Raw genomic sequence first — 57,671 nt, forward strand, 5'->3', positions numbered from 1 at the left:
CGGCCACCGCCAGGCTGTAACCAAAGGCCTGAACCTTCAACTCCGTCCCGTCGGCCGCATCAGCCGGGATCGCCGACGTCACCTCAACCCTGGCACTCCACCCCGGCTCCAAAACCTTGACCGTGTTACGGAACCCATCCTTGATCGGCGCGCAGATCCCCCGGAAGGTCTCACACGTGCTCACACCCGCGGCCTGCGGCACGAGCACATCCAGCCGCACATCGGTGGCCGGGTCGTCACCCTTGTTCGTCACCGTCGCCGTCCAGGTCACCTTCGACCCCGGCCCCGGCTCGGACGCCGACACCTCGGCCGTGACCTGAAGATCCGCCTGTGCCTTGGTCGGGCTCAACAGGAACGAACGGGCCGACTCGGTGAAACCGTCGGAGTCCGCCGCCCGGTCACGCACGAAACCCTGCATCAGGATCTGACCCGAGGAGTTCAGGTCCCTCAAGGTGTGCAGAGCCATACAGGGCTCGGTCGTCTTGGATCTGTCGGCGGGGCACATCGGCCGGGGCAGCAGCTCCGGCAGCTCGTGGACCGCGCCGTCCAGCCACAGCGCCGGCACACCGGCGCCCGCTCCGGCGAAACCGGCCACCAGACCACTGTCGTTGATCGCGGCGGCCGTGCCGGCGCCGAGATCCGTAGGCCTGCCGTTCTGCCAGGTGTAGGCGTGGCGTTCCTCGCCCATGCAGTTCCACTCACCGGCGATCACGCCGGGGTTGTTCACAGCGAACGCGATGCCGCCGCCCGGGCCGTCACACGCGGGAACCTCCAGCTTGGTGGTCACGCCGTCCTGGTAGTACGCGGGGCGCCACTCGATCGGAACACCGAACACGTTGCGCTGGGACACGTAACCACCGGCCACGGTGCCCTGGTTATTGATCCGGTTGGCCATGCCGCCCACATGGGCGGTGCCCCACTCTGGCGCGTCCGGCAACCGTACCGGCGTTCCCCCCTCCCACATCATGTAGGAGTCGCCGATCCAGCCGAACACCTGACCGCTGTCGTTCAGGTCGTTGGCATAGCTGTTCGTGTTCGCCGGCTGGCCCGTCGGGTGCAGATCCTTCACCGACCCGTCACGGCCGTAGACCACGGCATGCGATTCGTTTCGGTCCTCAACTGTGGCGGTGGCCGAGCCGGACACGTCACCGTCCTCGTTGATGCCCGTCGCTTCCGCGGCGCACGCGCCGGTGCACGGAGGCCCGCCCAGGTCGGTGATCTCCCCCGCCTGCCAGCGCACCGCGTGGTTCTTGCCGTCCTTCATCGTTGTGGCGGCGACCTGACCGCGGTCGTTCAGCGCGACCGCCGTGGTCGTAGAGGCGCCGTTGCCACCGGGCAGCCCACCGATCTCGGTCACCGTGTAGGTGCCGAACCGGGCCACGACCGTGTGGGGGCCATCCATGATCAACATGAGCTTCCCGGCAGGCCGGTCCTCGCCATCGACGGTCCACCCGGTCGGAATGCGACCGGCCTCAGGGGTCGCGGTCAGCGTCACCTTGGTCCCGGCCCGGTAGGTGTCCTGCGCCGGCGACGCCGACGCCGAACCCCCCGGCTGCGCCGAGAGCGTCAGCTCGAACTCCCGCGTATCGGGCTTCTTGATCTGGATCACCGTGTGGGTGTCGCGCAGCCCCTTGGCGGTCTCGGCCTGCACGAGCACGCTGTAGACCCCATCGGCCAGCGGCTCCGACGTGGCGCCGTACACACCATCCCCGGCGCCGCCGTCCTGCAACGTCAGCTCGACGGAGGTGGTGTCCTCGGCGGTCAGGACGGCCTTCACCGGAACTCCGGTGACCGGCTGCCCATCGTCGGTGACCTTGGCTGTCACCGTAACCCGGCCATCATCGGCCGCCTTGGCCGTGGCCGCCGCCTTCACCGGGCTACCGGCCACCCAGGCCAGCACATCGGCCGTAACCGCTTCAGCCGCCGTATTGGTGATCTCCAGCTTCCACGCCCCGGCTTGCGGCTTGGCCACGCTCAGCCCCTGGATCGGCTGCTCGGCTGCCTCACTGCCCGCGGCATAGGACGCGGCCGGCTTCCCCGACGGGTCGCGCAGCAGCATCCCCACCGTCTCCGGCAGCACCGCGGTGACGCCGAAGGCCGTTCCCTGCGGCACGTCCAGCGGCACGCTCACCGTCTTACCCGGCTCCACCGCCGTCGACGGCATGGCGAACGACGAGGGCGACTCGCTCGCGGCGCCGCCGTCCGCCGCGGCCTTCACGCCAGCGTGTGCCTGGACCTGCGGTGCCAGCTCTCCACCCTGAGGTGCGAGCTCAACAGAACCAGAGGTGCCGGCGAGCGACTTCGCGAGCCGCTCCTTGACATAGCCCTCGAAATCCTTCACCGAGGTGGTCATCCGCACATGACTGCTCTCGGTGGTCTTGATGTCGGTGTAGTCGAAGCTCGCACTCGACACCGGAACGATCGAGTCACCGTCTTCCTTGGTGGGCTTCGCCGGGTCTCCACCGAACCAGTCGCAGACCACGCCCCGCTTCACACCCACGAGGGCGGAGGGCAGCACACCACGGAGACGATGGACGTCCTTGTTGAAGATCTCCGTCATATGGGTCGTGGTCAGCTCCAACGTGGCCGGCCAGTGCATCTTGGGCCGCAGTCTCGCGGCCACATCCGCGCAGGGGCTTCCCAGGTTCGGGGTGCCCATCTGCAGCATCCGGTTCACCACCGGCCTGTCGTCCCACACGCCCGGCATATAGTCCTGGATGTACTTCCGCGTGATCACCCCGCCCATCGAGTGGGCAAGGACGTCGACATGCCACGCGCCCGTTTTCGCCCGCACGCCTTCGATGTACGTTTCCAACTGCTCGGCGTTCTGCTGCATGGTGTAGGTGCGCTCGGTCGGATGGGCCGGATCACCGGTGTTGAGCGTTCCGGGGACCTGCCCGTCACCGACCGCGTATCCCTTGAGCAGCGGGTGCGCATCGGACAGAAGGGTCTGGTAACTACCCCATGCCTTTTGCGCACTGCTTCTGTAGCCGTGCACCAGGATAAAGGGCTTCGGCCGGACGGTGAGCGCCTCGGTGCGATGCTCTCGTTCGACCGCACCGGCGAGCAGCTTCGCGGTCACGGAGCGGCCGGAATGTGCTTGGCCTCCATGCCAGGCGAAACTCGCGGTGTTCCAATCCACCGGGATCGTACGTGTTTCATGTGGCGCGAGAGTTACATCGATCTCGGGGACACCGGATTTGAGCAAGCTCTTGCCGGACACGTTCTCAAGCAGTTGAAGGTTTGTGGCCGCGGGGTAATCGCTGTCGTTTCTGACCACGACGTTGACGCGAACCGTGTTGCCGTCGATCGCCCAGTTGAACGGGAGGTCGACCCAGTCCTTGGAGGGGTAGACCCGCGTCTGGAAGACGATCGACTCGATGGTGGGAAACGCCTGGCCCAGGTCGAGCAGGAAGGGGCGGTACTCCCCTCCCACCTGCCCGATACCCGTGACCTGGTTGAGGTCGTTGATGCCCGTGGCCTGTCTCAGCGTCAGGGTCGTCCCCGGCGGCACCAGGCTGTTCAGGTCGATCGTGGTGTTTCCCACGTACAGGGCGGCCCGCTGATAACCGAGCCCGGAGCTGGACCCGTACAGCTCACCCACGGCGACACCGGCATTGTTGATGGCGAGCGCCTTGCCACCGTTAGCGGTCGTCTTCTCGTGGGCAACACCGTTCTTGTCCCAGATGATGGGCACATAGCCACCGGCCGAATTCTTCCCGTAGCCGGCGACCTCCCCCTTGTTGTTGATGTCGTGTGCCGCGGTGGCCTCGCCCCACGGCAGACTGTCCCGGCTCACGTCGAGGGGCTCGCCGGGCTTCGTACGGAAGGCTCGCAACTTCAGGTTGAACGGGTCGGGGTCCATGTCCGCGACACCGACCACCGAACCCGAGTCGTTCAGCGACGAGATCTCCATATGCTGCAGGTCGAACGCGCGGAGTCTCAGCACGGACCCGTCGGGGTCTCGTACCCAGCCCCCGTTGTCGGACCCGGCGACCTGCCCCTTGTTGTTGATGGCTATCGCATTGCGCGGCGAGAAGAAGGTCACGGTTCCGTCTTTGAACAGGAAGGACCCGCCGTGGTCCACCTGGCCGACGACTGTGCCGTCGTCGTTAACCTCCGAGGCGAAGCTGGATGCGCCCTCGATGCCGAGACTGGAATGGATATCCGTGGTTTGGGGGGAACCGTCCTTAACCGACAGCAGAACTGCTCTGGGTCCGCTGGCGACCGTTTTCTGCGTGGCGATTTGGCCCTTGTTGTTGACGCGTCCGACGTAGGTCCCCTCCGAGACTCCGCCGGAGCCGAAATCGATGAGCTTGACGTCGCCCGAGGCCGCCACGCTCGCACCCCCGGATGCTGCCGAGGCGGACGCGGCCAGCGCGGGTAAGGGCATGGCCAAAGAGGCCATGGTGGCGGCTAAGCCGACCACCCCGGCGGTCAGAGTGGTCGCGATCCGCCGAGCGAACGCGCGACAGGTTGACGGGTTCAAATGCGTTTCTCCTCGGCTACGAACGCGCCTTCCGGCGCGACAGTGAATCTCCGTGCAGGATTTGGTGTGCCGGAGCAACCGGTCCGCTCCCGCGGTTCGCCGGCCATAAAGGCGAGATAAGAGTTGGTACGGATCCTTACCGAGCTCCCCTGTAAATCGCATGAGCCGGCTTGCAGGACGCTGGCGGCCGGACACTTGCGAGGTGATCGCACCGCCGCGACAAGGCGACCCGACGCGCCCTCAGGCGCCAGGACCGGAACGACCGATGGCACCGTGACAGGCCAGGCCGCCGCCACTGTCCCGGTTACTGGAGGCCGATCTGTCAGGCGCCGGAGAAGTGGCGCCATCTTGTCCCTGATCGCCTGAGTCCGCAGTCACCCCTCAAACAAGGGCGAAATGTCCCATGCACATGGGACGCCACATAACGGACAATCCCCCCGTACGTAGGCGTCTGGGTATTGGTTGGCGAGTCGGCCGCGGAAGCCACTTCCGCGAGTCCGGCTGCCGGGTCGGCGTGGTGTCTGTGGTCCGGTGCGTCCGGATCGGCCGCCTGCGCACCGCCGCCAGAAGGAGGTAGGAGATGGAGTTCCGTGTTCTCGGCCCGCTGGAGGTCTACGACGACGACGGGGCGCGCGTCGACCTGGGCGGGCAGCGTCAGCGGGCCGTGCTGGCCCGGCTTCTGATCGCGCAAGGTGCGGTGGTTTCCAGCGGAACGGTGATCGATGCCGTGTGGGAAACGCCACCGGCGAGTGCTCTGGCGACGGTGCAGTCGTACATCTCGCATCTGCGCAGGGCCATCGAGCCGGATCGTCCGGCGCGTGGTGAGCCGCGGGTACTGTTGGGGCGGCCCCCGGGATATCTGCTGAGGGCGGAGAACGTGGATGCGGTGCGATTCGCGGACTTGGTGAATCGTGCGGAGCTCCTGTCGCCGCGGGAGGCGCTGGCGTCGGCGGAGGAGGCGCTGGGGTTGTGGCGAGGCTCGCCGTACGGGGAGTTCTCCGATAAGCCGTGGGCGTTGGCCGAGGCCGGCCGATTACGGGAGTTGCGGCTGGTGTCGATAGAGCTGCGCGCGCAGGCGTTGCTCGATCTGGGCCGGCCCCAGGCGGCGATAGCGGATCTGGAGGCCGAGACGGCGGCCAACCCGTTGCGGGAGCGGTTGTGGTGCCTGCTCGCGCTCGCGCTGTACCGCACCGGTCGCCAGGCCGACGCCCTGCGCATCCTGCGACGGGTCAGAGAACTCCTGGCCGACCAGCTCGGACTCGACCCCGGACCCGAGCTGAGGGACCTGGAGGACGGCATCCTGCGTCAGACCGAGTCGCTGGGTCCGGTCACCTCGACCACGGTGCTCACAACGTCACAGGCCCCCTTCCAGCCGAGGACGGTGCGGGGGCGGGAGAAGCCGCTGGCCGAGCTCCTGTCGCTGGCGAATTCGGCGACGCGACGGCGGGTGGCGGTCGCGGCGGTGAGCGGCGAGCCAGGCATCGGCAAGACCAGCCTCCTGGAGTCCTTCGCCGCCTGCTGCGCCGACGCGGGGTATCTGGTGCTGTGGGGGCGGTGTCACGACACACAGGGCACGCCGGCGTTGTGGCCCTGGCTGCAGGTGCTGGGAGCGTTGCAGGAGCGCTGCCCCCCGCCGGACCGGACGGCACTGGCCGGCCTGCTGGACGATGGCATACCCACCGGGTCGACCGGCACGGCGTTGCTGCGGCGCAACCAGGCGATCGCGCAGTGGCTGGTGACCGCTGCGCGAGCCCAGCCCCTGGTCATCCTGCTCGACGACGCGCAGTGGGCCGACCCGGCGTCGCTGGAGTTGCTGCGGGATGTCGCGGTGCTGATCGGCGGGACGGCGGACGGGGCGCCGTTGTCGCTGGTGACGGCCTTCCGCGACACGATGCCACCGCAGCCGCCAACGGGTGTCGCGGGTGGCCTGTCGGTGGACGAGTTGCTGGTTCGCCTGGCCGGCTACGACCTGGTACGAATCCGTCTGGGCGGGCTGGGTTTCGAGGCGGTGCGGGAGATCGCCGAAGAGATGGGCGTTCAGGTGAACGATCAGATCGTCGCCCGCCTGACCAATCGCACCGGGGGCAACCCGTTCTTCGTCCGCGAAAGCATCCGGCTGGTGGTCGAAGGCCAGTCCTTGGACACGGTTCCGGACGCGGTGGCCGGGCTGGTCCGCCAGCGCCTGGCCGGTCGCGACCCGCGGCTGGCGCAGGTCCTTAGCGTCGCCGCCGTGATCGGCAGGGATTTCGATCCCGCCGTGGTGGCCGAGGTCGCCTCGAGCCGGTCGATCGACGGCGACGTGTACGACCTGCTGGACCAGGCGGCCCAGATCGGAATGCTGGTCTGTCACAACACGCAGATGGCCTTCGCGCACGACCTGGTCCGGGAGACGCTCGTCGGCGACCTGCCCCCGCTGAGTAGGGCCAGAATTCACCGCGATGTCATGGCCGCTCTGTCCGCGCGCCCCGGCACCGATGTGGCGATGATCGCCCATCACGCCGTCGAAGCGGGTCCGGCCGCCTATGGCGAGGCGGTGCGCTGGGCCTGCGCGGCGGCCGAGCAGGCCGGTCTGCGTCTGGCCTACGAGGAGGCGGCGACCTGGTGGGACCGTGCCATCAAGGCCCACGACGCTTCCGCCGGCGACCCGGAGACCCACGTGGAGCTGCTGCTGCACCGCGTCCGGGCCCTGATCGAGACGGGAGACCAGCTCGGGGCCCGGCAGGCGCGAGCGGAGGCGATCCGCGCCGCCGACCGCGTTCCGTCCCGCCCGGAGCTGGCGGCGAGGGCGCTGACGGCACTGGACGCTCCGTCTCTGTGGTCGCTGCTCGACCCGTACGAGGCGATCGAGCTGCGGCTGGTGCACCGGTTGGAGTCGGCCCTGGACCGCCTGGAGGAGGAGGACACTCCCGAGCGAGCCCGGTTGCTGGGCAGTCTGGCTCAGGAGCTGTACGACGGGAGCGCCGACCCTCGCTGTGATTTGCTGTCCGCGCAGGCGGTGGAGATGGCCCGGCGCCTGGGCGATCCGCACCTGCTGATGCGCATGCTCAACGCCCGGCACCTGGCGCTGCCCCAGCCACTGCGCATCACCGAGCTGATGCGGATCGCCGACGAGATGTGCGCGTTGGCGGTGCGCGAGCAGGCTCCGAGGTTCGAGCTGCTGGCCCAGATGCTGCACACCCACAACCGGCTGGAGATGTTCGACGTGGCCGGGGCCGACCGGGCCGCCGCCCGGTGTGAGGCACTGCTGGAGCGGCTCCCGCTGGCCTGGCCTCGCTTCCAGCACACCTTCTGGCGGTCCAACCGCCTCGCCCTGGACGGCCGCTTCGACGAGGCCGAGAGACTTCGCACGGAGGCCGAGCATCAAGCCGAGCAGCTGGAGGTGTATCACGTGCGGGCGCTGGTGACCATGGGCCGCCTCGCGATGCGCTACCAACAGGGAGCCATGGCGAACGCCGGTCCGCTCGTGGACGCCATCTCCGGCATTCATCCCACCCTCGACCACGACGCCCGCGTTCTGCACCTGTGCTCCCAGGGCCACGGCGAGGAGGCCCGCGACCTCGTGCGTGCCGGCTGGCCGACGCCTCCCCGCGACTGGTCATGGCTGTCGGCGGCGTGTCTGCAGGCAGCCGCGAGAGCGGCCGTCGGAGACGAGGACGACTGCCGGGCCGGCTACGCCGAGTTGCTTCCGTACCGTCGGCGGATCTCAGGGATATCCGCCGTGATGTGCATGGGCCCGGTCGACTGGTACCTGGCCCTGCTCGCGTCCACCTTCGGGGAGTACGGCACCGCTGTGAGGCACCTCGCCGTCGTGGCACGGCTGGCGGACCGCAACGGGCTGACCTGGTGGCGCGATCGCGCCAGGGCCTCGGCTGGAGCGGTGGAAGCACTGCCAGGGCGTACGCCGTTCACGGAATCGGTCCCGCGCCGGTAGCCGCCCTGGCCGGGCGGATCCCGCACGCCGGACGCCTCACTCGCCGTCATGCGGGACATGAGCGGCTGAAGGACGGATGGGGATCGGTGTCCTCGTGAGGCCGGCCGTCTGGTGCTGGTAGCGGACCAGTTCGGCGTAGAGGCCGCCGAGGGCCATGAGCTGGTGGTGGCCGGCCTCGGTCACCCGGCCCTGGTGGAGTACGACGATGAGGTCGGCGTCCTGGATGGTCGACAGCCGGTGGGCGATGATGATCTGTGTCTGGCCGAGCCGCTGGAGGTTGCGGCGAATGCGTTCTTCTGTGGCCGCGTCCAGGCTGGCGGTGGGCTCGTCGAGCAGCAGGATCCGGGGGCGGCGGGCGAGGGCGAGTCGCTGTCGCTGCCCGCCGGACAGGCGCCCGCCGCCCTCCCCGATGTCGGTGTCGTAGCCCTGGGGAAGCCGCATGATCTCGTCGTGGATCTCGGCAGGTGGGCGGCGTGCTCGACCGCCTGTCTGCTGACCGGGGAAAAGCCGGCGATGTTGGCCGAGATCGTGCCGGCGTACAGGTGCGGCTGCTGGGTGACGCGCCCACCTGCCCCCGCAGCCATCGCAAATCGAGATCCTCCAGCGGGATCCCGTCGAAGCGGACCTGCCCGGCGGACGGCTCCACCAGCCCGACCAGCACCCGGCCGAGGGTGGTCTTGCCGGACCCGGACGCGCCGACGATCGCGACCCGGAAGCCGGGTGGGACGTGCAGGGAGACATCGCGCAGCACCGGGGTGCGGGCGTCGTAGCCGGTGCTGAGGCCGGTAGCGGTGATGCCGCCGCCCAGCCCGCCCTCCAGCCGGATCCCGCCGTCGCGTTCCGGTTCCGTGCCCATCAGGTCGGCGATCCGGCCGATGTGCGCGGCGGCGAGCTGGAGCTGGTACACGATGCCGAGCAGCGAGGTGAGAGGGGTGGTCGCCGCGACCGCGAGGGACACCAGGGCGAGCTGGTCGCCCAGTGTCTGACCACTGGTGGTGGCGGCGGCGAAAACGGCGACGAGCAGGCCCAGATGCAGGGCCGTCTGCAGGGCGCTGCCGACCGCCTGCACCGCCGCCACGTGTCGGTCGCGGGCCGCGCCGGTGGTGAGTTCCTCGTCGTGGAGGGTGCGCCAGCGCTCGACGGCGGCCGCCTCACCGGCGGAGGCTTTGATCGCCTCGATGCCGACGAGGTTGTCGACCAGGGCCGACTGGGTGGTGGCGTTGGTGTGCAGCGCGGCGAAGGCCAGGTGCATCCCCCGGCGGGCCGTGGCGAGCACGACGACGGCCTGGGCGGCGGCCGCCGTGAGCGTCAACAACGCCAGCCCGGGCGAGGCCACGACCAGCAGGGTCAGGTACGACACCACGGTGAACAGGTCGAACAGGAAGGTCAGCGACTGTTCGGTGAGCAGATCGCGCAGCATCGCCACCCCGCTGAGCCTGCTCAGCAGGTCGCCGCTGGAACGGCGCTGGAAGAAGCGGTAGGGCAGGGCAAGGGTGTGACCGACGAGCGTGCGCATCACCTCGGCGGCGACCGAGGTCTGCAGCTTGATCAGCACCCGTGCGCGCACCCACGACAACAGCGCGTGCAGCGCGACGACGCACAGGGCGCCGACCGCGAGCGTCGTCACGTCCGTTTTCACCGGCCGGTCCACCACGAGCTTGGTGAACAGCGGCACGGCCAGGCCGAGGAGTTGCGCTCCGAGCGAGGCCAGCACCACGGCCAGGACCAGCCTCCGGTTGGCCAGCGCGGGCGCCACCAGCGGGCGCAGCACCCGCCACGGACGTGACGCCACGGCGGGAGCGAGCCCGGCGGGGGCGTCGGCGAGCAGCACGGTGCCGCAGTAGCCGGCCCGGAACTGCCGCCGCGACAGCCGGCGCCGCCCCCGCGCCGGGTCGAGAACGGTGATGCCTCGCGGGGTGACCCGCTCGACCACGACGAAGTGGTTGTTCTCCCACAGAGCGATGAACGGCGTGGGCAACCTGGCCAGCGTGTCCATGGGGGCGCGGCAGGCGCGCAGCCGTAGCCCGAAGCGGGCGCCGGCCTGGATCATCTCGTGCAGGCTCACCCCGTCGACACCCTCGGCGAGATGCTCACGTACCTCCGCCAGGGTGGTGCGGCGCCCCAGCCCGCCGAGCACCATCGCCAGGCAGGCGGCGCCGCAGTCGCTGCGGGCCAGTTGCATCCGCAGCGGCACGCGCCGTCTCACAGCCAGAACCACCTGATCTCGGACGTGCGCCGCCGCTTCGGCGACCGGACCGCCGGGCTCGGCCGCGCCCGGTCCGCCGGTCACCGTCCGGACCCGGTCGCGCTCACGGCACCGGGTCGCCGCAACGGTCAGGCCATCAGCAATCGCCGGCCTGGCTGGCGGTGCAGACGTAGCCCGAACCGGGCTTCATCTCCGCCCCGACACCCGCGACGATCTCCAGCTCCTCACCGGCGAGCTCGGAGACGCCTGCGGGCAGGTCCTCGATCTTGAGAATGTCACGCATGGCATATCCCCCATCTGGGTACACAGGACTGCGCTCTGCGGCCAGTGGCGAGGATGGCAGGCACGCCTTGAATTCCTCTTCACCCCGGTTGCGAACATGTAGCCCGCTGGAGGTGACCCGACGGGGTCACGCCTAAGTCAGATGTCGAGGTGATGGTCGCTGAGGAGGATGCCGTCCTCGTCGCTGTAGAGCCACTCCCCCGGAGTGAAGGTCACATCCCCGAAGGTCACCGGGACGTCGACCTCTCCGAGGCCGGTCTTGGCGCTCTTGCGGGGGTTGGAACCGAGCGCCTTGACGCCGAGGTCGAGCCGGGCCAGGGCGGCCGTGTCCCGCACGGCGCCGTTGATCACTACGCCGGCCCAGCCGTTCTTCACGGCCGCGGCCGCGATCATGTCGCCGAGCAGCGCGGTGCGCAGCGACCCGCCGCCGTCGACCACCAGGACGCGTCCCCCGCCGGGCGTCGCGAGCGTCTGCTTGACGAGCGCGTTGTCCTCCAGGCATCGGACCGTCGAAATCTGTCCGGAGAACCGCGCACGGGCGCCGTACGAGCGGAACTGCGTGACGCAACTGCGCAGCGCGTCGCCGTGGGCGTCGTAGAGGTCAGCGGTCGCGAAGCTCATGCCCGAATTGTGCCAGGGCCGCCCGGCGTGGCCCGCGCCCCGCCCGGAGCCGTCCCCTCAGGGGAGCGTACGGCTCTCGCCGACGGCGAGGTCCCACAGGTCGGCGGGGTCCATGCCGCGTGACTCCCACACGGCGCGGGCCTCGCGTACGGGCTCCAGCAGCGGCTCGCCCGACAGCACGAAAGTGCCCCAGTGCATGGTGGCCATCCGCCGCGCACCCACGTCGAGGCACCCCTGCACGGCCTGGGCGGGATCGACGTGCGAGACCTTCATGAACCAGCGCGGCTCGTAGGCCCCGACCGGCATGAGGGCGAGGTCGATGCCCGGGTAACGCTCGCCGATCTGGGCGAACCGCTCCCCGTAGGCCGTGTCGCCGGCGAAGTAGACCCGATGGTCGCGGGAGGTGAGCACCCATCCGCCCCACAGGGTGCGGCAGGTGTCCCACAGCGTACGGCGGCTCCAGTGGTGGGCCGGGACGAAGTCGAACGTCACGTCGCCGAGACGGGCCGACTCCCACCAGTCCAGTTCGGTCACGTCACGGAAGCCGCGCCGCCGGAACCACCCCGCGAGCCTGGCCGGCACGAAGACCGCCGTGTCCCTCGGCAGGCGGCGGATCGTCGGCGCGTCCAGGTGGTCGTAGTGGTTGTGGCTGATCACGATCGCGTCGACCTTGGGCAGGTCGGACCAGGCGACGCCGGGAGGGGTCAGCCGCTGGCGCACGCCGGGGATCTTGCGGGACCACACCGGGTCGGTCAGCACGGTCAGCCCGCCGATCTGGAGGACGAACGTCGCGTGGCCGACCCAGGTCACCACGGTCTCGGTCGCGGCGGCGCGGGGCAGGCCGACGCGGTGGACGGGAATCTGGTCGCTGTCGCCGATGTCGGGCCGCAGTTGCCCATGCCACATGACGCTCGTGACCTCGCGGAAGTCCGGGAGAGGTGCGGTCAGCCTGTCGGCGAAGCTGGACGGCCACCGGCGGGGTCCCGTCGGCGCGGTCGGCTTCGGCGGCGCTACCGGAACGGAGGGAACGGGAGAAACGGGAGAAACCGTTGAAACAGGGACCTCAGGGCTTTCCGGTTGGATCGTTTGCGACATGGGGGACTCCCTTCCGCTCTCCATGATCCCCACAGGACCGGAAATATTCCTCCTACGACCGGCCGATTCCGCTCACGTCGCCTCCGCCCTCAGAGGGAACGCGATCTCCTCCACCGTGGATGAACCCGGGGATAACCGCCGTCGTCGAGACCGGCCATCCGCTCGAAGAGGTTCCACGAGGCCGGGTGGCCGCAGACGGCGTACGAGACGGCCGAGGCGAGCACGTACAGCGCGAGCATGGGCAGGCCGACGCAGAACGCGTACTGGGTGGCGTGCCGGGACTCGTGGTCGAGCAGGCAGCCGGTGAGGTAGCCCTCCCCGTGCTTGGTGAGGACCACGTTGCCCACGGTGAACGCCCCCGCGACGGGAAAGGGGATGCGGTAGCCGTGGGCGTAGACGAGGCCGCGCTCCCCTCTGCGGGTGCGGGCTCCGCCGATCCGCGCGATCAGTAGCCCGAGGGGCGTGGAGAGGTTGACGTAGTTGATGACCTGCCGGACCCGGTGCGACCGCCGCATGCCCCCAGCATCGGCGACCAGTCCCACCTGAACAAGCTCACGCGCGGCCGTACGACTTCAGCAGCCACGAACCGGTGGAGCGGGTGACGACCACGGCCGCCGCGACCGCGACGGCGCCGCCGTACAAGTACCAGTAGCCGGCCGAGTTGCCCGCGACGGCGAGGTCGCCGGCCCGCTGCGGTGTGGCCAGCAGGAACGACACGAGGAGCCAGCCGACGGCGGGGACGAGCGCGGCCAGCTTGCCGCCCATCAGCCTGCCCATGGCGTACGGCACGGCGAACAGCACCGCCAGCCAGGCGATCGCGGCGACCGGCATCTGCCCGACGTACCACGCGTGCTGGAAGCCGCCGACGACGCCGAGCACCACGCCCAGCAGGAAGAGCACACCGTACGCCGCGCCGGTCACGACCCCGGCCAGCAGGCCGGGGGCGTCCTCGGTGGGTTCGACGCCGATCTGCGCCTCCTGGGTCATAGCGCCCAACTTAGCCGATGCCGGCGAACAGGTCGGTCTCACGGTTGTACGGCTCGCCCAGGCCGCCGACCTCGGGCGGAGCGCCGATGCCGGGCCGGCCGGGAACCCCCGCGCGCAGGATGAAGTGCTCGATCCCGAGGGCCTGCTGGCCGACGTTGTTGGACAGCGCGAACCACGGCGCGTCCACGGCGATCTGCGTCGCGTGCGCCCGCATCGCGTCGAGCTTGGCCTCCACGTACGGCCGGGCGTCGATCTCCGTCGTGACGTCCTTGTCCGCGCATCCCGGCATGTCGTCGGCGGACTCCGGCACCCAGAAGTCGACGTCGGCCTCGCGCATGGTCTCCATGGTCCGCAGCAGCACCGACTTCGGCATGGCGGTGAGGTAGAACTTGGCGATCCGCCACGGCTCCCCGCCGGGGAACTCGGGGTCCGCGGCCAGCTCGAAGGCCCGCCAGGCGACGCGGTGCGCCTGGATGTGGTCGGGATGGCCGTAGAAGCCGTTCTCGTCGTACGTCACGAGAACCTGGGGCCTGACCTCGCGGATCGCCGTGACCAGCTCGCCCGCGGCCTCGTCGAGGTCCGCCTGCCAGAAACAGCCGGGACGGTCGTTGGTCGCCGCGCCCATCATCCCCGAGTCGCGCCAGCGGCCGGCCCCGCCCAGGAACCGGTGATCGGTGACGCCGAGCGCCTTGCACGCGGAGGCCAGCTCGCCGATGCGGTACTGACCGAGGGTGTCGTCCCTGTCGGCCGTGTGGTGGGCGAGCTCCGCGGGGATGACCTCGCCCTCCTCCCCCAGGGTGCAGGTCACGAGCGTCACGTGCGCGCCCTCGGCGGCGTACTTGGCCATGGTCGCCCCGGTGCCGATCGTCTCGTCGTCGGGGTGGGCGTGCACGAGCAGCAAGCGACGGTCAGTCATGCCTCCGAGGGTAGTGCCCTTGTGCTGGCAGTATGAGGAGCTATGACGGAGAGCTTCCCACGGTTGCATGCCAGGACCCGGCGCTTCACCCTCGGGGTGCCGCGCAACTTCACGATCTCCCCTGACGGCGGTCGGGTGACCTTCCTCAGGACGAGATCGGGCACCGATCCGGTCACCTGCCTGTGGGAGCTGGACGTCGCGTCCGGAGCCGAGCGGCTCGTCGTCGACCCCCTCGCCCTGGGCGCCGCCGACGAGGACCTGCCGCCGGAGGAGCGCGCCCGCCGCGAGCGGTCGAGGGAGTCGGCGGGCGGCGTGGTGGCGTACGCCACGGACCGGGAGGTCCGGCAGGCCGTCTTCGCGCTGTCGGGCGACCTCTACCTGACCGACCTCGCCTCCGGCGAGTCGCGGCGGCTCCCGGCGGCCGGACCGGTCATCGACCCCCGGCTCGACCCCACCGGCACCCGGGTCGCGTATGTCACGGGCGGGGCGCTGCACGTGCTGGAGCTCGCCACCGGAGCGGACACCGGAGCGGACACCGCACTCGCCGAGCCGGAAGGCGACCAGGTCACCTACGGCCTCGCGGAGTTCATCGCGGCCGAGGAGATGGAGCGGATGCGCGGCTACTGGTGGTCGCCGTCCGGAGACCGGCTGCTGGTGTCCCGCGTGGACGAGTCGCCGGTGGCCCTGTGGCACATCGCCGACCCGGCCAACCCCGGCCGCCGGCCCGTCTCCCAGCGCTATCCCGCCGCCGGCACGGCCAACGCCGAGGTCACACTGCACGTCATCGGCCTGGACGGCGCGCGTACGGCGGTGCCGTTCGAGCAGGAGTACCTGGTGACGGCGGCCTGGGACGCCCACGGTCTCGCGATCGTGACGCTCTCGCGCGACCAGCGGACCATGCGCCTGCTGTCCGTCGACCCCGGCACGGGCGAGACGACGCTCCTGCGCGAGGACACCGACCCCGCCTGGGTGGACATCGTCACCGGTGTCCCGGCCCGCCTGTCGGACGGCACCCTGGTCTGGGTCGCCGACGCCGACGGCGGTCACCGCCTCGTGGTCGGCGACGAGCCGGTCACCCCGCCGTCGCTGCAGGTCCGGGCGGTGCTCGACGTCGACGGCGACACCGTGCTCTTCTCCGCGAGCGGCGAGCCCACCGAGGTCCACGTGTGGACGTACTCGGCGGGCACCGGCACGAAGGGCACCATCAGCCCGGTGACCACCGAGCCGGGCGTCCACTCCGGCCGCCGCGCGGGCGGCGTGACGCTCGTGGCCCGGCAGAGCCTCGACACCGAGGGCACAACCGTGACCATCGGGTCGGTCTCCATCAAGTCCCTCGCCGAGCGGCCCGGCCTGGAGCCGCGCGTGTCGCTCGTCCGCTCGGGTTCGCGCGAGCTGTCCACGGCGGTCCTGCTGCCCTCGTGGCACGTGCCCGGCTCGGGCCCGCTGCCCGTCCTGATGGACCCGTACGGCGGGCCGCGCGCCCAGCGGGTGCTGTCGGCCCGGCGGATGTTCCTGGAGTCCCAGTGGTGGGCCGAGCAGGGCTTCGCGGTCGTGGTGGCCGACGGACGCGGCACCCCGGGGCGCGGCCCGGCCTTCGAGCGCGAGATGCTGCACGACTTCACGATCGCGCTGCAGGACCAGGTGGACGCCCTCCAGGGCGTGGCGGCCCTGCACCCCGGTGACCTCGACCTGTCGCGGGTGGCGATCCGGGGCTGGTCGTTCGGCGGTTATCTCGCCGCGCTCGCGGTGCTGCGCCGCCCGGACGTGTTCCACGCCGCCGTCGCGGGCGCGCCGGTCACCGACTGGCGGCTGTACGACACCTGCTACACCGAGCGCTACCTCGGCCACCCGGACGAGGGGCACTACGAGAGGTCGTCCCTCCTCGGCGATGCCGAAAAGGATGCCGAGAAGCTGGAGCGCCCGCTGCTGCTGATCCACGGTCTGGCGGACGACAACGTGGTCGCCGCGCACACGCTGCGGCTGTCGTCGGCCCTGCTCGCGGCCGGCCGCCCGCACACCGTGCTTCCCCTGTCGGGCGTCACCCACATGACGCCGCAGGAGGTCGTCGCCGAGAACCTGCTGCTCCTGCAGCTCGACTTCCTCAAGAAGTCGCTCAACGTGAGCTGAACGTGAGCCGAGTCAGCGGGCGGTGCCGTGCCAGCTGTCCCACAGCGCGGCATAGGCGCCGCCCGCCGCCACCAGCTCGTCGTGCGAGCCCAGCTCGCTGATCCGGCCGTCCTCCACCACGGCCACCCGGTCGGCGTCGTGCGCCGTGTACAGCCGGTGCGCGATGGCGATCACCGTACGGCCCTCCAGCACGGCCGCGAGCGACCGCTCCAGGTCGCGGGCGGCCCGTGGGTCGATCAGCGAGGTGGCCTCGTCCAGCACGAGCGTGTGCGGGTCGGCCAGCACCAGCCGGGCGAGCGCGAGCTGCTGCGCCTGGGCCGGGGAGATCGCCGTACCGCCGGAGCCGACGACGGTGTCCAGCGCGCCGTCGAGGGCGGCCACCCAGTCCCAGGCGTCCACGGCCTCCAGCGACCGGCGCACCTCCGCGTCGGGGGCGTCCGGCAGCGCGATGAGGAGGTTGTCGCGCAGCGTGCCCCGGAAGACGTGGTGCTCCTGGGTGACCAGGGCGACGTGCCCGCGCAGCTCGTCGAGCGGCAGCTCGACGATCGGCACCCCGCCGACCGTGACCGACCCGCTCCCCGGCGCGTGCACCCCGGCGATGAGGCGGCCCAGCGTCGACTTGCCCGCCCCTGACGGCCCGACCATGGCCAGCCGTTCTCCCTGGCGTACGTCGAGGTCGATGCCGTGCAGCACGTCGTGGCCCGCGCGGTAGGCGTACCGCACGCCGCTGACCTTCAGCTCCTCCCCCACCGGCCGGGCGTCGCCCGCGCTGCGGTCGTCGGGCACGTTGGCCACGCCCAGCAGGCGGGCCATCGAGGCCCCGCCGACCTGGAGCTCGTCCACCCACGACAGCAGCCGGTCGAGCGGGTCGATGAGCTGCTGGACGTAGAGCGTGGCCGTCGTCACCTGGGCCACCGTCACCCAGCCCTCGATGGAGAACAGCCCGCCGAGGAACAGGGTCGCCACGACCGGGATCACGTAGCCGAACTCGACCGCCGGGAACCACACCATGCGCAGGCCCAGGGTGTACCGCTCGGCCGCGAACGACCGGGCGATGTCCCGGTCCGTACGGGCCCGGCGGCGGCCTTCCAGCCCCAGCGCCTCGATGGTGCGCGCGCCCTCGACGGTCTCCGCCAGTCCTTCGGTCATGTCGGCGTACGCCGCGTTCTCCCGCAGGTAGCCGTCCCTGGCCCGGTTGAGGTACCAGCGGGTGGCGCCCCACAGCAGCGGCACGGCGACGAGCGACGGCACCGCCATGACCGGGCCGACGAGGATCACGGCGCCCACGACGAAGGCGCCGGTCACGACCGCGATCAACGTCTCCGGCACGGCGTGGCGCACGCTGCGGGACAACGCGTCCACATCCCTGGAGGTGCGGGTGAGGAGGTCGCCGGAACCGGCCCGCTCGACCGTCGAGAGCGGCAGCGCGAGCACCCGGTCGACGAACTCCTCGCGCAGTTCGGCCAGCACCTTCTCGCCCAGCCGTGACGACGCGTACACCGCGAACCTGACCAGCACCCCCTGCGCGACCACGAAGCCGGCGATGGCCAGGGCGACGGCGTCCACGCGCAGGTCGGCCCGGCCCTCGGCCAGGCCCTGCACCAGCTCGCCGAGCATGCGGGGCGCGAACAGACCGGCGACCGCCGCGAGGGCGTGCAGGGCCAGAGCCAGGGCGAGCTCGCGCGGATACTTCAGCGTCAGCCGCCGCGCGTAGGCGCGCACCTGCGCCCGGTCGGCGACCGGCAGGATCTCGCGGGCCATGCTCAGTCCTCCCCTCGTGTCACGGTCGAGCGATAACCGGGCTCCGCGTCCAGCAGCGCCCGGTGGGTGCCTTCGGCCCGCACCACGCCGCCCTCGACGTACAGCACGTGGTCGGCCCGGTCGAGCACGAGCGGGCTGGTCGTGCAGACCAGGGTCGCGCGGCCCGCCCGCGCCTTGCCCAGCCGTTCGGCGACGCGCGCCTCCGTGTGCGCGTCCACGGCGCTGGTGGGCTCGACCAGGATGAGGATCTCCGGGTCGGCGAGCAGTGCCCGGGCCAGCCGCAGCCGTTGCTGCTGGCCACCGGAGAACTCGCGGCCCGACTCGGCCACGTACGCGTCCAGGCCCTCGGGCAGCGCCGTCACGATGTCCTCGGCGCAGGCGGCGTACAACGCCTGGCGGACCTCCTCGTCGCCGGCCGTGCCCCGCACGTCCAGCTCGTCGCGCAGCCGTCCGCTGAACAGCCGCGCGCCGTTGTCGGCCACCAGGATGTGCCGCCTGACCTCGGCGAGCGGCAGCTCCGCGAGCGGCCCGCCGCCGAGCGCGACGTCGCCGGGGGCGAACCCGCCGAGCCGGTCGGCGATGGCGATGGCGTCCTCCGGCGCGGCCGCCGCGAGCGCGGTGAGCCGGCCGGGCCGGACCTCGGCGCCCGACCCGCCGTCGCGGAGCGTGCCCTCACCCGTGAAGAAGCGGCCGTCGCCGCCCGCGATCTCGGGCTCCAGGGACAGGATCCGGCAGACGCGGCGCGCCGCCACGTGCCCCTTGGTGAGCTTGTCGGCGGCCTCGGTCAGCGTACGCAGGGGCGCGATCAGGAAGACCGCGTAGCCGTAGAACGCGACGAGCTGACCGGGGGTGATGCGGCCCTCCAGTGCGAAGTGCGCGCCGAGCCAGGTCACGCACGCGATCAGCACGCCGGGCAGCAGGATCTGGGCGCCCTCCAGAAGGGACTCCACCGAGGCCACCCGCACGCCCTCCCGCCGTACGAGCTGCGACTCCTCGCGGTAGCGGGCGGCGAAGACCTGCTCGCCGCCGACGCCCCGCAGCACCCGCAGGCCGGCCACGATGTCGGCCGCCCGGGTGGCCAGGTCGCCCTGCAGGTCGCGTTGCGCGTGCTGGCGCCGGTGCAGCGGCTTGAGCAGGGGCCCCACCGCGGCCGCCATCAGCGGCACGCCGACCAGCACGACAAGACCGAGCGGAACCGAGGTGGTGATGAGGATCACGGTCACCGCGACGACCGCGACGACCGCGCCGGCGCCCCGCAGGAGGATGTCCATCGCGTTGCCGATGTGCGCGATGTCCGAGTTGCCCACGCTGACGACCTCACCCGTCGACAGCCGCTTCGGCAGGGTCGCCCCGAGCCTGGCCGCCTGCCGTACGGTGACCTGCACCGTGCGATAGGCCGCCGACAGCCAGGTGAAGACGGCGAAACGGTGCCGCAGGACGCCGGAGACCGCCTGGACCACGCCGAGGCCGAGCACCACCGCCGACCACTTCACCAGCGTGCCCGCGTCCCGCTGGGCCATCGCGTCGATCGCCTTGCCCAGGGCCGCGGGCACGAGCGCCTGTCCCAGCCACCACAGCACCGCTAGGCCGACTCCGGCCAGCAGCGGAGCGGCCTGGGCGCGCGCCACCCACCACAGGTAGCGGAGCGGCCCGCGGGCGTCGGGAGTGCCGGGATCGGCCACAGGAAGAGAGCGCATGGTCGTTCCAGGCTCGCAAACACGCAGGTCGACGGGCAAATCGTTTTCCTCCGTCAACCAAGGTTGACACGCAGCCATCTGTCAACCTATGTTGACGGCATGAGCGATACGGCACAGCTGGCGAGCGACGCCGGCAGCCGCGATCCGGCCGTCGGTCTGCGGGCCGTACGGGCCCTGCGGCTCCTGGTGGAACGGCTCGAAGCGCTGCAGGTGGAGAACGCCCGCACCGCGGGGTGGTCATGGCAGGACATCGCGCTCCTGCTCGGGGTGTCCCGGCAGGCGGTGCACAAGAAGTACGCGAGCGGCCGAGGACTGCTGAGACGGGAGAAGTAGATGTTCGAACGGTTCACCGACGACGCCCGGCAGGTCGTCAAGCACGCGGTGGAGCAGGCGCGCGAGCTCCGGCACAGGCAGGCGGGCACCGAGCACGTCCTGCTCGGTCTGCTGACCCCGCAGACGTCGTCCGCGCGCCTCCTCGCGGCCCACGGGATCGACCACGCGCGGGTGCGCGCCGAGATCGTCCGCAGACACGGCGACCTGACCGGCGGGGACATCGACGCCGAGGCCCTGGAGGCGATCGGCATCGACCTGTCGGCCGTGCGGGAGAAGGTCGAGGGCGTCTTCGGGCCCGGAGCCCTGGACCGCGCCCCGCAGCGCGACCGCCGAGGGGTCCTCGTCAGCGGCCGGCGCGTTCCGTTCGGGCCCCGGGCCAGGAAGGTGCTCGAACTCTCGCTACGCGAGGCTCTCGCGATGAAGAGCCGGAGCATCCGGGACGGGCACATCCTCCTCGGCGTCATCCGGGAGGGCGAGGGCATGGGCGCCCGCATCCTGGCCGACGCCGGAGTCGACCTGCCCGCGCTCCGGGTGGAGGTCATGAGCAGCCTCTGACGGGCCGGCGTCAGTCGTCCAGCGCCGCCAGGGCGTCCGCGGGGGTCTCGTAGATGGGGAACGCCGCGTGCAGCCCGGTCACCGTGAGGATCCTGCGGAAGACGCCCCGGACGCCGGCGAGCTTCATGAACCCGCCCGCCTCGACCGCGCGATCGTGCGCCTCCAGCAGCAGCCGCAGGCCCATGGAGTCGCAGAAGGTCAGCTCGGAGGCGTCCACGACCAGCCGGGTGTTGCCCTCGTCCGACAACTTGCCGAACACGGTGCGCAGCCGCTCGCCGGAGATCACGTCCAGTTCGCCGGTCAGAGTGACGAGAGCGTGCGTCGCCTCATGGCTCACCGTGACGCCAAGTCTCGTCGTCATTCCCTGTCCTCGGTCCGAAGATCTTCACCCGGAAGATCTACAGAGAAGTTACACCTCTAATTACCCCGGCAGGCAGGGGGAGGCAAGGCAATCGGGCTTCACCTTCGTGGAGGACAGATGGTGCGGTCCGGCCCGGCTCAGCGGTCACCGGCGGTTTCGTACAGTCCGCCCGAGCCGGCGCCCGAGTCGCCGTCCGTTCGAGGGCGGCGCGGACCGGCGTCCGCGGCCTGGCTGAGCGCCTCCGCGACCGTCTCATGCTGCTCGAACACGTTGCGCAGCCCGGTGATCGTCAGCACCCGGCGCAGCACGCCCTGCACACCGGTCAGGATCAACCGGACGTTCATGGCCTGACCGCGCTGCAACGCAGAGATCAGCTCGCTCAGCCCACGCGAGTCGCAGAACATGATCTCGGCGACGTCGATCACGAGGACGGACGTCTCGGGCGACTCCCAGACCCGGTGCAACTCGTCGTGGAGCAGGTGGACGGTGCCGGCGTCGAGGTCCCCTTCCACACGCACGACGACGGCCGCGCCGTGGACCGCGGACGCGACCTTCAAAGTGGAACGTGGACCGGACACGGACATGCTCACTCCCTCGCCTGCGGGATCACGGCAGGCGTGTTACGCCAACACAAAGGACACGTTACCCGGGAGGAGGGGGGATTAGTCGCAGTGAAGGCGTGAGCCGTGCGGCTCACGCCTTCTCCGGATGTGGTCGCGCTACTTGGAGGCGGCCTTGATGTAGTCGGCGTTCATCTGGGCGATGGTGTCGAACGGGATGCCCTTGGGGCACACCGCGGTGCACTCACCGGTGTTGGTGCAGCCGCCGAAGCCCTCGGCGTCCATCTGCTCGACCATCGCCCGGGCGCGGGACTCGCGCTCCGGCTGGCCCTGCGGCAGCAGGCCCAGGTGGGTGATCTTCGCCGCGGTGAACAGCGAGGCCGAGCCGTTGGGGCAGGCCGCCACGCACGCGCCGCAGCCGATGCAGGTCGCGGCGTCGAAGGCGGCGTCGGCGTCGGCCTTCGGCACCGGGACGGAGTGCGCTTCGGGGGCGGACCCGGCGGGGACGGAGATGAAGCCGCCCGCCTGGATGATCCGGTCGAACGCCGACCTGTTCACCACGAGGTCCTTGATCACCGGGAACGCCGCGGACCGCCACGGCTCGATGGTGACGACGTCGCCGTCCTTGAAGTGCCGCATGTGCAGCTGGCAGGTCGTGGTGAGCTTCTGCTCGCCGTGCGCGACGCCGTTGATGACCATGCCGCACATGCCGCAGATGCCCTCACGGCAGTCGTGGTCGAAGGCGACCGGGTCGTCGCCCTCCAGGATCAGCCGCTCGTTCAGCACGTCGAGCATTTCCAGGAACGACATGTCCGGCGAGACGTCTTCGACCCGGTAGGTCACCATCCGTCCCTTGTCCGACGAGCCGTTCTGCCGCCAGATCTTGAGGGTCAGGTTCACTTGTAGCTCCGCTGGGTCATCTTGACGTACTCGTAGTCGAGCTCTTCCCTGTGCAGGACCGGGCCGTCCGGGGTCCACTCCCACGCGGCGACGTAGGCGAAGTTCTCGTCGTCGCGCAGCGCCTCGCCGTCCGCGTCCTGCGACTCGGCCCTGAAGTGACCGCCGCACGACTCCGTACGGTGCAGCGCGTCGATGCACATCAGCTCGGCGAGCTCGAAGAAGTCGGCCACCCGGCCGGCGCGTTCGAGCGCCTGGTTGAGTCCCTCGGCGTCGCCCGGCACCTTGACGTTGTTCCAGAACTCCTCGCGCAGCTCGGGGATGCGCTCCAGCGCCTTGCGCAGCGACTCCTCGGTGCGCTCCATGCCGCAGTAGTCCCACATGATCCGGCCGAGCTCACGGTGGTAGGAGTCGGCGGTGCGGTCGCCGTTCACGGACAGGAGCTTGTCGATCTTGTCCTGGACCGCCTTCCTGGCCTCCGCGACGTCGCCCTCCTCGACCGGGCCGAACGAGCCGGCTCCGGCGAGGTAGTCCCCGATCGTCGTCGGCAGCACGAAGTAGCCGTCCGCCAGGCCCTGCATGAGCGCCGAGGCGCCCAGTCGGTTGGCGCCGTGGTCGGAGAAGTTGGCCTCACCGACGACGAACAGCCCGGGGATCGTCGACTGCAGGTCGTAGTCCACCCACAGTCCGCCCATCGTGTAGTGGACGGCCGGGTAGATGCGCATCGGCACCTCGTACGGGTTCTCGCCGGTGATGCGCTCGTACATCTCGAAGAGGTTGCCGTACTTCTTCTCGACCGCGTCGCGGCCCATCCGGGAGATGGCGTCGGCGAAGTCGAGGTAGACGCCGAGGCCGCCGGGACCGACGCCGCGGCCCTCGTCGCAGACGTTCTTGGCGGCGCGGCTGGCGATGTCACGCGGGACGAGGTTGCCGAACGCCGGGTAGATGCGCTCCAGGTAGTAGTCGCGCTCGTCCTCGGGAATGGCGCCGGGGGCCCGGTTGTCGCCCTTGCGCTTCGGCACCCACACGCGGCCGTCGTTGCGCAGCGACTCCGACATCAGCGTCAGCTTCGACTGGTGGTCGCCGCTCTGCGGGATGCAGGTCGGGTGGATCTGCGTGTAGCAGGGGTTGCCGAAGTAGGCGCCCTTCTTGTGCGCCCGCCAGATGGCCGTGGTGTTGCAGCCCTTGGCGTTCGTCGACAGGAAGAACACGTTGCCGTAGCCGCCGCTGGCGAGCACGACGGCGTCGGCGAGGTGGGTCTCGATCTCCCCGGTGACCATGTCGCGGACCACGATGCCCCGGGCCCGGCCGCCGCTGACGATGAGTTCGAGCATCTCGTGGCGGGTGTGGACCTCCACGTTCCCCGCCGCGACCTGCCGCTCCAGGGCCTGGTACGCGCCCAGCAGGAGCTGCTGGCCCGTCTGGCCGCGGGCGTAGAAGGTCCGCGACACCTGGGTGCCGCCGAAGGAGCGGGTGTCGAGCAGGCCGCCGTACTCGCGGGCGAACGGCACGCCCTGCGCCACCGCCTGGTCGATGATGTTCACGCTGACCTGGGCGAGGCGGTATACGTTCGACTCGCGGGCGCGGTAGTCGCCGCCCTTCACGGTGTCGTAGAACAGCCGGTAGATGCTGTCGCCGTCACCGCGGTAGTTCTTGGCCGCGTTGATGCCGCCCTGCGCGGCGATCGAGTGGGCCCGGCGGGGCGAGTCCTGGTAGCAGAACGACTTGACCTTGTAGCCCAGCTCGCCGAGCGTGGCCGCGGCGGAGCCGCCGGCCAGGCCGGTGCCGACGACGATGACGGTCAGCTTGCGCTTGTTGACCGGGTTGACCAGCTTGGCCTGGAAACGACGCGTGTCCCAGCGGTCCTCGATGGGACCCTCCGGCGCCTTGGTGTCCCGGATGGGCTCGCCCACCCGGTACATCCCGGGAAGGCTCACGCGCTCCTCCTGCTGCTGCTGGGCGCGGCGGCGGAACTTCACTTGACCACTCCGATCATGATGCAGATGGGCGCGGCGACGAATCCGAGCACCAGCACCGCGGAGACCGCGGCGGCGCCCGTCTGCAGCGCGCCGCGAGAGCGGGGACGGCGGGTCAGGCCGAGCGACTGGAACGCGCTCCACAGGCCGTGGCGCAGGTGGAGGCCGATCATCGCCATGGCGACCAGGTAGAACACCGTCACCCACCAGCGCTCGGGCTGGAAGCCGGCGATCATCCGGTCGAACGGCGTGGCGTCGCCGCCCTTGGGGTTGACCGTGCCGAAGGTCATGTCGAGCAGGTGCCAGATCACGAACAGCAGGATGATCACGCCGCCGTACCGCATGGTGTGGGTGGCGTACCCCTTGGCCTGCGACTTCCGCTTGGCCGCGTACTTCACGGGCCGCGCCTTGGCCGCCCGGCGGGCGAGCGACACGGCCGCCCACATGTGCAGCACGACGCAGAGCGCGAGCACGATCTCGGTGATCGTCAAAATCGTCCGGTTCGGCAACGCGGGCGAGCCCACGGTCCGCAACCATTCGGCATAGTGGTTGAAGGAGTCGGCGCCCAGGAAAATCTTGAGATTGCCCAGCATGTGGGTGATCAGGAAGAGCACGAGAACGGCGCCGGTGACGGCCATGACGGCCTTCCTGCCGGCCGAAGTGCCGAGCAGGCCGCGACGGGCAGGCGTACGCGGCGCGGCCCCGGCGGGCTTGCGAGGTGCCTCGTGCGCGGGAACCGGCGCGGTCGCCGAACCCCTGTCCACAGAAGCAGGGTCCACGGAGTGGTCAACAGTGGCAGTCACGTGGATAAACGCTAGGTTCGCGCTTTTCAGGCGTCCAAGTCATGCCAGGTCTGGTCTCGATAGCCGCTGGCTATGCGCTCTGTCCCCTCCGGTTTCCAAGAGTCGAAAGTCACAAGGTGTGCGACGAAATTCACACCTGTCCCCCGTGCGGGACCCGCATCGAGCCGGTTCCGGCGATAGCCCTAGGCTATTGAGTCGTGCAGCTCCAGCAACTGGCCTACTTCATGGCCGTGGCCGAGACGCGGCACTTCACCCAGGCCGCTGAGCGGATGCGGGTCGCGCAGCCGTCGCTGAGCAAGCAGATCAAGAGCCTGGAGACCGAGCTGGGAGCGCCCCTGTTCAGCCGGGCGCGGGGCAACGTCACGCTCACCCCCGCGGGTGAGGCGCTGCTCCCGCTCGCCCGTCGCATGCTCGCCGACGCCGAGACCGCCCGGCGCGAGGTCGCCGAACTGGCGGGGCTACGGCGGGGGCGGGTGCGCCTCGGCGCGACCCCGTCGCTGTGCGCCGGGCTGCTGGCCGACGCGCTGGCCCGCTTCCACCACGACTACCCGGGGGTGGAGCTGCAGGTGGAGGAGGGCGGATCCCGCGACCTCGTCCGCGATCTCGCCCGGGGCCAGCTCGACCTGGCGCTGATCATCCTCCCGCTGCTGAGCAGCGACCCGTCCCTGGTGACCCAGGAGATCCTGAGCGAGAACCTCGTCGTGGCCTCCATGTCGGCCCGGGGGCGCAGGTCGTACATGCGGATCGAGGACCTGCGCGGACGGCCCATGGTCATGTTCCGCCGGGGCTACGACGTGCGGGAGGCGACGCTGGCGGCCTGCCGGCAGGCGGGCTTCGAGCCGCGCTTCGCGGTGGAGGGCGGGGAGATGGACGCGGTGCTCCGGTTCGTCGAGGCGGGGCTGGGAATCGCGGTCGTGCCCTCGATGGTGCTGGAGAACCGGCCGAGGCTGACGGGCACGCCGCTGCTGCCCGGGCTGCGCCGTACGGTCGCCCTCGCCCACCGCAAGGACGTCGAGCCGACCCGGGCGGCGCAGGCCTTCCGCGGGACGCTGCTGTCGTTCCTCCGCGAGGCGGCACGTGACGGCACGCTTCCCCAGGGAATAGAGGCGCTCGTTGATGTGTGACCCCTACCGCCCGACCCCCAGACGATAGGTTTGTGCCCACGATGATGCCGACGGCTGACGAGAGGCGTTCGTGACCCCCGTCTCACCTGATCTGCCCGATCCGCTCACCCTCCTGCTGATCGAGGACGACGCCGGCGACGCGTTTCTCGTCGAGGAGTTGCTGGCGGGCGCCGAGAGGCCGCCGAAGATCACCTGGGCGCGGACGCTCGCCGAGGGACGGGCGCGGCTCACGGACGACGTGCAGTGCGTGCTCGTCGACCTCTCTCTTCCCGACGCCTCGGGGCTGGAGGCGCTCCAGCAGATCCTCGCCATGGCCACGGACACGGCGGTGCTCGTCCTCACCGGGCTCGGGGACGCGCACGTCGGCATCGAGGCGGTCGCCGCCGGGGCGCAGGACTTCCTGGTCAAGCAGGACGTCGACGCCCGGCTGCTGATCCGCGCCATCCGATACGCCATCGAGCGCAAGCGCGCCGACCTCGCCATGCGCGAGCTCCTGCAGGAGCGCATCGTCAGCAAGGAGAACTCCCGGCTCGAACGCGGCCTGCTGCCCGTCCCCCTGCTCGACCCCATGCTCCTGCACCACCAGGCCCGCTACCTTCCCGGACGTACGGGCGGGCTGCTCGCGGGCGACTTCTGGGACACCGTGCAGACGCCCGACGGGGCGGTCCACGTGCTGATCGGCGACGTGTGCGGGCACGGGCCCGACGAGGCCGCGCTCGGCACGGCGCTGCGCATCGCCTGGCGCACGCTGGTGCTGGCCGGGCAGACCGGCAACGACGTGCTGCGCACGATGGACACGCTGCTGCGGCACGAGCGCAAGTCGCCGGAGATCTTCACGACGTTGTGCACCGCGGCCATCTCCCCCGACCTCACCAGCGCCCGCCTGCACGTGATCGGCCACCCGCCGCCGCTGCTCCTGCGCGACGGCCGGCTCGGCGTGGTCACCGAGACGCCGTCGGGCCCGCCGCTGGGCATCTTCCCGGACATCGAGTGGTCGCCCATCGACGTCACACTGGGCGACAGGTGGTCGCTGCTGCTCTACACCGACGGCCTGATCGAGGCCACGGTCGGCGAGAACCGCGACCTGCTCGGCACCGAGGGGCTCGCGAACCTGATCCGCGCCCAGGAGGGCATCGACCTCGACCGCATCATCGCCAGCCTCGACGGCGCGATGCACGACGACGTCGCCGCCGTGCTCGTGGCCCGCGGCCACCCCGAGCAGCGGGTCCGGGAGGCCGGAGCATGACCGCGCCCGACGTCACGACCCCGCCCCCGCTGCCCCCGCTCGCCCCGTCCGGGCGGGGCGCCCGTCTGCCGGTCGGCCGATGGTTCCTGCTCGCCGGTGCGGGCGTCCTGGTCATCTTCGTGATCGCGCTCAGCGCGATCCTGCTCGCGCTCTCCACGACGTACGAGGCCCGGCGGACCCTCGTCGACGCGGTCGATCCCGCCGCCCTGCAGACGCTGCGGGTCGCTCGTGCGGTGCAGACCCAGGAGGGCGCGATCCGCGGCTACGGGCTGACCGGCGAGCAGCAGTACCTCGACAGCTATCGCCAGGGCGTCGCGGAGGAGGAGTCGGCCAAGGACGCCATCGCCAAGCTCGTCCCCGAGCTGCCCCAGGGATACGGCGTGCGCCACCAGATCCGCGAGCTCACCGACGCCACGGGCGCGTGGCGGCGCGACTACGCCGAGCCCGTGGTCGAGCGGACGCTCAAGAGCGGCCCGGGCCCGCTCACCGACCTGGCCAGGCACAACCTGCAGCGCTTCTCGGCGGTCAGGGCCGCCCTCGACGAGCAGCAGGCCCTGCTGGGACGGCTGCACGACGTCGCCAGGGACCGGCTCTACTCCGGTTGGAACACCATCTACTGGGCGGTCGCGGCGCTGGCCGGCGCGATGGTACTGGCGATCGTGTTCTGTGCGATGATCGTGCGCCGCGCCGTCGCCGGCCCGATCGCGCGGCTCACCCGGCAGGTCCGGGCGGTCGCGGCGGGCGACTTCGACCACGAGCTCGGGGTCGAGCGGCCGGCCGAGCTGTGGGAGCTGTCCGGCCACATCGACGGGATGCGCCGCCGCATCATGACCGAGTGGCAGTCGTCCGTCGAGGCCCGCCAGCAGCTCGCCGAGCAGGCCGAGGAGCTCAAGCGCTCCAACCGGGAGCTGGAGCAGTTCGCCTACGTGGCCAGCCACGACCTGCAGGAGCCGCTGCGCAAGGTGGCGAGCTTCACCCAGATGCTGGAGCAGCGCTACGCCGACCGCCTCGACGACCGCGCGCGGCAGTACATCGGCTTCGCGGTCGACGGCGCCCGCCGCATGCAGCTGCTCATCAACGACCTGCTCGACTTCTCCCGGGTGGGCCGGGTCGGCGGCGAACGGGAGGAGATGGACACGGGCGACGCGCTGGCCGCCGCCCTGCGCAACCTCGACTCCCGGCTGTCGGAGACCGGCGCCACGGTCACGAACGACGACCTGCCCAAGATCCTCGGCAACCGCACGCTGCTGACCCAGCTCTTCCAGAACCTGGTCAGCAACGCGCTCAAGTTCCGTTCCGAGGAGCCTCCCCGCGTCCACGTCGGCGTACGGCGGGACGGCGACATGTGGGAGTTCAGCTGCGCGGACAACGGCATCGGCGTCGAGCCGAAGTACGCCGACCGGATCTTCCTGATCTTCCAGCGCCTGCACCCGAGGGACGTCTATCCGGGGACGGGCATCGGACTGGCCCTGTGCCGCAAAATCGTCGAATATCATGGCGGCCGGATCTGGCTCGACACGAACGAGAGCGCCGGAGCCACGTTCCGCTGGACGCTGCCGGCCCTGGGAGATCCCGATGACTGAACTCCGCCCGATCGAGGTCCTCCTGGTCGAGGACGACCCGGGCGACGTCCTGCTCTGCCAGGAGGCGTTCTCCTACAACAAGGTCGGCAACAACCTCCACGTGGTCAACGACGGCGAGCAGGCGCTGGCCTTCCTGCGCGGCGAGGGGCCGTACGCCTCGGCGCCCCGGCCCGACCTGGTGCTGCTCGACCTGAACCTGCCCCGCGTGAACGGCTTCGAGGTGCTGGAGGAGGTCAAGAAAGACCCCTCCCTGCGGAGCATCCCCGTTGTGATCCTCACCACTTCGGAGGCCGAGCAGGATATTCTGCATGGATATAACCTGCACGCCAACGCGTACATCACCAAACCCGTGGATTTCGACCAGTTCACGCGGGTAGTACGGCAGGTCGACGAATTCTTCGTGACCGTGGTCAAGCTGCCGGGGAAGTGACCGAGATCACATGCGGGAGGAGTGACCCTCCTCACAGTTCGTGATGTGCTCGTCGTAATGTGTGCCCCACCAATAACGCGCACGGCCTGAGCAGTACGGCGCGGTCGCTCCGGCGTGCGCGGAGTCAGTGAGGGTGGAAGGTCTCCGATGACCCAGACAACGGCCGAGAGCGCGGCAAGGAAACAGCGCGCGCAGATCAGGGTGCGCACTCTTCGCACCGACCGATGGTGGCTGGCCCCGGCGCTCACGTTCGCCGGGCTCCTGTTGTTCTTGATTTACGGTGTGTGGGCGACCTTTGACGGGAGCTACTTCACCGACCCGTACATTGCGCCCTTCTCGTCGCCGTGTCTGGCGACGTCGTGTCCCGAAGGGGCCCGGTTGTTCGGGTTCGCCCCCTTCGGCGACTGGTATGCGCTGCCGCCCGGGATACTGATCCTCGGACTGCCCGGTGGGTTCCGGCTCACCTGCTACTACTACCGCAAGGCCTACTACCGGTCGTTCTGGCTGTCGCCGCCGGCGTGCGCCGTGGCCGAGCCGCACGGGAAGTACACCGGCGAGACGCGTCTGCCGCTGATCCTGCAGAACATCCACCGCTACTTCTTCTACTTCGCCATCGTCATCGGCCTGATCCTGACGTACGACGCGGTGCTCGCGCTGGTGCACAGGCCCGCCGGGCTGGGCAGCTGGATTCTGCTCGTGAACGCGGCGCTGATCCTCGGCTACACGTTCGGCTGCCACTCGTGCCGTCACATCACCGCCGGGCGCCTGAATCACTTCTCCAAGCACCCGCTGCGCTACAAGGCGTGGACCCTGGTCTCGAAGCTCAACGCCAGGCACCAGCAGTTCGCCTGGGCCTCGTTGTTCTCCGTCATGATCGCCGACCTGTACGTGCGGCTCGTCGCCAAGGGCGTCATCAACTTCCCGTTCGCATAAGGATTTCACGTGGAGCGTCACGAATACGACGTCGTCGTCATCGGAGCCGGTGGAGCGGGACTCCGCGCGGCGATCGAGGCGCGGCAGCAGGGCAAGCGGACGGCCATCGTCTGCAAGTCGCTGTTCGGCAAGGCCCACACGGTCATGGCCGAAGGCGGCGCCGCCGCCGCGATGGGCAACGTCAACAGCAGCGACAACTGGATGGTGCACTTCCGCGACACCATGCGCGGAGGCAAGTTCCTCAACAACTGGCGCATGGCGGAGCTGCACGCCAAGGAGGCCCCGGACCGCGTCTGGGAGCTGGAGGCCTGGGGCGCGCTGTTCGACCGCACCAAGGACGGCAAGATCAGCCAGCGCAACTTCGGCGGCCACGAGTACCCTCGCCTCGCCCACGTCGGCGACCGTACCGGCCTGGAGCTGATCCGCACCCTCCAGCAGCGGGTCGTCGCCCTCCAGCAGGAGGACGAGAAGCTGCACGGCGACCCCGAGGCGTACATCAAGGTCTTCGCCGAGTGCACGATCACCCGCCTGATGAAGGACGGGGACGCGATTTCCGGGGCCTTCGGCTACTGGCGCGAGACGGGCGACTTCATCGTCTTCGACGCCCCCGCCGTGGTGCTGGCCACCGGCGGCATCGGCAAGTCGTACGTCGTCACGTCGAACTCCTGGGAGTACACCGGTGACGGTCACGCGCTGGCCCTGCTCGCCGGCGCGAAGCTCATCAACATGGAGTTCATCCAGTTCCACCCGACGGGCATGGTCTGGCCCCCGTCGGTGCGCGGCATCCTGGTGACGGAGTCGGTGCGCGGCGACGGCGGCGTCCTGCGCAACTCCGAGGGCCGCCGCTTCATGTTCGACTACGTCCCGGACGTGTTCAAGGACAAGTACGCCACGACCGAGGAGGAGGCGGACCGCTGGTACGACGACCAGGCCAACAACCGGCGTCCGCCGGAGCTGCTGCCCCGTGACGAGGTGGCCAGGGCGATCAACGCCGAGGTGAAGGCCGGGCGCGGGTCACCGCAGGGCGGCGTGTTCCTCGACGTGTCCACCCGGCTCCCGGCGGCCGAGATCACCAGGCGGCTGCCGTCGATGCACCACCAGTTCAAGGAGCTGGCGGACGTCGACATCACCAAGGAGCCCATGCAGGTCGGCCCGACCTGCCACTACGTCATGGGCGGCGTCGAGGTGGACGCCGACACCGGCGCGGCGTCGGTCCCCGGGCTGTTCGCGGCCGGCGAGGTCTCCGGCGGCATGCACGGCTCGAACCGCCTCGGCGGCAACTCGCTGTCGGACCTGCTGGTGTTCGGCCGCCGGGCCGGCGCGGGAGCCGCCGCGTACGTGGACGGGCTGGCCAGGCGGCCGGCGGTGACCGGCCTCGACGAGGTCAGGGCCGAGGCGCTGGCCCCGCTGGAGCGCAGCGGCGGGGAGAACCCGTACGAGGTCCACCACGAGCTGCAGCGCACGATGAACGACCTGGTCGGCATCATTCGCAAGTCCGAGGAGATCAGCGAGGCCCTCCAGGTCATCGAGAAGCTCAAGGAGCGGGCCAAGAACTGCGCCTCCTCGGGCAGCCGGATCTACAACCCCGGCTGGCACCTGGCGCTCGACCTGCGGAACATGCTGCTGGTGAGCGAGTGTGTGGCGAAGGCCGCGCTGCTGCGGGAGGAGAGCCGCGGCGGTCACACCCGCGACGACTACCCGGGCATGTCGGCCGAGTGGCGGCGCAGGCTGCTGGTCTGCTCCGCCTCCCAGGACGGCACGTCCATCACGGTCGAGGAGCAGGTCCAGCCGTCCATGCGGGGCGACCTCATCGGTCTGTTCGAGCGCTCCGAGCTGGAGAAGTACCTCACCGAGGAAGAGCTGGCGGAATACGACGCCGCGGTCAAGGAGTCGTGATGGGATACAAGGCGAAGTTCCGCGTCTGGCGCGGTGAGGGCGGCGAGGGCCGCCTGGAGGACTTCACCGTCGAGGTGAACGAGGGCGAGGTCGTCCTCGACGTCATCCACCGGCTCCAGGCCACACAGGCGCCCGACCTCGCGGTCCGCTGGAACTGCAAGGCCGGCAAGTGCGGGTCGTGCTCGATGGAGATCAACGGCAAGCCCCGGCTGGGCTGCATGACCCGGATGTCCACCTTCGAGGAGAGCGAGACCATCACGGTCACGCCGCTGCGGACGTTCCCGGTCATCAAGGACCTGGTGACGGACGTGTCGTTCAACTACCAGAAGGCCCGCGAGGTCCCGTCGTTCACGTCGCCGGCCGACGTGAAGCCGGGCGAGTACCGCATGCAGCAGGTCGACGTCGAGCGGTCTCAGGAGTTCCGCAAGTGCATCGAGTGCTTCATGTGCCAGAACGTCTGCCACGTGATCCGCGACCATGAGGAGAACAAGCCGGCCTTCTCCGGCCCGCGCTACTTCATCCGGATCGCCGAGCTCGACATGCACCCGTACGACGTGGCGGAGCGCAAGGAGTCGGCGCAGGACGAGCACGGCCTCGGCTACTGCAACATCACCAAGTGTTGCACCGAGGTCTGCCCGGAGCACATCAAGATCACCGACAACGCGATCATTCCGATGAAGGAGCGCGTGGTCGACCGGAAGTACGACCCGCTGGTCTGGCTGGGCTCGAAGATCTTCAAGCGTCAGCGCTGAGCCCGGGGAGGAAGCGCCGATCGGCCGGTCCGATCGGCGCTTCTCGTTTTCAGCGGCGGCTGCCCGGCTCCTCGCCGGGGCCGGTGGCCTCGGCCCAGGGGTCGGCCGGGGCGGGATACTGCTGCTGGCCCTGTGCCTGCTGCTGTGCCTGCTGCTGGGCCTGCATCTGGGCGGGGTCCGCCGGCGGATAGCCGTACGGCTGGGCGTAGCCGTACGGCACCGGGTAGCCGTAGGGCTGCTGCGGATACCCCATCGTGTAGTGCTGGACGGGCACGAAGCCGACCATCGGGGCGTAGCCGGGCGTGGCCGCCGGGTACGCCGCCGGCTCGGGAGCCGCCGTCCGCGCCGCGGCCGGGCCTCCTCGCCGTACGGCGGCGGCGTGCGCCATCCTGCGCAGCCGGCCCTCGAAGATCAGCCAGGCGATCAGCGCGATGCCCACGAGCACCCCGGCGGGGATGGCGAGCCGGTGGGCCAGCGTCGGCTTGTCGTACTCCGGAGACGCGTTGCGGATCTCGATCGGCACCGTCTCGGGATCGGGCTGCTCGAACGACGCGCCCGCGGTGGGGGTCTGCTGCGCCACGTCCGGTGACGCGGACGCCTGGGGCAGCTGCACCTGTCCGACGTCCTCCGGGGACGGGGTGGGACTCGGGGTGGAGACCTCGTTCAGCGAGGGGAGCGTCTGCGTGTTCTGCGGCGGGAGGTCCTGCTCCGTGGTGGACGCGGGGGGAGCGGTGGTCGTCGCGGCCGGCTTGGGCGTCTTCGTCTTGGTCGGCTTCGGCGTCGGCGTGATGGTGACGGTCTTGGTCACCACGGGCTCCGCGGTGGGGCTCGCCGCCCCCGAGGGGGTGACCGGCGGCGTCTGGGTGACAGTGACCGTGACGACGGCGCACTGGGGGTCCTGGACGGGGTCGCACGGCTCCACGGGGTCGGCGTTGGCGCCGATCACCGGGCCCATGGCCAGGATCGCCACCGTGGCGATGGCCACGGACGCGACCGCCGAGGACGCGGCTCTCATGTACGCGCGTCCGATCACCGCTCGCCTCCCGTCGGCCCGGCTCCCAAGTCAAGACCGATTGTAGTTCGGTAAAAGGAGGAGCCAAGCCGGATCTTGCGAACGATTCGGCGACTATGTGGTCGCGGAACCGGGCAGCAGCTTCTCGATCGCGGCGACGACCGGCAGGTCCGCCGGAAGCCAGGCGACGTCGTACAACTCGTGCGGCTCCAGCCACCGCAGCTCGAGGTGCTCCAGCGGGCGGGGCACGCCCGTGACGACGGTGGCGAGCCACACGTGCATCAGGTGGCCGCCGGGCAGGGGCCAATCCCCGCCGACGCGGCGGCCGAGGACGACCTGGACGCCGAGCTCCTCCGCGCATTCGCGCACCAGCGCGGCGCGCTCGTCCTCCCCCGGGTCGACCTTCCCGCCGGGGAACTCCCAGCCGCCTCGCAGCTCGGGGGGCGCGGCGCGCTGGGCGGCCAGGAGGCGGCCGTCGCGGACGATCGCGGCGCCGACGACGAGGCGCGTCACGTCACGGCCCGCTTCAGCTGCGCGACGACGGTCTCGTTCTCCAGCGGGCGGGTGAAGCCGACGATGTTCGGCCGGTCGCGGTAGGTCGTGACCTTGATCGGTCCGCACAGCGTGCACCGTGCCTCGATCATCTTCCCGGGCGACACGACCATGCCGACATGCCCGGGATTGTCCGCGGACGTGCCCGGACCGGCGTTGAAGAAGACGAGGTCTCCGGGCCGCTCCTCGCCTTCCTCGATCTTCATGCCGAAGGGCCACTGGCCGAAGGTCGTCCGGGGAATGGTCAGACCCGCGTTCCGGTAGGCCATGTAGATGATCCCCGAGCAGTCGAAGGCGTCCGGGCCGGTGCCGCCCCACCGGTACGGCTTGCCCCGCTGCGCCAGGGCGTACTCGAGGATGTCGCGCACGACGTCGTCGGTGGCGCTGTCGACGTAGCCGGAGTCGCAGGCCGGGTCGGCCTCGGGCGGCACGCCGATGTCCCCGGTCGCCGCGTAGCGTTTGGCGATCTCCAGCACCTGGTCCACGTACCAGGTGGCCCGGTTGTAGACGAAGATCGCCTTTCTGAGGTCGTCGGGCGCGCCGTTGCGCTTGAGCATCTTGGCGGCGCCGAGAATGGCGTCCGCCGGGTTGTAGACGTCGCCGTAGCCGTCCCCGTCGCCGTCGGAGGCGTAGCCGTTGATGCCCGGCTCGATCTTCATCTTGGCCTGGCCGCCCCAGGTGCTGATGAGGAACTGCATCGGCCCGGCGGCCCCCGCGTAGTTGGTGCCGCTGCTCACGCCCGGCAACGTCGAGCGCCCGTGATTCGTCTCCCGCTTGCCGATGGCCGCCAGGACGTTCCACTGCACGCCGATCTGCTTGCCGAACTTCTTGTAGAGCTCTAGGTAGTCCGTCGGGATGTCGCCCTGGGCCGTCTGGGAGACGTCCGCCGTGTCTCCTGTGGCCGCCTCGGCACAGTTCTCGGCCGCGCCGCCGCCGAGGAGGATCGACGGGCTGGGGGTCATCAGGATGATCGAGCCGAACAGCGTGACCGGGACGATCACGACCAGGGCCACGGCGATCGTCCGCCAGTCCCGCCCCGCCGACGCGAGCCTGCGCACGACGCGCGTCGAGGCGGTCACGGCGAGGTGTCCCCGTCCTGGCCGGCGTCGGCCAGTTGCAGGTCGTACACCCGCCAGTCGGTCCCCGCCTTGACCACGGTCACGGCGAACCGCTCCGGCACGTCCTTCTGACCGTTCTTGTCCGTCACGTGGCGGACCGAGTCGACGACGAACGCCACCTGGTTGGCCGTCATGTCGCGGATCGTCGCCACCTTCGCCGACCCCTTCGAGGTCACCTGGTCGGCCTCGTTCTGGTCCACCACCGCGGGGTCGGTGACGGTCCTGGTGAGCTGCCCGGCGAACTCGTCGGTCGCGAACCGCTTCAGCCGGTCGGCGCGGGCCGCCGGCTCCTCACCGGCCGAGAAGGTGCCGTACGCCTCGGTGAAACGGCGCGCCAGGTCGGCCGCCGCGCCGATCTCCTCCCTCGACAGCGGCAGGTACGCGTAGACGTCGAAGGCGCCGGGGGTCGTGGCCACCGGGCTGGGCTCCCGGACCGCCCTCGTCGCCGGAGCGGTGGCCACGACGGACTGCTCCCGCGGCTGCTCGTCGCCCTCGGACGGCGGGGCCATCGTGAGATAGACGCCGACGGCGGCGAGCACCACGACGGCCGCCGCGAAGGCCAGGCCCTTGCCTCGATCGCTGTTCCGGCTTCTCATCAGTCGCCGGAGTCGCGGTCGGCGGGCTTGGCCCAGAACGGGGTCGGCGCGTCGCTGTCGCGTCGTGTGCCCGCTCCCCTGCTCGGCAGCCAGAGCGGGGGCGGCTCGGCCGAACGGGAACGGCTGGAGGACGAGCCGGAGTCGCGTGGCGGGGCGGGGCGGGAACGGCCGCCGTCACTCCGCCGGGACGAACCGCCGAACAGGCCACCCGAGCCACCCGAGCCGCCCGAGCCGCCCGACCTGCTCGGCCCACCGGACCTGCTCGATCCGCCGGACGAGCCGCGCGAGCCGCCGAAGAACCCGCCCGAGCCGCCGCCGGACGGCCGCGGGGACGACGGCCGGGAGGCCCAGCCGCCCGACCTGCCGCTGAACCAGCCGCCACCTGAACCACCGCTCGAACCACCGCTCGAACCACCGCTCGAACCACCGCCCGGGCCGCCGCTCGAACCGCCGCGGGACGGTGCGGCGGACGCGGCTGGCACGCCGGTGACCCGCTGCGGCGGGGCGGCCGGGCTCCCCGCCGACGGCGCCGCCGACGACCCGGTCTGTGGGGCGGACCGGGCCGGGGAGGCGGGCCGAACGCCCGACAGGTTGAGCGGCGGGGCCGTTCCCGGACGGGAGGCGGCGACTCCGGCCTTGCGGCGACCGGCCCCCTGCGCGTCGGCGTCGAGCGGCGCGGGTTGCGCCCCCGCACGTGCTCCGACCTGGGCGGCGACGTTGCCCGCGCCCTCCTCGCCGCGCACGCGTCCCTGTGCCACGCCCGCCGCGGCGGCGGCCGCCGTGCCCGCGCCGGTGGCCATCGCGGCCGCGCCGATGACCGGCTCGGCCTTGCGCAGGCCCCACCGGCCCGCCCGGACCGCCGCCACCGGCGGCAGCGCGTTGGCCGCCCGCGACAGCGTCGGCGCGGCGGTGGCCTCGCCGAGCATCCGGGTGGTGATCGTGTGCCCGTCCATCGAGGCGAACAGATGCTGGAACGGCCGTCTGTAGAAGAAGACCGCGATCGTCATCAGCGCCATGAACAGGATCTGCATGCCCCAGGGCAGGTTGGTCGAGATGATCAGCGCGTAGCCGTACACGAGGATCCCGAGCACCAGGGCCAGCACGGCCTGGCGCAGCAGGGTGCCGACCAGCATCTCCACCCAGCGCATGGCGATGATGCGGCCCGAGCCCGGATGCACGCCGATCAACAGGAAGATCGGCCCGAGCATCAGCAGCAGGAGGAAGCCGACCTTCAGGACGAGCAGCGACACCGCGACGAGGAAGATGAGCAGACCGGCGACCATCGCCGCGATGAACGCGCCGATCGCGATGCCCAGGCGGCTGGTCCAGTCCTTGCCCTGGAAGAGGAAGTACGCCGGGGTGCTCTCCAGCGGCTTGGCGACCTCCTCCTCGAACCGCTTCTGGTGGGAGTCGGAGGCCGGCGTCTGCCTGTCCGCCTGTTCCGCCGCGTCGATCGCCTGAATTCCGAGCAGCTTCGCGCCGAGGCCCTTGACGAGACCGGCGTCGGGATCGGCCGTGCCGAACTCGCCCATCAGCCACGGCTTGCAGACCAGGACCGACCACAGCGCGTCGGCGTTCTGCGCCACGCCGGGCGTGCCCTGGCGGCCGTAGCCACCCGCGGTGGGCTCGCTCGGCACCTCGCCGGGCGCGGTCTCCTTCATCGGCAGACAGGACGCGCCACCCGCCCCGGGCAGCCCCGAGAACGCGGAGTTGACGATCTCGCCGGTCTTGTCGGTCACGGTCTTGCCGAGGCTGGTGAAGTCACCCGGGCGGCTGAAGAACCAGATCGCGACCGTGACGGCGAGGACCATCCAGATGACGCCCTCGGTGGTGGTCGTCGCGCGCTTGCGGATCAGGCCGTACCACGCCAGCCAGATCGCGCCGAGGATGACGATCGGCCGCAGGTACGGCCAGTACATCGCGTTGGCGAGGTTGGTGACGATCTCGTCGGCGACTTCCTTGATGGGCTGCAGCGGGCCCTCGGTGGCCGCCGCCTGGTAGGTGCTGATCGTCAGCCGGTCGACGGCCTTGGCCCAGGAGAAGACCGTGTTGGCCCAGGCGTTGCCGAGCACGGCCGTGACGTCGGAACACCCCAGGTCGTAGGTGTGCCAGAACTGGCCGGCCATGCCGTACCGCTCGTAGTTGGTCGCCGGTTCCTTCGGCGTCTGTGCGGTGTTCTGGCCGTCGGCCGCGCTCACGTCCCCGGCCGGCGGCTGGACCAGCCCGTCGACGCCGCCGCCCACGATCTCCGGGGCGAGGGCCGGCGACAGGTCGCAGGGCCCGACGGCGCTCGCCGTGTCCGCCGGGAAGACCAGCGGAAGCGTCACGAACGCCGCGAAGGCGACGAACAGCAGGGCCAGGGTCCGGCGGACCCGCCTGCCTCGTCCGCCGCCCTCTCTGGTGCGACCTCTGGGACCGTTCCTGCGCACGCTCACGATCGCACCTCCTGCGTGACCCCCGACCGACCGGAGCCCCCGTCAAGAAGATCATGCACGTTCTCGTTGGGTTTGTCGTGTGTCGGATTGGTGTCGAGCCAGCGCAGCAGTTCCTCCGAGATAAGGTCCACCCCGATACGGCCTGCCCGGCCGTCCAGATCCCGGAAGACGCACTCCCCGTTGCCCAGGGAGCGCAGCACCGCCTTGTGCTCCTCCGACGGGTCCACGCCGAGGAGCTCCATCACGTGCTCGACCTCCACGCGTTCGGTCGATCGGAACGCGAAGACCGACGACAGACAGTTGGTCACCTGCTCGTTGAGCAGGTCACCGGCGTTCTGCGAGACCAGGACGAGCGCCGTGTTGCGCGAGCGGCCCATCCGGGAGACCTCGGGCACGAGCTTGGCGCCCTCGGGCGTGGACGTGATCGCCCACGCCTCGTCGAGGAAGATCGCCTTCGGCGTGCGCCGGTCGAGCCCGTTCATCAGGCGGCGCGCGAACTGCGACACCAGGTAGAGCAGCGCGACCGACAGCCGCTGCTCGTAGGAGTAGTCGTCCCTGGCCGTCATCACGTCGGGCAGCGTGAGGCCGCCGAGCGTGAACACGGTCGTCCAGCCCTCGGTGTCGATCTGCTCGCCGCCGGAGGCGTCGAAGCACAGCCGGGCCAGGTGCATCTCCGACATCGACCGGAGCACGGCCCCCAGGTTCTTGGACGCCGGGTCGGTCGACTGCTCCAGGTGGTCGACCACCTTGCCCAGCGAGGGGTCGGGTTCGTTGGAGATCGCGGCGACCGCCTGGATCATGGCGGACTCACGCTCCTCGGACATCCTCGGCAGCAGCAGTCGCAGGGTCTCGGTCGCCATCGTCTTCTTCGTCGCGATGTCGTCGCCGAACGAGAACGGGTCGAGCAGGCCCGGCGCGGCCGACCCCAGCGGGATGACCCGCGCCTTGCGGCCCCGCCGTTGCAGCAGCCGTACGAGCGACTCGGCGTCGCCCTTGGGGTCGATGACCGCGATCGTGACGCCGCGCAGCGCCATCTGGTAGATCAGCAGCAACGCGAGCGTGGTCTTGCCGCCGCCCGGCTCACCGGTGATCGCGATGGCGGTCGGGCGGTTGCGCGCCGCCGCGACGAGCGGGTCGAAGTGCACGATACTGCGGGCCCGTCCCAGCGTCTCCCCGACGTACGGCCCGATCCATCCGGCGTTCGACTCGTCCACCCGGTCGCCGAGCTCGACGGTCGCGGTGGCCATGCCGCCCGCGATCGTGCGCAGCGGCTGCCGCTGGGCGTACGCGTTGACCCGCAGCCGCTCGCCCGGAAGTGCCTCGCAGAACAGCGAGAACTGGTCGCCGGTGGAGTTGACGACGTCGATGCCGATGTCGCGGTAGTGCTCCACGACGGCCTCGACGCGCTGCACGCACATCTCCTCGGTCGGCGCGCTGACGCTGAGCCGGTGCCAGCCGTACACGAACGGCAGGCGCTCCTTGGTGATGCCGTGCTCCAGCATGCGGGCGGCGTCGATCTGCTCGGCCAGCGCGAGCGGCGCCTCGGCGCCCGCCTCGCGGATGTGGATGTCCATGTCGCGCGCGTGGGCCAGCTTGCGCGCCACGTCCTTGCTCGCCCTGACCGGGGGGATCAGCCGCATCCGGCTGGAGACCTCCACCGGGAACGGCAACTGGTCGGCGAAGTGCAGCCACGGCTCCCCGTCGGGGAACGGCATCAGGTCGGGGAACCGGGCGAACGACAGGTGCGCGGTCCAGGAGTCTCCGGCCGGCTGCTCGATGCGCAGCAGCGACCTGCCGTTGTGGATCTGCCCCTCGACCAGCGACTCGATCTCGCCCTTGCCCCACCTGCGGCGCGGCGTGGCCGAGGGCAGCGGCTCACCGAGGCCGCCCGCCGCCGCGTGCTGGTACAGCCAGGCGATCTCCGTGGAGGTGGCGTGGCGGGCGTACAACGCGCTGGAGGCGAGCGCCCGGCCGAGCCGTTCCGCGGCCTCGGTCCACCGGGCGATCTCCTTGTCCGGCACGTGGTCGTCCTCGATGCCGAGCGTCTTCTCGCCGCGCTGGTAGAAGCCGAAGAGCTGGGCCAGCACGCCCGTGCCGAGCTGCGCGCCGCGCGGCCCGAGCCGTACGCCGAGGTAGATCTCCTTGCTCCAGAAGTCCTTCGCCCAGACGTGGCGGTACATCTCCTCCAGGTACTCCCGCCAGCCCGGGCCCTCGTCCGATGTCGAGTTGAGCGCCATCGCCCACTCGGCGGCCGGATAGGCCCGGTGCGCGATCCGCAGGTGCACCTCGGCGTCCTGCATCCTGATCGCGGCCAGCGCGATCGTGATGTTGGTGGCCAGCGCCTCGCGCTCCTCGGGGGTGAGGAACTCGTAACTCACCGTCGGCAGCCGGAAGTAGGCCCAGGCCGCCGAGTCGGTGAGGAGAACGCGATCGTCGAAGTAACGCACCGCGAGGCGACTGCGCGCCCTGCTCATCGACCTCTCACCAGCTTCCTCGCTCGCCCCTCATCTGGCCACCTCCTGCTTGGCCTGGACAGTCGCCAGGCCGCTAACGATCACACCCGCAAGCGCAACGTACGCCCTGCGGCCGCCTATTCGGAGGTGATTGACGTCGACCGGTCCCGGCCGCCCGGGAGCCAGCTCGTCCTCCCAGGGCACCCGGACGATGGCCCGGCAGCGGCCGCTGGCCACCGCCTCGGCCTGCTCCACCTCGGGGAGGCTGCGGCGGCTCACGCCGTTGATCACCATCACGGCGCGGCGCCGCAGGTCGGAGCAGCCGTGCCCATCGAGCCACTCGTAGGTCATCGCCACCGCCTCGGAGGCGTCCTCGCTCGCGGGGGCGACCAGCACGAGCTGGTCGGCGTACGGCAGGAGCCGGGCCGCCAGCGCGGCCGCGGGGTCGATCACGGTAAGCCGGTAGTGCCGGTCGAGCGCGGCGAGCGTCCTGCGCCAGTCGGCCAGGAAGGCGCGGTCCGCCAGGCGCTGCGTCACCCGGTCGTCGGTGTCCGCCCCGACGACCTCCAGTCCCGATTCGCAGCGCGTCGTGTACGCCCGCATGCCGAGGTAGCCGGTCACCTCTTCCGAGCTCTCGATGAGCGAGCTCAGCGTCTCGGGCGAGTCGGCGGCGATCCTCGTCGTGAGGGTGTCCTCTCCGGTGTTCGCGTCGAGCGCGAGCACGCGGTCCTCCCGGTAACGGGCCAGCGTGTGGCCCAGCATTAACGCCGTGGTCGTCTGCCCGGCGCCGCCCGTGCAGCCGAGCACCATGATCCGGCTGCTGCTGGTGAGCGGGACGCGGGCCCGGGCCTCGTCGACCTCCATGCCGTCCGTACGGCTGCCGCCCACGACGACCTGTGCCAGGCGCCGCCAGCCGCCCGAGGTGTCACGGCCGACTACGGCCTCGACGCGGCGCAGCCGCGGCGGCTCCTCGTGCGCCGGCCTGCCGGGGGTGGTCCTGTGCGCGGCGGGCAGCGACGGCCGGGCGGGACCGGCAGGGCCGGCCGCCCGGGGTCCCGCGGGCACGGCCCGGATCGACACCCCCGCGGGGGCCGCGGGAGGCGTCACGGCGGGGCCGGCGCCGGTGCCGCCGGGGGTGGTGCCACGGGGGGCGCCCCCGGCACTCTCGTACGGCCGGGACCCCGGTGTGTGCGTCCCCTCCCGCGCGGCGTCCGGGGAGGAGCCGGCGTCGGCCATCGTGGGCTCCGCCGGAAGGTCCGTCGCGGCGGGAGCGACCGTCGCGGGCTCGTCCGTCTCCGCGTCTCCCGTCTCCGCGTCTCCCGTCTCCGCGTCTCCCGTGGCCGCGTCTTCGGTGGCCGCGGGCGCTTCGTCCGCCGCCGGAGGCGTCCGCTCCGGCTCCGGTGAGGATGTCCGGGACGTCTCGCCCCAGGCGTCTCCCGGCACCCGTGGCCGTACGAGCCGCGGCGGCCGGCCCTTGCGATGCTGTTCGAGCGCCTCGGCGTCCCGCTCGCCACCGGCGGACTCCTGGGGCGCGGACGGCGCCTCCTCCGTCTGTGCCTCCTCCCCCGGTGTCTCCTCCGCCGGTGTCTCCTCCGCCGGTTTCTCCTCCGCCGCCTGCTCGCCGGGCCGCGGGGGCGCCTCGGCGAAGGGCGTCACACCGGAGTGCCCTATGGCGCGGGGTTCGGCCGAAGCGGCGAGCCGGCGCAGACGGCGCAGCGCCTCCGTGCCGATGGGCGGGACGGCGGGCGCGTCCGGAGCCTCGGCGGGAGCTGCGGGAGCGGCGTGCGAGGCCGCAGTGACGGGGCCCCGCTCGTGGCCCTCGTGCCTCTCGTGGCTCTCGCTCTCGTGCTGCTGCTCGCGCTCACGTTCCGGGCCGGTGGCGTGGCCGCCCCGCGCCTCCTCACGTACGGGAGGTGCGGACGGCTCCGGGAGGTAGAGGACGCGCTCACCGGTGGCGCCGGCACCGCCGCGGGCGGTCTTGGCCGAGGTGGTGGCCGGGATGGGGGCCGGGGTGTCGGCGACGACCGGTGTGGCGGCGGCAGCGGCGGCCGCCACGGCCGGGCGTACCACGCGTGAGGGGTCCACCTGACGCGCGCCCGCTCGCACGGCGGCCCCCGAGGCCGGCCGTGCGCCGGTTGCGGAGACCTCCGGGACCGGCACCTTGACCGAGACGGCACGGCGCGCCTTGCGGGCCGCCCTGCCGTTCCCCGTCACGGCCGGCGGCGTGGTCCGCCAGACGCGCGCCGTGAGTGCGACCTCGTCCGGCTCGTCGAACGGGGCCATCCGGCACCACGTCCGGGGCTCGCTCATGTAGCGGAGCTGTGACTGAAGCAGCTCGGTGAGGCGCTTGCTCTCGATGACGGGACGGGTGGACAGCCAGGTGAGCACGCCGGGGGGAACCAGGTAGATGACGTGCCACGGGGCCGCGAAGGGCAGGCCGATCAGGTAGAGGAAGACCCACCACGGCACGGAGACACCCACGAACACACCGATCCAGACGACCGGAAGCGGCATCGGCAGCCGTAGGTCGTACAGCTTGTACAGCCGCTTCTCGATGCGCCAGATATTGGTATATGTGGGCAGATCCACCCCGAACCTCCTCTCCGCCCGCTCACTTGATGCCAAGTGCGCCCGCGATCGCCTTCGCCGTCACCTCGATGATGTTGGGAACGTAGAAGATCACGCCGATCGCGATCGCCAGGATGATGAACTGGACGAACCTGGTGATCTCGCGGGTGAAGAGGAAGAAGAGCGCCACGACGGAGACGACCGCGAGGAAGAGCGGAGCGAAGAACTTCCGGAGGAAGTCGGCGAGACCCTCGGTGTTGATGCCCGTCGCCGGGGCCGGCGACGGCGCGGCCAGATCAAGCACGTGGTCCGCGATGGTCTTCAGTATCAACTCTCGCCCTCCCGGGGGTATGGATCAGCGATGTCTTTGCCGGGCATGCGCTACCCCACGGACCGGTTCGCACCCTGGATGTCCCTGACGAACCACTTGCCGCCCTGCTTTTCGATCGTCAACTGATAGGCCTGCTCGAGACCGGCGGGCTGCGCCGCAGGGTCCTGCGACGGACTCGCCAGTGCCGCCTGCTCGCCGGACGCCACCGCCCACACGACCACCGCCGTGACCTTCCTGCTGTCGGTGCCGCCCGGCGGGACCACGACGTCCTTCAGCTCGGCGAGGGTGAACTCGCCGCCGAACCCGTTGACGGTGACCCCGCTCGCGACGTACCGCTGCAGGTCGACCTGGTTGCCCGCGGCGTACGCCTTGAAGAAGCCTTCGAGCTGGGGACGCAGTTCGGCCTCGGTGGTGGAGTCGCGGTCGGGGTCCGGGAGCTGCGGCAGGCCGGCCGGCCCCGGCGCGGGCAGCAGGGCCGGTTGGGCCGCAACCACGAACCTGCCGTTTTCGTAGTAGACCGGCACGGACAGCAGCCCACGGCTGCCTCCGGACTGGTACGTCACCGTCACCCGGGCGTTGTGGTCGTCGACGACGTCGATCCCGGCGAACTGGAAGGCCCCGGCCGACATGCGCCCGTAGCCGTTCCAGCCGAACTGGTCGTCCGCGCCCTCCGGCAGGAACGACTTCAGCCGTTCCGCGCGCTGCTGGGGGTTGGCCGCGTCGTAGTTGAGGTAGACCGCCGCGAACTGGTTGGCGAAGGCCGCCGCCTGCGTCGCCGGGAACCCGGAGGTGGCCGTCCCGGCCGGCGTCGAGGGGGCGCCGTCGTCCTGCAGGGAGCGCTCGAACACCGCACGGACGCCGTTGACCACGATGACGACGATCAGCGCCCAGAGGATGACCCGCCCGGTCCAGACGAGCCAGCGGCCTCCGCCGCCGCTCCAGCCTCTGCGGCGGGGGGCCGCGGCGCGCGCCGCGCTCGCCGGATCGAAGCCTTCCAGTGGGTACGGGTCAGGGTCGCCAGCGATCCGCGGATCCTGCTGGACGTCTGACCTGCGAGCCATCACGCCTCCGCTCGCGCCGATCCCTCCGGCTGGCGCGGTTTCCTCTTGCTCTCGATCCGGTTAACCGCATTGAAGTATTCACCCTAGCGGTCTCGCCAATTCTTCCAGGTAAGCCACGCCCATGGTGCAAGCATCGCCGCGACCGAGCAAACCGGGTCCACATCCCGTCGAGACGCCCCACGCCTATCCACTCCGCGGAAAAGCACGTTACGCCTGGCCAGCCGGGGCATCGATTACCTAACCGCCACCTATTGCTGTCTTCGCAGCTCGCAGGCATATCGAAACCGACCGCACCCCCGCACCCGGACAGCCGACGGCCCCGCGCGAAGCGGGGCCGTCGTGTCGTGAACGGGCCTGCGCCCTACTGGCACGCCTCCGAGGAGGACGACTCGATCGAGGTTTCCGGGATACCCGCCGGCGGCGCGCTCTCCGGACCCGTGATCGTGGGCGGGATGCCCGCCGGCGGCGCGCTCTCCGGACCCGTGATCGTGGGCGGGATGCTCTCCGGCGCGCTTCCCAGAGCGCTCTCCGGAGCACTTTCCGGAGCACTTTCCGGAGCGCTCTGCGGCAGCGAGGAGCTCTGCGACTCGCTCGCCGACGACTGCGTCTCCGACAGCTGCTGCTGTGCGTGCAGGGACATCTGCTCGATGCGCTGCTGCGCGTTCATCGCCTCCTGCATGATCTGCTGCTTGGCGCTGCTCGCCTCGTCCCTGATGGTCTGCCGGGCCTCCTCCGCCATCTGCTCCATCGACGCGGCCGGGAACGCCTCGCTCCGCAGGCTCGCGCCGGCTGAAGACTCGCTGCGCCACGACGAGCCGCTGGAACCGCTGTACTGCCGTGCGGACCACTGCGCCGGGAACTGCTCGCGGACCGTGACCGAGACGGTCCGCGGCAGCGCCGAGGCGGACATCTGCGGCATGGAGACGGTGAGCTGCGGCGCCTGGGGCACCAGGCCGGTCGGCGGGAGCACCTCAGGGGCGAAGACCGGCGCGCTCTCCGCGATCAGCGGCGCGCTGATCAGCGGAGCCGAGATCGTCCTGGCCTGGGATGCGGACTCCGTCGCCAGCAGCGGCTCGCTGACGGTGTACGACGTCACCCGCACAGATCCGCCGGGCTCACCCGCCTGCGGGGCGCCGGTGGCCGCGGAGGCGGTGCCGCCGAGCAGCGCGATTCCGCCGGCCGTGAAGGTCGAGGCGACAATCGCCGCGAGAGCGAGCTGTCTGGATTTCCGGTGCATGGTCCCCTCCTTGGGCCCGATCGGGGCCTCGGCAGGTCAGGCCACCTGGGCTTTTCCCGGTGCCCGAATTCGGCCGTCTCCCTTCCGCCCACGCCGGATTACGGCACCGATGGAATTTGTCACGAAAAGGGAGAATTCACGGGCGACTTCGCGCCCAAACGGCCTCATCTCGATGCTTCAACGAGCCTCCCGAATGCGTCTAGGGCAGTTGGCCCAAGCGTTTCCGCAGGCCATGGAGGATCTGACCGGCGGGAGGGCTGCGGCAGGTGATGCCCCAGGGTGGTTTGCGGCTTCTTATACGCCAGAGCAGTCTGAGATGGTCCGGCCCTGATCGTCGCCAGGTTCCGGCACCCGGAGAACGGCGAGCCCGCCGCTCACGCCCGATGGCGGGTCCCCGCCACCGTGACCGCCGCTTTGCGTGATCCCCCGTCCCCGCCGACCGGCTACGGCCGTTCGAGATCGTAGGTGACGTCCGCCACGCGAACCGTCCGGACCAGCGGATCCTCGATGATCTTCCGCAGTTGCCCGACCGTCGCCAACGAGTCCACGTAGGCGTAGGCCAGGCCGTCGTTCGCCGCCTTGCGCAGCCGGGCCAGGCTCAAATCGAAGTCGTGCAGGTTGTCGTCGTCGTAGTCCTTCAGGATGCCCACCCAGCGGCGGAAGTTCGCGAGGTCCAGCTTGATCGCATCGTCGGGCTCGATCCAGCCTTCCGGCACCGGGGCCCGGTCCCACATCGTCAGTCCTCCCCACGTGATGGGGATCGACCTGGGACGCCGTTCGAAGACCACCTTCTCGGCGATCGACTTGTACCCGGCGGTGAAGGCGGCCAGCTCATCGGTGGTGAGCGGTTTGGCGAACTCGACCACCGCCAGCGCGTTGAGCCCCTCCGGGAGCCTGGCCAGCACCTTGCGGCCGTCCTCCTTGGGCTGATTGCCCGTGCCCACGTTGATCAGCGCCCTGCTCAGCGTGGTGCCGGCGTAGGTGCCGAGTGGGAGCCTGCCCACGTGACCGAAGAAATCCTGCGTGACGACATGCTCCACGCCGCCGTAACCGTCGGCGAAACCTCCGACGGCCCGCATCGGCCTGACGGCCACCGTGAACGACATCGACAACGGTGCGGTGGCACCCCGCTCCCGAACTTCGATGTCGTAGCCGGGATTGTAGATCTTGAAGGCGGTGCCCAGCACGTCGGTCATGCGCAGTTCCCGGTCGCCGCGCCGCTGCACCAGGCCAGAGCCCGCGGTCGCCGCCAGGACGAGGGCGAGCAGTGCCGCCAGCACCGTGATCGCGGTGCGGACGACACCGCGCCGGACGGCCCGTCGGGTCGCCTTCTGATCGAAGTCGGGCATGGGCGGCAGCAGATCGTCAGTCATGAGGAACTCCGTAGAGATCGGCGAAGGCGGTCCTGGCCCGCCACACGGCCGTTTTGATCGTGGTGTGCTTCTTGCCGGTCATCGCGGCCACCTCGACCAGGGAGAAGCCCTCGAAGTAGACCAAGGTGAGCAGCCTGCGATGCTCCTCGGACAGCCGTTCCAGGACATCGCGCACGGCCAGCGACTCGGCGTGCAGCGCGGGCACGCCGAGCTCGTCGGGATGGGGCAGGCCCAGTTCGCGGCGGTGGCGCCGGAGATGGTCGACCAGGACGTTGCGGGCGATGGTGAGCAGCCATGCCGCCGGGTTCTCACCGCGCCAGCCGAGCAGCGCCCTCGTCGCCTTGACGAACGTCTCCTGGGCCAGGTCCTCGGCGAGATGGGGGTCGCGGGTGCGGCGTAGAAGGAACCCGCACACGAGCGCCCAGTGCTCGCGGTACAGCTCCTCGATGATGATGCCCCCCGCGTTCTTGTGTCTGTCACAACAGACCAGACGCGATCGGGGCGGGAATGGTCACACCGCTCTCTAGCGGGGTGAAGGGTGACGGCTCAGCCGCCTATGCCGCCGGTCTCGGGGTCCTTCCGCACCCAGGGGCCACCGGACCGGTCGCCCGGGTCCTCAGAGGGGCTGGAGCCGGGCGTGCAGGAGGCAGAACTCGTTGCCTTCCGGGTCGGCCAGGACGTGCCAGTTCTCGGCGCCGGTCTGGCCGACGTCGGCGGGCCTGGCGCCGAGAGCGAGCAGCCGCTCCAGCTCGGCGTCCTGGTCGCGGTCGGTGGCGTTGACGTCGATGTGCAGCCGGAGCTTCCCGGTCCGCGGGGCGCTGCTGGGGCTGAGGATGAGGGTGGGCTGCGGGCCGCCGAAGCCGGTGTCGGGCGGCCCGATCTCGATGCTCCCGTCGTCTTCCCTGCCGAGTTCGACGTAGCCGAGGACCTTGCTCCAGAACTCGGCGAGCCGTTCAGGATCGGCGGCGTCGATGACGAGCTCACTGATGCGGCATGCCATGCCCGACAGTGTACGTAGACGACCCGGGAGTCGATCTACACCGGTTCAGACGTTGAAGCGGAACTCCACGACGTCGCCGTCGCGCATCACGTAGTCCTTGCCCTCGATCCTGGCCTTGCCCGCGGCCCGGGCGGCGGTCATCGAGCCCGCCTCCACCAGGTCGTCGAACGAGATGACCTCGGCCTTGATGAAACCGCGCTGGAAGTCGGTGTGGATGACCCCGGCGGCCTCGGGAGCGGTGGCGCCCTTGCGGATCGTCCAGGCCCGGGCCTCCTTGGGCCCGGCGGTCAGGTACGTCTGCAGGCCCAGCGTCTCGAAGCCGACCCGGGCGAGCTGGGCGAGGCCGGACTCCTCCTGGCCGACCGACTGCAGCAGTTCCAGCGCCTCGTCGTCGGGCAGCTCCACCAGCTCGGACTCGATCTTGGCGTCGAGGAACACGGCCTCCGCCGGCGCCACGAGCGCGGAGAGCTTGGCCCGCAGGTCGGCGTCGGTCAGCTCGTCGGCGTCGAGGTTGAAGACGTACAGGAACGGCTTGGCCGTGAGGAGGTGGAGCTCGCGCAGGTCGGCGAGGTCGATCCCGGCCGCCTTGCCCCCGGCGTACAGGGTGGTGCCGGTGTCGAGCAGCTTCGCCGCGGCCTCGGCGGCCTCCAGGAGGACCTTGCGGTCCTTGTTGGTGCGCGCCTCCTTCTGCAGGCGGGGCAGCGCCTTCTCGATCGTCTGCAGGTCGGCGAGGATCAGCTCGGTGTTGATCGTCTCGATGTCGCGCTCGGGCGCCACCTCACCGTCCACGTGGGTGACGTCGGGGTCGGAGAAGACCCGGATGACCTGGCAGATCGCGTCGGTCTCGCGGATGTTGGCGAGGAACTGGTTGCCCCTGCCCTGCCCCTCCGAGGCGCCCTTCACCAGGCCCGCGATGTCGACGAACTCGACCTTGGCCGGGAGGATTCGTGCGGAACCGTAGATCTCCGCCAGCTTGTCCAGACGCGGGTCGGGCACGCCGACGATGCCCACGTTCGGCTCGATCGTGGCGAACGGGTAGTTGGCCGCCAAGGCGTTCGCGCTCTTGGTCAGGGCGTTGAAAAGCGTGGACTTGCCGACGTTGGGCAGGCCGACGATGCCGATGCTCAGGCTCACGTACCCCGAGTTTAGGGGGCTCGGTGGGTGCGCCGGACATCGACGGCCTCGGCCCACTGCCAGGCGCGCCTCCCTGTTTGGCACGCCAATGCCTGAAATCATCCAGACCGTGGATGTCGTGGCACTCGTACTGGGACTCGCCGTGGGGCTGGTGATCGGCCTCGCGCTGGCCGCCGCACGGACCGCGGGCCGTGCCGCCCAGGAGGCCGCCAGGGTGGCCGAGGCCGAGGCGAGGACGCGGGCGGCCGAGGACAAGGTGGCCTACATGGAGAACCAGCTCACCGAGCGGTTCCAGGCCATCTCCGCGCATGCCCTCGACGTGGCCAACCTGCGCTTCCTCGAACTCGCGGAAAACCGGCTGAACACCACGAGGGCCGAGGCCGCAGGCGATCTCGACCAGCGCAGGCAGGCGGTCGAGAACCTGGTCGCGCCGCTGCGGGAGACCCTCGCCAAGGTGGAGAGCCAGCTCAGGGAGAGCGAGTCGGGCGCCCGCGCCGCCCGCGCCGAGCTGAGCAAGCAGATGGAGTTCGTACGGCAGAGTTCCGAGCGGCTCAAGGCGCAGACGGACGCGCTGGTGCGGGCGCTGCAGCGGCCGGAGGCGCGGGGGCGCTGGGGAGAGCTGCAGCTGCGCCGGGTGGCGGAGATCGCCGGGATGGCCCGCTTCTGCGACTTCGACGAGCAGGTGAGCGCCGTCACCCGCGACGGCGTGGTCCGGCCCGACATGGTCGTACGGCTCAGCGGCGGCAAGAACGTCATCGTGGACGCGAAGGTGTCGCTCGCCGCCTACCTGGACGCGGCCGAGGCCGCCGATTCCGACTTCGCCTCGGCGCGGCTGGACGCCCACGCGCGGCACCTGCGCGAGCACGTGGACCGGTTAGCCGCCAAGTCCTACTGGCAGGCGTTCAGCCCGTCGCCCGAGTTCGTGGTCCTGTTCATCCCCGGCGAGGCGTTCCTCGCGCCCGCCCTGGAGCGCGATCCGGGGCTGCTGGAGTACGCCATGCGCAGGCGCGTCCACATCGCCACTCCGACGACGCTCGTCACGATGCTCCGCACCGCGCAGTACGCCTGGCAGCAGACCGCGGTCAGCGAGAACGCCAAGGCCGTCTTCGATCTCGGCAAGGAACTGTACGACCGGCTCGGCGGCCTCGGGCGGCACGTGGACAGCCTGGGCAAGGCGCTCACCCGAGCGGTCACCGCGTACAACCAGACGGTCGGCTCGCTGGAGAGCCGGGTCCTGGTCAGCGCGCGGAGGATGAACGACCTCGGCCTCGTGGACTACTCGCTCGACGCCCCGGCGGCGGTGGAGGAGGTCCCCCGGCCGGTCGCCATCCCGGAACTCGAAGGTGAAGAGCGGGTAAGCCCCCCACCCCCGCATCCTCAGAACGGTAAATTGACGCGAGACTTGTCGTAAGGGGGGCCCGATGACAGGCACCGGTCGAGCGGGGCTGCGGCTGACCGCTCGGGGGGCGATCGTCATGCTCTTCGTGATCACGCTGGTGGGCGTGCCGTTCCTGCCCGGGCCCGTGTTCGTGGCCGGCTGCCTCGCGGCGGCCCTGCTGGTGCGGCCCCGGGACCTGCTGCCGCTGGTGGTGACGCCTCCGCTGGTCTTCTTCGCCGCGGCCCTGCTGGTGGAGCTCGTACGGGCGCTCGGCTCCGGTTCGATGCTCAAGACGTTCGGGCTCGGCATGTTCACCGTGCTGTCGTCCGGCGCGCCGTGGCTGTTCCTCGGGTCCGCGCTGGCCCTGGGGGTCGCGTGGTTCCGCGGCCTGCCCGCCAACTTCAGGGAGCTGCGCGGTGCGCCGGCGCCCAGCGCGGCGCCGGCCTCCCGCTCCCGCCGTGGCCGCGCGTTCGACCCCGAGCCCGAGGGCTACTTCGAGCCCCGCGTGTACGGCAGGGCCGCCGACGAGTGACCCCGGCGGGTCAGACCGCGCGGAGGTCCTTGCGGAGCTCGTGTGGCAGGGCGAAACGCATGCTCTCCTGCACCGACTCGACCTCCTCGACGTCGGTGAAACCGTGGCCGGCCAGCTTGGCGAGCACGCCCTCCACCAGTTCCTCCGGGACGGAGGCGCCGCTCGTCAGGCCGACCGTGCGCACACCCTCCAGCCACTCGTCCCGTACGAACGAGGCGTCGTCGACCAGGTAGGCGGCGGCGGCGCCGTAGTCCTTGGCGACCTCGACCAGCCGCTTGGAGTTGGAGGAGTTGGCCGAGCCGACGACGATGACCAGGTCGGATTCGGCGGCGATCCGCTTGACGGCCGTCTGCCTGTTGGAGGTGGCGTAGCAGATGTCGTCGCTCGGCGGGTCGATGAGGTTCGGGAACCGCGTCCGCAGCCGTGCGACCGTCTCGGTGGTCTCGTCCACCGACAGGGTCGTCTGGGAGAGCCAGACCACCTTCTCCGGGTCGCGTACGGACACTCCGTCGACGCCGTCGAGACCGTCCACGAGCTGGATGTGCTCCGGCGCCTCGCCCGCGGTGCCCTCGACCTCCTCGTGCCCCTCGTGTCCGATGAGCAGGATGTCGTAGTCCTTGGCCGCGAACCTCTTGGCCTCGTTGTGCACCTTGGTCACCAGCGGGCACGTCGCGTCGACGGTGCGCAGACGGCGGCTCGCGGCCTCCTCGTGCACGGCCGGCGCGACGCCGTGGGCGGAGAAGACCACGATGGCGCCCTCGGGGACCTCCTCGGTCTCCTCCACGAAGACGGCGCCGCGCTCCTCCAGCGTCTTCACGACGTGGGTGTTGTGCACGATCTGCTTGCGTACGTAGATGGGCGCGCCATACTGCTCCAGCGCACGTTCCACCGCCTGCACCGCGCGGTCGACCCCCGCGCAGTAGCCGCGGGGCTTGGCGACCAGGACACGGCGGGTCGCTGATGTCTGCACGTCCATGTTCCTATGCTATGTGGAACGCGAGCCGCTTCTTGACCCTGGTCTTGCAAGACTGGGCGTACCAGATACACATCTCCCCGGGAGCCGAAATGTCCGTCCTTAGAGCAATAACGACAGTGCTACAGACCGCTCTGAACGGGGTCGGGCAGGCACTGGTGGCCGGCGACAAGATCAAGACCACGATCAAGCATCGCTTCGCCGGTGGTGAGGCGCAGGACGGCGAGCGTCCCGAGACCGCCGACGCGACCGGGACCGAGCAGGCCGCCGCCCAGTCCACCGCACAGTCCACCGAGGAACGGACCGAGCCCCGCAAGCCCGTCATCTACGCCCCTCGCCCGAGCAAGACCGAGCGGGCCGAGCAGGCCGAGCGGGCCGAGCAGGCCGAGCAGGCCGAGCAGGCCGAGCAGGCCGACGCGGTGACCACCGAGACGCCCGCGGCGGCCGAGACACCGGCCGAGACACCCGCGGAGACACCGGCGGAGATACCGGCGGAGCCTGCCCCGGCCGAGACGGCGTCCGCCGAGGCCGAGACCCCCGTCGCCGCCGAGGTCGCGGACCAGGCCCCCGCCCCCAGGAAGCCGCGCACCCGCAAGGCCGCCGCCAAGCCCGCGGAAACGGCCGAAGCCACGGAAAGCGCCGGAACCGCCGAGGCCACTGGAACCGCTGAGGCCATGGGAACCGCCGAGGCCGCCCCCGCCGAGGCGCCCAAGAAGCCGCGCACCCGGCGCAAGGCCGCCGCCGAGACGCCCGAAGCCGCACCCCAGACTTCCGAAGCGACCCCCGAGGCCGCGGCCGCCGCCGCGCCGAAGGCCACCAGGACCCGCCGCAAGGCCGCCGCCGAGACGCCCGAAGCCGCACCCCAGACTTCCGAAGCGACCCCCGAGGCCGCGGCCGCCGCCGCGCCGAAGGCCACCAGGACCCGCCGCAAGGCCGCCGCCCCCGAGGCGCCGCAGAGCCCCGCCGAGGCGACGGCGGAACAGCCCGCCGGGGACGCCGCCGCCGAGCCCACCGAGCCCACCGAGCCGATGCCGGGCTACGCGAACCTCTCCGTGGCGTCGTTGCGGGCGCGGATGCGCGGCAAGTCGGCCGAGCAGGTGCACGCGCTGCTGGACTACGAGCAGGCACACCTGAACCGCCCCGAGGTGGTCCGGATGTTCCAGAACCGGCTGTCCAAGCTCCAGTCCGAGTCCTGATCCCCGGGCCGCGCCCGCCCGGCCGCCGGTGGATTGTCGGCGGGTACGGCTAGCCTGCAGGTGCGAGCGGCGAGCGCACGGCGGGTGACGCGGCCGGGTCAGGCGAGGAGGGCACTTGAGCGCGAAGACGTCCCCGGAGGCGCCCCTGCCGATCAGGTCGGTGCTGCAGATGGTCGCCCAGTGGATCGGCAAGCTGGGCACCGTCTGGGTCGAGGGGCAGATCACCGAGCTGACGGCCCGGGGCGGCACCGTCTTCCTGACGCTGCGCGACCCCGTGGCCAACGTCTCGGCGCGCATCACCTGCGCGCGGGCCGTCTACGAGGCGAGTGTGCCGCGTCCCGTGGACGGCGCACGCGTCGTGATGCACGTCAAGCCGGACTTCTGGGTCAACAGGGGCTCGTTCGCGTTCACGGCCCTGGAGATCCGCCCGGTCGGCATCGGCGAACTGCTGGCCCGGCTCGAACGGCTCCGTCAGGTGCTGGCGGGCGAGGGCCTGTTCAACGTCGACAGGAAAAGACGGCTGCCGTTCCTGCCGGGCACCGTCGGCCTCGTCTGCGGGCGGGACTCGGCGGCCGAGCGCGACGTGCTGGAGAACTCCCGCCGCCGCTGGCCCGCCGTCCGCTTCAAGGTGGAGCAGGTCGCCGTCCAGGGGCCGTACGCCGTGGGCGAGGTGACCGAGGCGCTGCGGAAGCTCGACGCCGACCGCGAGGTCGACGTGATCATCATCGCCAGGGGCGGCGGCTCGCTGGAAGACCTGCTGCCGTTCTCCGACGAGTCGCTGGTGCGGGCCGTCGCGGCCTGCCGCACACCCGTGGTGAGCGCCATCGGCCACGAGCAGGACAGCCCGCTGCTCGATCTCGTGGCCGACGTGCGCGCGTCGACCCCGACGGACGCGGCCAAGAAGGTGGTTCCCGACGTGGGCGAGCAGATCACGCTGATCCACCAGCTCAGGGACCGGGGCAGACGGGTGCTGCGCGGCTGGGTCGACCGTGAGATGTCGTGGCTCGAGTCCGTCCGTTCCCGGCCGTCGCTCGCCGATCCCGTCCGGGAGCTCGATCGGCGGGCCGAGCAGGTCGACGCGTTGCGCGAGCGGTCCAGGCGCTGCCTGTCGGCGTCCCTGGACCGCTCGGCCGACTCGCTGGAACATCTCAGGGCCAGGCTCGTGGCCCTCTCCCCCGCGGCGACCCTGGAGCGGGGTTACGCCATCGCGCAGCGTCCTTCCGGAGAGGTCGTCCGCCTGGCCGGGGACGTCAAGCCGGGTGACGAGCTCACGATCCGCTTCTCCGACGACCGTGTGACGGTGACCGCCCAGGACTCGTGACCCGGCTTACGCGCCGCAGCGGGTCAGATCGCGAGGCGCACGTCGTAGGCGCCGAGCCACGCGTTCATCTGCAGGATGCCCTCCAGCGACGTCCGGGCGCCCTGCAGGCTGACCGCGCCCATGGGCTGGTCGAGCATCGTGCGCACCTTGCCCGCGTCCACCAAGGAGCCGATGGCGGAGTCCCCGTCCAGCACGCGGGTGACCTCGGCACGCAGCGCGCGCTCGTAGGCCGGGTCCTGGGTCGAGGGGTAGGGCACCTTGCGGCGCTCCACCACCGAGCGGGGCAGCACGTCGGCCGTCGCCGCGCGCAGCAGGCTCTTCTCGTGCCCGTCGAAGGTCTTCATGGCCCAGGGGGCATTGAAGACGTACTCGACCAGGCGGTGGTCGCAGAACGGCACCCGGACCTCCAGGCCCACGGCCATGCTCATGCGGTCCTTGCGGTCGAGCAGGATCTGCACGAACCGGGTGAGGTGCAGGTAGCTGATCTCCCGCATCCGCTTCTGCAGCCCGGTCTCCCCCGGCACCCGGGGCACCTCGGCCAGCGCCCGCTGGTAGCTGTCGGCGCGGTAGGCGGGGATGTCGAGCTTGCGCAGCAGCTCCTCGTTCAGGAACTCGCCCCGGCTGGACAGGCCCGTCTGGCCCTGGATGGCGAGCCACGGGAAGGTGCCGGAGTTGACCGCCTCCGGATCGTGGAACCACCGGTAGCCGCCGAACACCTCGTCGGCGGACTCCCCCGACAGCGCCACCGTCGAGTGCCCCCTGATCGCCTTGAAGAGCAGGTAGAGCGAGGTGTCCATGTCGCCGATGCCGAGCGGGAGGTCCCTCGCCCGCAGGACGGCCGCGCGGACGGCGGGATCCATGAGATCGGCCGAGTCCAGCACGATGTCCGTGTGATCGGAGCCGACGTGCCGCACGACGTCGTGGACGTACGGCGTGTCCGGGGTGTCGCGCATGTCGTCGGCCTGGAAGTTCTCGCTGTAGCCGGCGAAGTCGACGGAGAACGACCGCACCCCGCCCTGGCCGGCCAGCACGCGGGCCGCGAGCGCGGTGACCGCGCTGGAGTCGAGCCCGCCGGACAGCAGCGTGCACAGCGGCACGTCGGAGATGAGCTGCCGCTCGACGATGTCGTCGAGCAGCTCCCGCACGGTCCGGATGGTGGTCTGCAGGTCGTCGGTGTGCTCGCGCGACTCCAGCCGCCAGTAGCGCCGCTTGCTCAGGCCCTCGCGCCGCAGCTTCACCACCTGGCCGGGCCGCACCTCGTGCATGCCGCGGAAGACGGCGGACTCGGGCGTCTTGACGAAGGCCAGGATCTCGCGCAGGCCGTCGGCGTCGATCACCCGCTCGGCGAGCGGGTTGGCCAGGATGGCCTTGGGCTCGGAGCCGAACAGCACCCCGTTCGGTGTGGGGTAGTAGTACAGGGGCTTGATCCCCATGCGGTCGCGCACGAGCAGCAGTTCCTCGCGGCGGGCGTCCCAGATGGCGAAGGCGTACATTCCGTTGAGGCGGGAGACGAAGTCCTCGCCCCATTCGAGGTACGCCTCCAGGACGACCTCGGTGTCGCTCTGCGTCCGGAACCGGTGCCCGCGCCGTTCGAGCTCGGCGCGCAGCTCCCTGAAGTTGTAGACCTCGCCGCTGTAGGTGAGCGCGGCCACGGCCTCGTCCCCGGTCCCGGCGGTCATGGGCTGGCGCCCGCCCTCGATGTCGATGATGGCCAGCCGCCGGTGGCCGAACGCGACGTGCGGAGCGAGCCACGCCCCCTCGGCGTCGGGCCCCCGGCACGCCATCGTGTCCGTCATGGCCTGCACGGTCTCCCGTTCGCGACGAAGGTCACGTCCGTAGT

At 70.8% G+C, this 57,671-nt stretch carries 46 protein-coding genes and 1 pseudogene (1 of these 47 running past the window's edge); 15 read left to right on the forward strand and 32 right to left on the reverse strand.

Annotation, left to right across the window (positions count from 1 at the left end):
• Positions 1-4,339, reverse strand: a 4,339-nt coding sequence (locus tag HHX30_RS19140; RefSeq protein WP_311922604.1) for an InlB B-repeat-containing protein, incomplete at its 3' end; no start/stop codon positions are given.
• Positions 4,340-5,069: 730 nt separating this feature from the next.
• Between HHX30_RS19140 and HHX30_RS19145 the strand changes: the two genes are divergently transcribed.
• Positions 5,070-8,420, forward strand: coding sequence for a BTAD domain-containing putative transcriptional regulator (locus HHX30_RS19145; RefSeq protein WP_169983346.1), 3,351 nt, complete (start codon positions 5,070-5,072; stop codon positions 8,418-8,420).
• A 36-nt stretch (positions 8,421-8,456) separates the two neighbouring features.
• Here the strand turns inward: HHX30_RS19145 and HHX30_RS43750 are convergent, their stop codons facing one another.
• The 8 genes and pseudogenes from HHX30_RS43750 to mshB all read right to left on the reverse strand — a co-directional run bounded on the left by HHX30_RS43750 (position 8,457) and on the right by mshB (position 14,527).
• Complete coding sequence (locus HHX30_RS43750; protein WP_396704603.1) at positions 8,457-8,861, reverse strand: ATP-binding cassette domain-containing protein; 405 nt, start codon at positions 8,859-8,861, stop codon at positions 8,457-8,459.
• Between the two features lie 103 nt (positions 8,862-8,964).
• Positions 8,965-10,602, reverse strand: a pseudogene (locus HHX30_RS40705) (peptidase domain-containing ABC transporter); the annotation flags it as partial.
• Positions 10,603-10,762: 160 nt separating this feature from the next.
• Complete coding sequence (locus HHX30_RS19165) at positions 10,763-10,909, reverse strand: hypothetical protein (RefSeq protein WP_169983347.1); 147 nt, start codon at positions 10,907-10,909, stop codon at positions 10,763-10,765.
• Between the two features lie 137 nt (positions 10,910-11,046).
• The gene (gene rraA / locus HHX30_RS19170; RefSeq protein ID WP_169983348.1) at positions 11,047-11,529 is read right to left on the reverse strand and encodes a ribonuclease E activity regulator RraA; all 483 of its coding nucleotides are present in this window, start codon (positions 11,527-11,529) and stop codon (positions 11,047-11,049) included.
• A 57-nt stretch (positions 11,530-11,586) separates the two neighbouring features.
• Positions 11,587-12,435 carry an MBL fold metallo-hydrolase gene (locus HHX30_RS19175; RefSeq protein ID WP_249350217.1) on the reverse strand — a complete coding sequence of 283 codons (849 nt, stop codon included), beginning with the start codon at positions 12,433-12,435 and terminating at the stop codon, positions 11,587-11,589.
• A 278-nt stretch (positions 12,436-12,713) separates the two neighbouring features.
• Entirely contained in the window at positions 12,714-13,139 is a 426-nt protein-coding gene (locus tag HHX30_RS19180) for a hypothetical protein (RefSeq protein ID WP_169983350.1), read from the reverse strand.
• 37 nt (positions 13,140-13,176) lie between these two features.
• Positions 13,177-13,611: a DUF6113 family protein gene (locus tag HHX30_RS19185; RefSeq protein ID WP_169983351.1), complete on the reverse strand. Its 435-nt coding sequence runs from the start codon at positions 13,609-13,611 to the stop codon at positions 13,177-13,179.
• A gap of 10 nt (positions 13,612-13,621) precedes the next feature.
• Complete coding sequence (gene mshB, locus HHX30_RS19190) at positions 13,622-14,527, reverse strand: N-acetyl-1-D-myo-inositol-2-amino-2-deoxy-alpha-D-glucopyranoside deacetylase (RefSeq protein WP_169983352.1); 906 nt, start codon at positions 14,525-14,527, stop codon at positions 13,622-13,624.
• A 42-nt stretch (positions 14,528-14,569) separates the two neighbouring features.
• Here mshB and HHX30_RS19195 point away from each other — a divergent pair, with 42 nt between their 5' ends.
• Positions 14,570-16,654, forward strand: coding sequence for a DPP IV N-terminal domain-containing protein (locus HHX30_RS19195; RefSeq protein WP_169983353.1), 2,085 nt, complete (start codon positions 14,570-14,572; stop codon positions 16,652-16,654).
• A 12-nt stretch (positions 16,655-16,666) separates the two neighbouring features.
• Here HHX30_RS19195 and HHX30_RS19200 read toward each other — a convergent pair whose 3' ends face one another.
• Both HHX30_RS19200 and HHX30_RS19205 read right to left on the reverse strand, forming a co-directional pair.
• The gene (locus tag HHX30_RS19200; protein WP_169983354.1) at positions 16,667-18,415 is read right to left on the reverse strand and encodes an ABC transporter ATP-binding protein; all 1,749 of its coding nucleotides are present in this window, start codon (positions 18,413-18,415) and stop codon (positions 16,667-16,669) included.
• Between the two features lie 2 nt (positions 18,416-18,417).
• Positions 18,418-20,112: an ABC transporter ATP-binding protein gene (locus HHX30_RS19205; protein WP_169983355.1), complete on the reverse strand. Its 1,695-nt coding sequence runs from the start codon at positions 20,110-20,112 to the stop codon at positions 18,418-18,420.
• A gap of 99 nt (positions 20,113-20,211) precedes the next feature.
• On the opposite strand from HHX30_RS19205, the gene HHX30_RS19210 reads away from it, so the two are divergent.
• Together HHX30_RS19210 and HHX30_RS19215 are read left to right on the forward strand one after the other, a co-directional pair.
• Positions 20,212-20,445 carry an RNA polymerase subunit sigma-70 gene (locus tag HHX30_RS19210; RefSeq protein ID WP_169983356.1) on the forward strand — a complete coding sequence of 78 codons (234 nt, stop codon included), beginning with the start codon at positions 20,212-20,214 and terminating at the stop codon, positions 20,443-20,445.
• Positions 20,446-21,000 (forward strand): Clp protease N-terminal domain-containing protein, encoded by a 555-nt coding sequence (locus tag HHX30_RS19215; protein WP_169983357.1) that lies wholly within the window; start codon positions 20,446-20,448, stop codon positions 20,998-21,000.
• Between the two features lie 10 nt (positions 21,001-21,010).
• Here the strand turns inward: HHX30_RS19215 and HHX30_RS19220 are convergent, their stop codons facing one another.
• The 5 genes from HHX30_RS19220 to HHX30_RS19240 form a co-directional block, all read right to left on the reverse strand.
• Positions 21,011-21,361, reverse strand: a complete 351-nt coding sequence (locus HHX30_RS19220) for an STAS domain-containing protein (protein WP_169983358.1) — start codon at positions 21,359-21,361, stop codon at positions 21,011-21,013.
• A 137-nt stretch (positions 21,362-21,498) separates the two neighbouring features.
• Entirely contained in the window at positions 21,499-21,945 is a 447-nt protein-coding gene (locus HHX30_RS19225; protein WP_169983359.1) for an STAS domain-containing protein, read from the reverse strand.
• 135 nt (positions 21,946-22,080) lie between these two features.
• Complete coding sequence (locus tag HHX30_RS19230) at positions 22,081-22,821, reverse strand: succinate dehydrogenase/fumarate reductase iron-sulfur subunit (protein WP_169983360.1); 741 nt, start codon at positions 22,819-22,821, stop codon at positions 22,081-22,083.
• Positions 22,818-24,740, reverse strand: coding sequence for a fumarate reductase/succinate dehydrogenase flavoprotein subunit (locus HHX30_RS19235; RefSeq protein ID WP_169983561.1), 1,923 nt, complete (start codon positions 24,738-24,740; stop codon positions 22,818-22,820). The genes HHX30_RS19230 and HHX30_RS19235 overlap by 4 nt, the downstream gene beginning before the upstream one ends.
• A 53-nt stretch (positions 24,741-24,793) precedes the next feature.
• Positions 24,794-25,597: a succinate dehydrogenase cytochrome b subunit gene (locus tag HHX30_RS19240; RefSeq protein WP_311922606.1), complete on the reverse strand. Its 804-nt coding sequence runs from the start codon at positions 25,595-25,597 to the stop codon at positions 24,794-24,796.
• A gap of 197 nt (positions 25,598-25,794) precedes the next feature.
• Between HHX30_RS19240 and HHX30_RS19245 the strand changes: the two genes are divergently transcribed.
• From HHX30_RS19245 to HHX30_RS19275, 7 genes are all read left to right on the forward strand, one after another.
• Complete coding sequence (locus HHX30_RS19245; protein ID WP_169983361.1) at positions 25,795-26,721, forward strand: LysR family transcriptional regulator; 927 nt, start codon at positions 25,795-25,797, stop codon at positions 26,719-26,721.
• Between the two features lie 70 nt (positions 26,722-26,791).
• Positions 26,792-27,967 (forward strand): PP2C family protein-serine/threonine phosphatase, encoded by a 1,176-nt coding sequence (locus HHX30_RS19250; RefSeq protein WP_169983362.1) that lies wholly within the window; start codon positions 26,792-26,794, stop codon positions 27,965-27,967.
• Entirely contained in the window at positions 27,964-29,550 is a 1,587-nt protein-coding gene (locus HHX30_RS19255) for an ATP-binding protein (protein ID WP_169983363.1), read from the forward strand. The genes HHX30_RS19250 and HHX30_RS19255 overlap by 4 nt, the downstream gene beginning before the upstream one ends.
• The gene (locus HHX30_RS19260) at positions 29,543-29,980 is read left to right on the forward strand and encodes a response regulator (RefSeq protein WP_169983364.1); all 438 of its coding nucleotides are present in this window, start codon (positions 29,543-29,545) and stop codon (positions 29,978-29,980) included. Before HHX30_RS19255 ends, HHX30_RS19260 begins: the two co-directional genes overlap by 8 nt.
• Positions 29,981-30,127: 147 nt before the next feature.
• Complete coding sequence (locus HHX30_RS19265; RefSeq protein WP_169983365.1) at positions 30,128-30,913, forward strand: hypothetical protein; 786 nt, start codon at positions 30,128-30,130, stop codon at positions 30,911-30,913.
• 9 nt (positions 30,914-30,922) lie between these two features.
• Complete coding sequence (locus HHX30_RS19270) at positions 30,923-32,809, forward strand: fumarate reductase/succinate dehydrogenase flavoprotein subunit (RefSeq protein WP_169983366.1); 1,887 nt, start codon at positions 30,923-30,925, stop codon at positions 32,807-32,809.
• Positions 32,809-33,561, forward strand: coding sequence for a succinate dehydrogenase/fumarate reductase iron-sulfur subunit (locus HHX30_RS19275; RefSeq protein WP_169983367.1), 753 nt, complete (start codon positions 32,809-32,811; stop codon positions 33,559-33,561). Before HHX30_RS19270 ends, HHX30_RS19275 begins: the two co-directional genes overlap by 1 nt.
• A gap of 49 nt (positions 33,562-33,610) precedes the next feature.
• On the opposite strand, the gene HHX30_RS19280 is transcribed toward HHX30_RS19275, so the two are convergent.
• The 14 genes from HHX30_RS19280 to ychF form a co-directional block, all read right to left on the reverse strand.
• Complete coding sequence (locus HHX30_RS19280) at positions 33,611-34,594, reverse strand: hypothetical protein (RefSeq protein ID WP_169983368.1); 984 nt, start codon at positions 34,592-34,594, stop codon at positions 33,611-33,613.
• A 93-nt stretch (positions 34,595-34,687) separates the two neighbouring features.
• Positions 34,688-35,086 carry a (deoxy)nucleoside triphosphate pyrophosphohydrolase gene (locus tag HHX30_RS19285; RefSeq protein ID WP_169983369.1) on the reverse strand — a complete coding sequence of 133 codons (399 nt, stop codon included), beginning with the start codon at positions 35,084-35,086 and terminating at the stop codon, positions 34,688-34,690.
• Positions 35,083-36,204, reverse strand: coding sequence for a bifunctional lytic transglycosylase/C40 family peptidase (locus tag HHX30_RS19290; RefSeq protein WP_310742142.1), 1,122 nt, complete (start codon positions 36,202-36,204; stop codon positions 35,083-35,085). The genes HHX30_RS19285 and HHX30_RS19290 overlap by 4 nt, the downstream gene beginning before the upstream one ends.
• Positions 36,201-36,839, reverse strand: coding sequence for a hypothetical protein (locus HHX30_RS19295; protein ID WP_169983370.1), 639 nt, complete (start codon positions 36,837-36,839; stop codon positions 36,201-36,203). Before HHX30_RS19295 ends, HHX30_RS19290 begins: the two co-directional genes overlap by 4 nt.
• Complete coding sequence (locus tag HHX30_RS19300; RefSeq protein WP_311922608.1) at positions 36,839-39,274, reverse strand: type IV secretion system protein; 2,436 nt, start codon at positions 39,272-39,274, stop codon at positions 36,839-36,841. Before HHX30_RS19300 ends, HHX30_RS19295 begins: the two co-directional genes overlap by 1 nt.
• Positions 39,271-41,748, reverse strand: a complete 2,478-nt coding sequence (locus HHX30_RS19305; protein ID WP_169983371.1) for an ATP-binding protein — start codon at positions 41,746-41,748, stop codon at positions 39,271-39,273. The genes HHX30_RS19300 and HHX30_RS19305 overlap by 4 nt, the downstream gene beginning before the upstream one ends.
• Positions 41,749-41,778: 30 nt before the next feature.
• On the reverse strand, positions 41,779-44,316 hold the full coding sequence (locus HHX30_RS19310) for a TcpE family conjugal transfer membrane protein (RefSeq protein WP_169983372.1): 2,538 nt from the start codon (positions 44,314-44,316) through the stop codon (positions 41,779-41,781).
• Positions 44,317-44,338: 22 nt separating this feature from the next.
• Positions 44,339-44,626, reverse strand: a complete 288-nt coding sequence (locus HHX30_RS19315) for a hypothetical protein (protein WP_169983373.1) — start codon at positions 44,624-44,626, stop codon at positions 44,339-44,341.
• A gap of 50 nt (positions 44,627-44,676) precedes the next feature.
• The gene (locus HHX30_RS19320) at positions 44,677-45,687 is read right to left on the reverse strand and encodes a conjugal transfer protein (RefSeq protein WP_169983374.1); all 1,011 of its coding nucleotides are present in this window, start codon (positions 45,685-45,687) and stop codon (positions 44,677-44,679) included.
• Positions 45,688-46,048: 361 nt separating this feature from the next.
• A complete protein-coding gene (locus HHX30_RS19325) occupies positions 46,049-46,924 on the reverse strand; it encodes a hypothetical protein (protein WP_169983375.1) in 876 nt (291 codons plus the stop codon).
• A gap of 443 nt (positions 46,925-47,367) precedes the next feature.
• A complete protein-coding gene (locus HHX30_RS19330) occupies positions 47,368-48,297 on the reverse strand; it encodes a hypothetical protein (RefSeq protein WP_169983376.1) in 930 nt (309 codons plus the stop codon).
• The gene (locus HHX30_RS19335; RefSeq protein ID WP_311922633.1) at positions 48,290-48,787 is read right to left on the reverse strand and encodes an RNA polymerase sigma factor; all 498 of its coding nucleotides are present in this window, start codon (positions 48,785-48,787) and stop codon (positions 48,290-48,292) included. Before HHX30_RS19335 ends, HHX30_RS19330 begins: the two co-directional genes overlap by 8 nt.
• 126 nt (positions 48,788-48,913) lie before the next feature.
• Positions 48,914-49,297: a VOC family protein gene (locus HHX30_RS19340; RefSeq protein WP_169983378.1), complete on the reverse strand. Its 384-nt coding sequence runs from the start codon at positions 49,295-49,297 to the stop codon at positions 48,914-48,916.
• 45 nt (positions 49,298-49,342) lie between these two features.
• Positions 49,343-50,431: a redox-regulated ATPase YchF gene (ychF, locus tag HHX30_RS19345; protein ID WP_169983379.1), complete on the reverse strand. Its 1,089-nt coding sequence runs from the start codon at positions 50,429-50,431 to the stop codon at positions 49,343-49,345.
• 88 nt (positions 50,432-50,519) lie between these two features.
• Here ychF and HHX30_RS19350 point away from each other — a divergent pair, with 88 nt between their 5' ends.
• On the forward strand, positions 50,520-51,842 hold the full coding sequence (locus tag HHX30_RS19350) for a DNA recombination protein RmuC (RefSeq protein ID WP_169983380.1): 1,323 nt from the start codon (positions 50,520-50,522) through the stop codon (positions 51,840-51,842).
• Between the two features lie 10 nt (positions 51,843-51,852).
• Positions 51,853-52,341: a DUF6542 domain-containing protein gene (locus HHX30_RS19355; RefSeq protein WP_169983381.1), complete on the forward strand. Its 489-nt coding sequence runs from the start codon at positions 51,853-51,855 to the stop codon at positions 52,339-52,341.
• Between the two features lie 10 nt (positions 52,342-52,351).
• Here the strand turns inward: HHX30_RS19355 and HHX30_RS19360 are convergent, their stop codons facing one another.
• Positions 52,352-53,317 carry a 4-hydroxy-3-methylbut-2-enyl diphosphate reductase gene (locus tag HHX30_RS19360; RefSeq protein WP_169983382.1) on the reverse strand — a complete coding sequence of 322 codons (966 nt, stop codon included), beginning with the start codon at positions 53,315-53,317 and terminating at the stop codon, positions 52,352-52,354.
• A gap of 116 nt (positions 53,318-53,433) precedes the next feature.
• On the opposite strand from HHX30_RS19360, the gene HHX30_RS19365 reads away from it, so the two are divergent.
• The gene (locus tag HHX30_RS19365) at positions 53,434-54,510 is read left to right on the forward strand and encodes a hypothetical protein (protein ID WP_169983383.1); all 1,077 of its coding nucleotides are present in this window, start codon (positions 53,434-53,436) and stop codon (positions 54,508-54,510) included.
• A 115-nt stretch (positions 54,511-54,625) separates the two neighbouring features.
• Positions 54,626-55,831 (forward strand): exodeoxyribonuclease VII large subunit, encoded by a 1,206-nt coding sequence (xseA, locus tag HHX30_RS19370; RefSeq protein ID WP_169983384.1) that lies wholly within the window; start codon positions 54,626-54,628, stop codon positions 55,829-55,831.
• A 23-nt stretch (positions 55,832-55,854) separates the two neighbouring features.
• Here xseA and asnB read toward each other — a convergent pair whose 3' ends face one another.
• Positions 55,855-57,671, reverse strand: the 3' portion of a protein-coding gene (gene asnB / locus HHX30_RS19375; protein WP_169983385.1) for an asparagine synthase (glutamine-hydrolyzing). 25 nt of this gene lie beyond the right edge of the window; the window shows 1,817 of its 1,842 coding nt (coding positions 26-1,842); its start codon lies beyond the right edge, outside the window; its stop codon occupies positions 55,855-55,857.

It is taken from the genome of Microbispora sp. H10836, from assembly GCF_012999525.1.
GTDB lineage: Bacteria > Actinomycetota > Actinomycetes > Streptosporangiales > Streptosporangiaceae > Microbispora.

Coding starts and splice junctions, on each gene's coding strand:
- HHX30_RS19225 (WP_169983359.1), bottom strand. CDS start 21,945: ATGTCCGTGTCCGGTCCACGTTCCACTTTGAAGGTCGCGTCCGCGGTC.
- HHX30_RS19360 (WP_169983382.1), bottom strand. CDS start 53,317: ATGGACGTGCAGACATCAGCGACCCGCCGTGTCCTGGTCGCCAAGCCC.
- HHX30_RS19235 (WP_169983561.1), bottom strand. CDS start 24,740: ATGTACCGGGTGGGCGAGCCCATCCGGGACACCAAGGCGCCGGAGGGT.
- HHX30_RS19220 (WP_169983358.1), bottom strand. CDS start 21,361: ATGACGACGAGACTTGGCGTCACGGTGAGCCATGAGGCGACGCACGCT.
- HHX30_RS19175 (WP_249350217.1), bottom strand. CDS start 12,435: ATGTGGCATGGGCAACTGCGGCCCGACATCGGCGACAGCGACCAGATT.
- HHX30_RS19325 (WP_169983375.1), bottom strand. CDS start 46,924: ATGCACCGGAAATCCAGACAGCTCGCTCTCGCGGCGATTGTCGCCTCG.
- HHX30_RS19275 (WP_169983367.1), top strand. CDS start 32,809: ATGGGATACAAGGCGAAGTTCCGCGTCTGGCGCGGTGAGGGCGGCGAG.
- HHX30_RS19305 (WP_169983371.1), bottom strand. CDS start 41,748: ATGAGCAGGGCGCGCAGTCGCCTCGCGGTGCGTTACTTCGACGATCGC.
- HHX30_RS19145 (WP_169983346.1), top strand. CDS start 5,070: ATGGAGTTCCGTGTTCTCGGCCCGCTGGAGGTCTACGACGACGACGGG.
- HHX30_RS19340 (WP_169983378.1), bottom strand. CDS start 49,297: ATGGCATGCCGCATCAGTGAGCTCGTCATCGACGCCGCCGATCCTGAA.
- HHX30_RS19185 (WP_169983351.1), bottom strand. CDS start 13,611: ATGACCCAGGAGGCGCAGATCGGCGTCGAACCCACCGAGGACGCCCCC.
- mshB (WP_169983352.1), bottom strand. CDS start 14,527: ATGACTGACCGTCGCTTGCTGCTCGTGCACGCCCACCCCGACGACGAG.
- HHX30_RS19330 (WP_169983376.1), bottom strand. CDS start 48,297: ATGACTGACGATCTGCTGCCGCCCATGCCCGACTTCGATCAGAAGGCG.
- HHX30_RS19210 (WP_169983356.1), top strand. CDS start 20,212: ATGAGCGATACGGCACAGCTGGCGAGCGACGCCGGCAGCCGCGATCCG.
- HHX30_RS19350 (WP_169983380.1), top strand. CDS start 50,520: ATGCCTGAAATCATCCAGACCGTGGATGTCGTGGCACTCGTACTGGGA.
- HHX30_RS19295 (WP_169983370.1), bottom strand. CDS start 36,839: ATGAGAAGCCGGAACAGCGATCGAGGCAAGGGCCTGGCCTTCGCGGCG.
- HHX30_RS43750 (WP_396704603.1), bottom strand. CDS start 8,861: ATGCGGCTTCCCCAGGGCTACGACACCGACATCGGGGAGGGCGGCGGG.
- HHX30_RS19215 (WP_169983357.1), top strand. CDS start 20,446: ATGTTCGAACGGTTCACCGACGACGCCCGGCAGGTCGTCAAGCACGCG.
- HHX30_RS19355 (WP_169983381.1), top strand. CDS start 51,853: ATGACAGGCACCGGTCGAGCGGGGCTGCGGCTGACCGCTCGGGGGGCG.
- HHX30_RS19180 (WP_169983350.1), bottom strand. CDS start 13,139: ATGCGGCGGTCGCACCGGGTCCGGCAGGTCATCAACTACGTCAACCTC.
- HHX30_RS19255 (WP_169983363.1), top strand. CDS start 27,964: ATGACCGCGCCCGACGTCACGACCCCGCCCCCGCTGCCCCCGCTCGCC.
- rraA (WP_169983348.1), bottom strand. CDS start 11,529: ATGAGCTTCGCGACCGCTGACCTCTACGACGCCCACGGCGACGCGCTG.
- HHX30_RS19265 (WP_169983365.1), top strand. CDS start 30,128: ATGACCCAGACAACGGCCGAGAGCGCGGCAAGGAAACAGCGCGCGCAG.
- HHX30_RS19195 (WP_169983353.1), top strand. CDS start 14,570: ATGACGGAGAGCTTCCCACGGTTGCATGCCAGGACCCGGCGCTTCACC.
- HHX30_RS19260 (WP_169983364.1), top strand. CDS start 29,543: ATGACTGAACTCCGCCCGATCGAGGTCCTCCTGGTCGAGGACGACCCG.
- HHX30_RS19165 (WP_169983347.1), bottom strand. CDS start 10,909: ATGCGTGACATTCTCAAGATCGAGGACCTGCCCGCAGGCGTCTCCGAG.
- HHX30_RS19200 (WP_169983354.1), bottom strand. CDS start 18,415: ATGGCCCGCGAGATCCTGCCGGTCGCCGACCGGGCGCAGGTGCGCGCC.
- HHX30_RS19205 (WP_169983355.1), bottom strand. CDS start 20,112: ATGCGCTCTCTTCCTGTGGCCGATCCCGGCACTCCCGACGCCCGCGGG.
- HHX30_RS19320 (WP_169983374.1), bottom strand. CDS start 45,687: ATGGCTCGCAGGTCAGACGTCCAGCAGGATCCGCGGATCGCTGGCGAC.